The following is a 57,671-nucleotide window of genomic DNA, read 5'->3' on the forward strand; positions in this document are numbered from 1 at the left end:
AAACTGCAATCCGGTACTGTTGGCCACCTGACTTCCTCCTTATTCCCTGTCTGCGTCCGCACTCAGCGATGACCCCTTTCATCGCTCAGGGCAGGCTGAAAACGACAACACCCGGACTGGAGTCCGGGTGACGGCGTGATTACGCTTCGATCGGCGCGCGCCAGTCGTCAGAGCCGGAAGTCCCGGCCACGGTGTGCTCCCAGTCCACCTTGCGGTAGGCCAGTGACACTTCAATCAGCTGGGTGTAGTCCTGCTTGGACGGGTCCTGGCAATGCGGCATCTGGTTGTTGATGTCGACGATGGTGGCGTCGGTCAGGGTGGTGGTGAAGAAATGCTCCTGCTTGCCTTCCACGGACGTGCGGAACCACTTCAGGGTCACGGTCGGCAGCATTTCACCGGAAGCCAGCGCGTTATACAGCAGCGGCACGGCCTTGTTCAGGGCCACGGTGAATTTGAACGGTTTGTGCACACGCTGGCCTGAAGGCTGGCCGGACTGCGGGTCGGTCGGCACGGTAACGATGTGTTTGAATTCCTGTACCAGCATCTCGTCTTCGTGGCCCTGCACGTAGATGTTGCCGACGGAGTCGGAAGTGAAGGCACCGGCAGTGATATTGCCCTGAGTTTTACCTTCGATGCTGATATAGCATGGAGTTGGCATAGTCTTGCTCCTTGTTGTTGAACATGTGTTTGACTTCACCGTTCGTAGAGCAATGACTATGCCAACTTTTACTTCATTGTTTTAAAAGGGAAAATCCGAACCACCGTTTTCCCTAAGTCAAATTTGAGCAAAAAATTGCGCAGACTTCCCGAATCGTTTGCAAACATTGCGCAAACAGGGATTTATGCTGATAGTTGAGCAAAAAGTTGCGCAGATTGCGCGATTGTTCTGAATCCGTGCTCCTGTTGATAAATAAAGCGACATAAAGCGTGAATCAAATCACATTTTGACTTTAGGTTGCGCCGACGAGCAAATCTCAGGCGGCATCGCCGCGCTGCTACCCATCATACGGAACATCTGCCCGGCCGACCCATCACCTCACACAACCGTGCGGTATACGGTCGATTTCCACTACCTATTTGGTATAGCATCAATAAAAAGTTGTCACACCGCTTCACCGATAAGCAGATGTGCCGTCACTGATGCAGAGGATGTACCGTGGCCTTCTCCGATCCTAACGATATTCCACAACCCCTACCCCGTAAGGCGCCCATCTCCGGTATGGCGTTGCTGGTCGCCAGCGCTTTTTTTATGGAATTCCTCGACGGGACGGTCATCGCCACCGCCTTACCGGAGATGGCGAAAGCTTTTGGCGTTCCGGCTATCGATCTCAACATCGGGATCAGCGCCTATCTGCTGACGCTGGCGGTCCTGATCCCGGCCAGCGGCTGGATTGCCGAGCGCTTCGGCGCCAGAAACGTCTTTAGCCTGGCGCTGCTGATTTTTAGCGTATCGTCGCTGTTCTGCGGACTGACGCAGACGGTCACACAGTTCGTTTTGATGCGTATTGTGCAAGGCATCGGCGGCGCCATGATGGTGCCGGTAGGCCGGCTGGCGGTTCTGCGCAATACGCCTAAAGATCAATTGATCAAGGCCATCGCCACCCTGACCTGGCCCGCGCTGGTGGCGCCGATTCTGGGGCCGCCGCTGGGGGGCTTCATTACTACCTATGCCAGTTGGCACTGGATCTTCTTCCTCAACGTTCCATTGGGCGCAATCGCGATCGCACTGTCGTTCTGGCTGATGCCCAATCAAACACCGGATGAGAAACAACCTTTTGATCTTATGGGTTTTCTTTCTATGGGCGCCGCCATGCTGTGTCTGGTCGCCGGCCTGGAAATGTTCAGCCAGCAGAATCTGGATTCAACGCACGCGCTGATCCTGATGGGAGCGGGCCTGCTGGCGCTGTGGTGGGCGGTACGGCATCTGCGGCGGGCTGCCGCCCCGCTGATCCGGTTGACGTCACTGAATGTGCCGACCTTTCGCATCACCATGCGCGGCGGGTTTATCCTGCGCGCCACCATCAGCTCCGCGCCGTTCATGCTGCCGCTGATGTTTCAGGTGGGATTCGGACTGGACGCCTTTCACGCCGGGACGCTGGTGCTGGCCGTCTTTGCCGGCAATCTGGCGATGAAACCGGCCACTACGCCCCTGATGCGTCGTTTCGGCTTCAAAAAACTGCTGATGGTTAACGGCATACTGTGCGTATTGTCGTTGCTGCTTTGTGCCGCTCTGACCCCCACCACGCCGCAGATTCTCACGTTATTGCTGCTGTTCTGGGGCGGACTCAGCCGTTCGATGCAATTTACCGGCATCAGTTCGCTGGCATTCGCGGATGTTCCGGCGCAGGAAATGAGTTCGGCCAACACGCTGTTCAGCACCTCGCTTCAATTGGCGAACGGTCTGGGCGTTACGCTGGGCGCGCTCAGTATTCGCGCCGGCGGCTGGATTACAGATGCCATCGGCATACCGCCGGCGGCAGGCATCGACTTCCGGTTAGGGTTCGTGATCATCGCGCTGATCACCGCGCTGGCGCTGTGGGATATCGCCCGTCTGGCGCCCAACGCCGGCAGTAACGTATCCCGGAAAGCGAAATAGCCTTTTAAAAAACAATAATATAAAAAAAGAGCCTCCATCTGGAGGCTCTCTGTTTACGGGCAATATCCACGCGCTGATTTATTGCAGCCGACTTACTGCAGCACGGAGATATCCGCGACTTTCAGGAACAGGTTGCGCAGTTCGTTGAGCAGCGTCAGGCGATTGATACGCACCTGCTGGTCCTCGGCGTTCACCATCACCTTATCGAAGAAGTTGTCCACCGGCTCGCGCAGTTGCGCCAGCTCGCCCAGCGCTTCCTGATAACGGCCTTCGGCAAACCACGGCGCCAGCTTGCTGGTCAGCGCGGTGACATAGGTCGCCAGCTGGATTTCTTCGTTCTCTTTCAGCAACGCCGCCTGCACGCTGTCGTTCAGCGTTTCGGTGGATTTAGCCAGAATGTTGGACACGCGCTTGTTGGCGGCGGCCAACGCTTCGGCTTGCTCCAGCGTGCGGAAATGGCTCACCGCTTTCACCCGGGCGTCGAAATCCGCCGGGCGAGTCGGACGGCGCGCCAGCACCGCCTGAATGGTATCCACGCTGTGACCCTCTTCCTGATACCAGGCGCGGAAGCGGCCCAGCATGAACTCGATCACATCGTCCACCACGTTGGCGTTCCCTGCATTGATAGCACTCAGCTTGTCGCCGTACAGGCGCACCGCTTCTTCGGTCAGGGTTTGCAGATCCAGCGGCAGGCGTTTTTCCACGATGATACGCAACGCGCCCAACGCGGCGCGGCGCAGCGCGAACGGGTCCTTATCGCCTTTCGGATGCTGGCCAATGCCGAAGATCCCCGCCAGGGTATCCATCTTATCGGCGATCGCCAGCGCGCAGGCTACCGGCGAAGACGGCAGCTCGTCACCGGCAAAGCGCGGCTGATACTGTTCGTTCAGCGCCACCGCCACGTCTTCGGCTTCACCGTCGTGACGGGCGTAGTGCATCCCCATCACGCCCTGAGTGTCGGTGAATTCGAACACCATGTTGGTCATCAGGTCGCACTTGGACAGCAGGCCCGCGCGCTCGGCATGATTCACATCGGCGCCGATCTGCCCGGCAACCCAGCCCGCCAGCGCCGCGATGCGGTCGGTCTTGTTGCGCAGCGTGCCCAACTGCTGCTGGAACAGCACGGTTTCCAGACGCGGCAGATGATCTTCGAGGCGTTTTTTACGGTCGGTATTGAAGAAGAATTCGGCGTCGGCCAGACGCGGACGCACCACCTTCTCGTTACCGGCGATGATCTGCTGCGGGTCTTTGGACTCGATGTTGGCGACAAAGATGAAGTTCGGCAGCAGCTTGCCGCTGTTGTCGTAAACCGGGAAGTATTTCTGGTCGCCTTTCATGGTGTACACCAGCGCTTCCGCCGGCACCGCCAGGAATTTCTCTTCGAACTTCGCGGTCAGCACCACCGGCCATTCCACCAGCGAGGTGACTTCTTCCAGCAGGCTGTCGCTCAGATCGGCGTTACCGCCAATTTTACGGGCGGCCTCTTCGGCATCCGCTTTGATTTTGGCTTTACGCGCCTCGTAGTCGGCAAGCACCTTGCCGCGCTCCAGCAGAATCTGCGGATACTGGTCGGCGTTATCGATGGTGAATTCCGGCTCGCCCATAAAGCGGTGGCCGCGGATGGTGCGGGCGGAGTCGATGCCCAGCACGGTGCCGGGGACCAATTCGTCGCCCAGCAGCAGGGTTACGGTGTGCACCGGACGCACAAACTGGGTTTCTTTATCGCCCCAGTGCATCAATTTCGGGATCGGCAGCTTCGCCAGCGCGGTGCTGACCATGCCCGGCAGCAGCGTCTGCGCCGCTTCACCTTTCACCTGAGCGCGGAACAACAGCCACTCGCCCTTGTCGGTAGTCAGGCGTTCGGCCTGATCGACGGTGATGCCGCAGCCGCGCGCCCAGCCTTCGGCCGCTTTGGTCGGTTTGCCTTCGGCGTCAAACGCCTGCGCGATGGCCGGCCCGCGTTTTTCCACTTCACGATCCGGCTGAGAAGCGCTCAGACCGGCTACTTTCAGCGCCAGACGGCGCGGTGCTGCAAACCAGTTGACCGACTGATAACCCAGCCCGGCCGTATCCAGTTCAGCGGTAAAATTAGCGGCAAAAGATTCCGCCAGATTGCGCAAAGCCTTCGGCGGCAGCTCTTCCGTGCCGATTTCCACCAGAAACGTCTTGTCTGTCATCGCTGCCTCTCAGCTCTCTTTTCGATTGCACATCGGGAAGCCCAGCGCCTCGCGGGAGGCGTAGTAGGCTTCCGCCACCGCTTTGGTCAGGGTACGGATCCGCAGGATGTAGCGCTGACGTTCGGTCACGGAAATGGCTTTGCGCGCGTCCAGCAGGTTGAAGCTGTGGGCGGCTTTCAGAATGCGCTCGTAGGCAGGCAGCGGCAGCGGTTTTTCCAGCGCCAGCAACTGCTGGGCTTCTTTTTCGTACTGCTCGAAGCAGGTAAACAGGAAATCCACGTCGGCGTATTCGAAGTTATAGGTGGACTGCTCCACTTCGTTCTGATGGAACACGTCGCCGTAGGTGGTTTTACCCAGCGGGCCGTCGCTCCACACCAGATCGTAGACGCTGTCCACGCCCTGAATGTACATCGCCAGACGTTCCAGACCGTAGGTGATCTCGCCGGTCACCGGCTTGCACTCCAGACCGCCCACCTGCTGGAAATAGGTGAACTGGGTTACTTCCATCCCGTTGAGCCATACTTCCCAGCCCAGACCCCAGGCGCCCAGCGTCGGGTTTTCCCAGTTATCTTCCACAAAACGGATGTCGTGAATGGTCGGGTCCAGACCCAGCTCTTTCAGCGAGCCGAGGTACAGCTCCTGAATGTTGTCCGGCGACGGCTTAATGATCACCTGAAACTGGTAATAGTGTTGCAGACGGTTGGGGTTCTCACCGTAGCGGCCGTCGGTAGGACGGCGGGACGGCTGCACATAGGCGGCGGCGATCGGCTCCGGGCCGAGCGCGCGCAGGCAGGTCATAGGGTGAGAAGTGCCGGCGCCGACTTCCATGTCCAGCGGTTGGACGATGGTGCAGCCTTGACGCGCCCAGTAATCCTGTAACGTCAGGATCAGGCCCTGAAAGGTCTTGGTATCAAACTTTTGCATGTTGGATTCGCACGCGATACAAGTGGTTTTTACAATGAAGGCGCCAGTATACCCTCTGAGTGCAAGATATACAGCCAGAATGCGGCAACAACTTGGGCCGCATTGCTCTGTAGCCGGCTTTTCCTTCCGGTTCCCGCGGCAATCAGCCCGCGAACACGGTCTGCAGCATTTTCAGGCTCAGCAGCAGCAATAACCCGGCGAACGCCTTTTTCAGCGTGGCGACCGGCAACCGGTGCGCCAGACGCGCGCCCACCGGCGCGGTGAAGAAACTGACCACGGAGATCAGCACCACCGCCGGCAGCGAGACATAACCCACGCTGAACGCGGGCAAGCCGGTAGCCGACCAGCCGTTGATCACGTATCCCAGCGCGCCGGACAAGGCAATCGGCAAGCCCACCGCCGCCGATGTGCCGATAGCCTGCTGGATGCGCACGTTGCACCAGGTCAGAAACGGCACGGTGAGCGACCCGCCGCCGATGGCGACCAGCGCGGAAATACCGCCGATGGTCAGCCCGGCCAGCGACATGCCCGGCACGCCCGGCAACTGCCGATGAGGTTTGGGCTTGATGTTCAGCACCATCTGTAACGAGACATAAGCCATGAAGCAGGAAAAGAAAATCGCCAGCGCGCGGGTCGGCAACAGCGCCACCAGCCAGGTGGCGGCGAAAGTCCCCACCAGAATCGCCGGCGTGATGCGCCACACCACCGGCCACAGCACCGCCTGATGTTGATGATGAGTACGCAGACTGGAGATAGCGGTAATCACAATCGCCGCCATCGACGTGCCCAGCGCCAGATGTACCAAATGCGACGTTTCCACACCCTGCGCGGCAAACAGCGCCGTCAGCACCGGCACCATGATGCCGCCCCCGCCAATGCCCAGTAATCCAGCCATAAAACCCACCACGGCGCCCAGCGCCAGATAGGCCAGCACCCACTCAATCCCCATTATTGTCCCCTGTCGCTTATACTCTGTTATTTCCGGCGTCATGCCTCACACGGCCCCTATCTGCGCAGGGTTGCATCGCACCGCGCTTAGGCTGATGATCGCCATGCTACGCGGGTGATGCGCTGAAACCGGCCATCATCAATACCAACAATGCCGGTGAATCTCAACCGGGGAGCAAGGAGAAGAGGATGACGCGCTGTGGTTGGGTCACGCAGGACACGTTGTACCTGGATTATCATGACAACGAGTGGGGGAAACCCTGTACCGACGGCCGGGAACTGTTTGAACTGTTGTGTCTTGAGGGCCAGCAGGCCGGGCTATCGTGGATAACCGTGCTCAAAAAACGGGAGCACTACCGCCGCTGCTTCCACGGATTTGATCCCCATCGCGTCGCCGCCATGACCGACGACGACGTGAATCGGCTGGTGCTGGACGCCGGCATCATCCGCCACCGCGGCAAAATTGAAGCCATCATCCGCAATGCCCGCGCCTGGCTGGCGATGCAACAGCAAGGGGAAGACTTCGCTGCTTTTATCTGGTCCTTCGTCGACCACCAACCGGTTGTCAACCGACACGCCTCGCTGGCCGACGTGCCCGCGAAGACAACGGTGTCGGACGCGATGTCCAAGGCGCTGAAAAAACGCGGCTTTACCTTTATCGGCTCAACCATCTGCTACGCCTTTATGCAGGCCGCCGGACTGGTGAACGACCATACCACCGAATGCTTTTGTCATCCGGAGGCGTCGTGATCCGACCCTATCGGCCGCAGGATCTGGATCCGCTGGTACGGTTATGGCTGGAAAGCACTACCCGAGCGCACCCGTTTATCTCGCCGCGCTATTGGCTGGAAAGCGAGGAGCTGGTGCGCGGACACTATATCCCCCACTCGCAGACCTGGATTTATGAGGACGAACAGGGCATCGGCGGTTTTATCAGCGTGATGGATCAGCGTTTTATCGGCGCGCTGTTTGTCCATCACAACCTGTACGGCCAGGGGGCGGGCGCAGCGCTGATGCAGCATATCCAACACCGCTTTCCCATGCTCAGCCTGGAAGTGTATCAGCAGAACCACCGCGCCTGCGCCTTTTACCGCAAACAGGGGTTTATTACCGTGCAGGAAAATTACCAGCACGAAACCCGCTCGCGCCTGTTGATCATGCACTGGCAGGATCAGGAGCTGCTCGCCTCCGTCATGTCCTGAATCAGGTTGGTGCAGCCGAAGGACGTCCCGCTACGGTTGCATTACCGCCATGAAATGATACTTTATAACATACCAAATCATGCCGCTGGCGTGAGTGTGGCTGCCAATTATTTCATCTTTTTTGTAACACCGCTGATTTCAGCCAATACCAGGGTTTTTAGCGGGAGCGCGCCTTCAGGCACATTAGAAGGCGCGCCGCCCGACTAGCGTCTGACTTGCAGTCTCCCGCCATGTCGACCATCATGCCTGAAGCAGCCTGTTCAGAACCCGCATTCTCTGGGCCGATTGATGCCTTACGGGTCGGGCGGCGCTTTCCCCAACAGAACAAATCGCTTCGCATCCGGTCGTTGCGCGTGAATGGAGCGCGGATGATAAGCATATATAACTGTTTACCATCGCATTTTATTGAATCCTCCAATCGTTTTTGGGCGATGGCACGGCAAAGACCGGGCATCAATATGCGAAGCTAACAGAGAACCCTTTTTTAAAAGACCGCTTTTAAATACAACCGTCGTTTTAATCAGACAATCGCCTATCAGCCGGAGTGAACTGATGAAACCTGAAGTGATCCTCTACAGAAGTATCCCTGACGCCCTGCGCGCTCGCCTTGAGCAATACGCCACCGTGCATGAATTCAACGGGCTGCCGCCGGTCGATCACCCCGTACTGGAGCGGGTGGAGGGGCTAATCGGCTCCAGCGCCACGGTTAGCCGGGAATTTCTCTCCCATTTACCGCGCCTGCGCGCCGTCTCAACCATCTCTGTCGGCTACGACAATATCGATCTCGCCACCCTGAACGACAAAGGGGCGCTGTTGATGCACACGCCGACCGCCCTGACGGAAACAGTGGCGGATGCGGTGCTGACGCTGATGCTGGTGACCGCCCGCCGTGGGCTGGAAGTGGCAGAGCGGGTTAAGGCCGGGGAGTGGAAAGCCAGTGTCGATAAAGACTGGTTTGGCATTGACGTGCACCACAAAACCATCGGTATTCTGGGTATGGGCCGCATCGGTCTGGCGGTGGCGCAGCGCGCGCATCTGGGCTTCGGCATGCCGGTGCTGTACCACGCCCGCCGTCATCATCAGGAAGCGGAAACCCGCTTCAACGCCGGTTACCGCGATCTGGACGGCTTGCTGGCAGAGTCGGATTTTCTGTGCATTACCCTGCCGCTGACCCCGCAGACCCATCATCTGATCGGCCGTGAGCAGTTGAAGAAAATGAAGTCCAGCGCGATTGTGATCAACATCGGCCGCGGCCCGGTTATCGACGAAGCGGCGTTAATTGACGCGCTGACTGACGGCACCCTTTACGCCGCCGGTCTGGATGTGTTCGAGCAGGAACCGCTGCCGGTAGACTCGCCGCTGCTGAAGTTGCCCAACGTGGTCGCGCTGCCGCATATCGGCTCCGCTACCCATGAAACCCGCTACAACATGTCGGCCTGCGCGGTAGATAACCTGATCGCCGCACTGAGCGGCAACGTCAAAGAGAACTGCGTCAATCCGGACGTGCTGAAGTAATTCAGCACGTTACCTCCGTTTTATATTCAATATTCCGCCCTCCTGATCTCAGGAAGGCGGAATAACAGCATGAATCCTGACCTTAACCTACGGTAAACGCGATTACTCCACCGCAATCGGTTTTTCGGTCAGCGTTGTGGCGCGATCGCCCTGAATCGCTTTCACTTTCTGCTCGGTTTGTTGTACCGCCGTCGGGCTGCTCAGCAGGCTGTAGGTCAGCTCAAACGTGGTGCTCTGGCCGGGTTGCAGCTTCTTCACCCTTCCCTGCTGGCGTTCGATGGTGACCGGGTAGGCGTAATTGGTACCGGGCTCGATACCGGTGACGTAGCCCTGTTTCAGGGTGTCGGTGTTTTTCCACAGCGTCAGCAGCGGCAACTGATGGGTATCAAAGGCGATGGACACCCCTTTGTCGCCGGCGCGATTCACCAGCGCGGCCAGTGTTTTACCTTCTTTATCCGCGTACGGCGTCATGTTAAACACCATTTCGTCGAAGTCTTTAGTCGGCCCTTTATACGTCTGCCAGCTTTTCAGGCCCGCTTTGGCGTAGTCGTTAAACGGCGAAATCTCCTTCACCGGCGCCAGGAAACGCGCGCCTTCTTCCAGAATCGGCGTACCGAAATTGCTGTGGTAGATGATCTGATAATCGCGGGCGTAATCCGACTTGTTGGTCAGCACATCGTGTACGGTAAAGGACTCGCTACCCGGCACGTAACGCAGTTCGGTCCAGGTTTCGAGATTGGATTTCTTGAAGCTGTTTTCCTTCAGCAAACCGCGCACGGTAATGGTGTAAGGCGCCTTGTCGCTGACGTCCACGATCACTTTCGACGCCGGCGTATTACCGGCACGACCGTGCAGGGTGTAAATCATGCCGTCGCTGGTGACCGGATGGCCGGTCCACTCATAGCCGCAGCGCACCATCATCTCATTGAAACCTTCCAGCCAGCCCAGCCCGTTGCGGCTTTCAAGCGTGATGGTATTCGGGTTCACCACCTCATCCACCGGCGAATCCCAGCCCAGCCGGATATTTTTGCCGGTGACATGCAGCAAATCCATGCCGCGAGTCGGACTGAGGGTGATTTGCAGCCCGTTCGGGCTGGTGATGGTGAGAATTTTGCTGCCTTCCTGACGTCCGCCGTGCAGCACTTTCTGCTCGATGCTGAAGCGCTGATCCTTGATCTTCAGCGCGTCGCTGCCGATCTGCCAATTTCCTTTCTCGGTGCTGCTTTCAACGTCCGTCAGCACAAAGGTCTGAGCCGATGCCTGCCAGGAAACCAGCGCCAGAGCGATACTTATTGCCAGTACATTTTTCATCCCATTCGTCCTTCTAGCTGAATTGATTAAGCCTGCGGAGCTAAAAGACTACAAATCCGGCTGACGGGAGAATGTGATTGCTATCACCAGATAACCAACTGCTCTTTTTTCGCGATAAATTTGGATTATTCATCACAGTTTTAATAAGCATGGTTAATAATTTTGCAGAAAAAACGTGAGGGAAATCAGACAAAAGCTGACGCGCGTTCAGCTTTTGGCGCCATGTGGGTGGGTTGCGCTGAAGCAGACAGCAACCACATCAGTTAACTATTTCGCCATAACAAAAATAGACAGCATAAAGAGTGGAGAAGGATTTTCCGTCACGATTGCACCTGCCCGACACGCGCGCTAAGGTGTCGGTTTACCTGTGTTTTACCCTTTATTGACAAACTATGAACTTTTCCCGTTTCGGCAACAAATTTACCCGCCACGCCGGCATTACCCAACTGATGGACGACCTGAACGACGGGCTGCGTACCCCCGGCGCCATCATGCTGGGCGGCGGTAATCCGGCCCATATCCCGGCGATGGACGATTATTTTCAGCAGTTGTGCCGCGACCTGCTGGATCAAGGAAAACTGACCGATGCTCTGTGCAACTACGACGGTCCGCAAGGCAAGGATGTGCTACTGCATTCGCTCTCCGGCCTGCTGCGCGAACAGCTGGGCTGGGAGATTGGACCACAGAATATTGCACTGACCAACGGCAGCCAGAGCGCGTTTTTCTACCTGTTCAACCTGTTTGCCGGCCGCACCGACGACGATCAGCGCCGCCGGGTGCTGTTCCCGCTGGCGCCGGAATACATCGGTTACGCCGATTCCGGGCTGGATGAAGACATGTTCGTTTCCATTCGCCCGCAGATTGAGCTATTGCCCGAAGGGCAATTCAAATACCACGTCGACTTCGACCAGCTGCGCATTACCGACGACACCGGCATGATTTGCGTCTCGCGGCCCACCAACCCCACCGGCAACGTGCTGACCGACGAAGAGTTGCAGCATCTGGATGCGCTGGCCCGCGAACATCAGATCCCGCTGGTGATCGACAACGCCTACGGCGTGCCGTTCCCCGGCATTATTTTCAGCGACGCCACGCCGTTGTGGAACCCGAACACCATCCTGTGCATGAGCCTGTCGAAACTCGGTCTGCCCGGTTCGCGCTGCGGCATCGTGATCGGTTCGGAGCAGGTGATCGAAGCGCTCGGCAACATGAACGGCATCGTCAGCCTGGCGCCCGGCTCCATCGGCCCGGCGCTGGCTCACGAGATGATTCAGCGCGGCGACCTGCTGCGGCTCTCCAACGATGTGGTGCGGCCGTTTTACCGCCAGCGGGTGGAACAGACTATCGCCATCATTCGTCGCTATCTGTCGCCGGAAGTGTGCCTGATCCACAAACCGGAAGGGGCGATTTTCCTGTGGCTGTGGTTCAAAGACCTGCCGATCACCACCGAAGTGCTGTACCAGCGGCTGAAACAACGCGGCGTGCTGATGGTGCCGGGCCACTACTTCTTCCCCGGTCTGGAGCAGGAATGGCCGCACGCCCACCAGTGCCTGCGCATGAACTATGTGCCGGAGCCGGAAAAAATCGAGCAGGGCGTCGCCATTCTGGCCGAAGAGGTAGAGCGGGCGCGAAAAGAAGCCGGCATCTGATATCTGAACATTCCGTACACAAAAAAGCCGCCCGAAGGCGGCTTGTGCAGGCATGAAGACCGATTATCAGTTGTAGATTTCCGCTACGCCGCGCAGCTGGTTATCGTTGCCGGTTGCGGAGATGATGCGGAATGATTTGGCGCCGGCGGCATTGGCTTTTTCAGACAGGCTGGCCTGCAGGCTGTCCAGCGTACCGGCGGTGGCGCTCACGGTGCCAACAGACTGGCTGCCAGCGTGCTGTACTTCGGTCGCTGCGAAAAGTGCCGAAAGAAATGGTAGCCAGAGCGATAACTGCAACAACTATTTTTGATGGTTTTCATGGTCAATATCCTTCACTTTGAATTCGGTTAATGCTCTTAACTGGAGGCGTTCTCGCCTTCGATGAAAGTGATAATAGACCTGTTGCCGTTACGTTAAAACCGGGTTTATTTGCAAATATCATTCAAATTTTATGAAATAAAAATCCCGCGATTTCGGCGAGTTCTCACCCACCGCCACTTACCCCAAAACCAGATATTCATTACCAGTATTGTACTTTGCGGTTTCACCATGCCTGTGGAAGTATCCCTTTCGTATGACAGCCTTTTTCCAGCCCTGACACCACCTGCACAGCGGCTGATATAACTCTGATAACTAAAAGGAAAAAACCATGTCTGGTTTCTTGAACGCTCGACAGAAGCGGGGGATTGGTCTGCTTGTTTCATTAGCGCTGCTGGGGAATGGCGCTCAGGCGCTGGCCGCCGACGCTTCGCCCAAAACCGGCGGTACGTTGATCTATCTGGAGCAACAGCCACACACCAATTTGTATCCGCCCGCTGGCGGTTTTTACCCCAACGGCGGCATCCTCAACCAAATTACCGACAAGCTGACCTACCAGAACCCGGAAACGCTGGACATCGAGCCCTGGATCGCCGAATCCTGGACAATCAACGCCGACAGCACCGAATACACGTTCAAACTGCGCCCCGGCGTCACCTTCTCTGACGGCACGCCGCTGGATGCCAACGCCGTCGCCAAAAATTTCGACACCTACGGGCTGGGCAACAAAGAACTGAACCAACCGGTATCCGAGGTGATCAACAACTACCAACGCAGTGAAGTGATCGACCCGCTGACGGTGAAGTTCTACTTCAAAAAACCGTCGCCCGGCTTCCTGCAAGGCACCGCCGCCATCGGCTCCGGGCTGGTGTCGCTGAGCACGCTGGCGCGCAACTTCAACCAGTTGGGCGATGCTACCCGCATCATCGGCTCCGGTCCGTTTGTGGTCAGCAGCGAGAAACCGGGGCGCGAGCTGAAACTGGCGGCGCGCAAGGATTACAACTGGGCGCCGGTGAAATTCGCCCATCAGGGCCGCCCCTATCTGGACGGTATTACCTATCTGGTGACGCCGGAAGACAGCGTGCGCATCGGCGCGCTGGTGTCCGGTCAGGCGGATTTCATCCGCCAGATTCAGGCCTATGACGAAAAACGGGTGCAGAGCGAAGGCATCCGGATTTACGCCGCCCCTACCCGCGGGGTGAATAACAGCGTCAACTTCCGTCCCGATAACCCGCTGGTGGCGGATATCCGCGTACGTCAGGCGCTCCGTTACGCTACCAACCCGAAAGAAATCATCCAGACGCTCTACTCCGATAACTACCCGCAGGCCACCTCGGTGCTGGCGAAAACCGCCGCTGGTTACGTCAACCTGTCCGATAAGCTGACGTTCGACCCGACCGCCGCCGCCCGCCTGCTGGACGATGCGGGCTGGAAAGCAGGCGCGCAGGGCATCCGCCAGAAAGACGGCCAGCCGCTAGCGCTGACCGCTTACGAATCGCCGCCGCAGCCGCAAAACAAAGAGATGCTGCAGCTGGTGGCGCAGCAGTGGGCCAAAGTGGGCGTGAAGCTGAACGTGCTGGCGGGCGACGCGGGCACCAAAACCGTCGACAGCCTCGACCCGCTGAAAACCGGCGTATCGCCGGGCATGGTGGGACGCGCCGACCCGGATGTGCTGAAAAGCCAGTATTACCCGACGCTGCGCAACGTGCTGCTGCAAAAAGGCGGCGCCAGCGACAAGGTGAAAACCTTTGAAGACACACGCCTCAACACGCTGCTGGACGGCATCGCTTCCGCTACCGATCGCGGCAAACGGCTGGCGCTGGTGGGCGAGGTGCAGAACTACCTGATCGATCAGGCGTATGTGATTCCGATTTTTGAAGAACCGCAGGTGTTCGCCGGGCGCGCCGCCACCAAAGGAATCGGCTTCGAAGCCGTGGGCCGTCCCAGTTTCTACAACACCTGGCTGGACAAGTAACCGGCGAACCGGCGACGGAGGGCAAAACGTGCGGATAACCTATCTGGCGACACGCCTCGGACAGGCGCTGCTGGTGCTGTGGGCGGCATTTACCCTGTCGTTCATTCTGCTGCAGGCGCTGCCGGGCGACGCGGTACTGATCAAATTCATGAGTCCGGAACTGGGGCTCAGCGCCGGCCAGATCGCCGAATTGCGGCTGGCCTACGGCGCCGATGTGCCGCTGCTGACTCAGTACACCGCGTCGCTGTCGCGCCTGCTGCACGGCGATTTCGGGCTGTCGCTACAGGCCGGCTTGCCGGTCAGCGACTTGCTGGCGACTAACCTGCCGCCAACGTTGCTGCTGGCGGTGCTGGGGTTTGGCGTGGCGTTGCTGCTGGCGTTCGCGCTGGCGTTTCTCTCGGCGCTGACGTCGTTCGCCTGGCTGCGCCAGCTGTTTCAGTCGGTGCCGTCGCTGCTGATTTCCATTCCCACCTTCTGGCTCGGCATCGTGCTGATTCAGGTATTTTCCTTCCGGCTGGGGTGGATTTCGGTGATCAACCCCGGTGAGTGGGAAGGGCTGATTCTGCCGGTGCTGACGCTCTCGGTGCCGATTGCCGCCCCCATCGCCCAGGTGCTGATGCGTAGCATCGATCAGGTACTGGCGCAGCCGTTCGTGGCGGTAGCGCGCGCCAAAGGCCTGAGCCGCCGCGGCGTGCTGTGGCGCCACGTGGCGCGCAACGCGATGCTGCCGGCGCTGACGTTGGCGGGCCTGTTGCTGGGCGAGCTGATCGCCGGCGCGCTGATTACCGAAACCGTGTTCGGTCGCAGCGGGCTGGGCCAGTTGACGCAGGAAGCGGTCAACACTCAGGACGCCAGCGTATTGCAGGCCATCGTACTGGTTTCCGCGACGGCGTTCGTGGCGGTCAACCTGCTGGTCGACCTGCTCTACCCGTTGCTTGATCCGCGTCTGAAAACCGCCCCGGAGGTGTGATATGGCGAGTATTCAACTGGAAAAAATCGCGTTTCCGCTGCTGCGCAAGACGCCCCGCTTACGCCGTTATGCCGCGCAACCCAGCCTGGTGCTCGCCTGGCTGGTGCTGTTGACGGTAGCGCTATGGGCGCTGTTCCCCGGCCTGTTTACCCATGCTTCGCCGATTGAAGGCGTGCCGGGCGCGCAACGGCTGGCGCCGGGCGGCGACTACCTGCTCGGCACCGACCAACTCGGTCGCGACCTCTACACCCGCATCGTCTACGGTTCGGTGCATTCGCTGTCCGGCGCGGTGATCGCCGTGTCACTGGGTCTGGTGCTCGGCAGCCTGCTGGGGCTGCTGGCGGGCGCGGTCGGCGGTCGGCTGGATACGCTGGTGATGCGTACCGTCGATGTGCTGCTGGCGATCCCCGGCCTGTTGCTGGCGTTGAGCGTCATCATCCTGCTGGGGTTCGGCAATCTGAACGCCGCTATCGCGGTGGGCGTAACCTCGGTGGCGAATTTCACCCGACTGGTGCGCGCTGAAGTGCTGCGCGTACGCCGCAGCGATTACGTTGAAGCGGCGTTTGGCAGCGGCGGTACCTTTTGGGGCGTGCTGTGGCGCCATATTCTGCCCAACTCGCTCACCAGCGTGCTGGCGTTTTCCGCGTTGCAGTTCGGCAGCGCGATTCTGGCGCTCGCCACCCTGAGTTTCCTCGGCTACGGCGCGCCGCCGCCGACGCCGGAATGGGGGCTGTTGATCGCCGAGGGCCGCAACTATCTGGCCACCGCCTGGTGGCTGACTACCTTCCCCGGCCTGCTGGTGGTCGCCGTGGTGCTGGCGACCAACCGCATCAGCCAGTCGATCCGGAGGCCGACGCGATGAGCCTGACGCTGAGTTTGCAAAGCAGCACGACAACGCCGGTGCTGGAACTGGAAGACGTCGCCATCGCCTACCGCGGCGACGACGGCGAACGCACGGTGGTGGAAGGCGTATCCTTCGTCATCCAGCCCGGCGAAGTGGTGGCGCTGGTGGGCGAATCCGGCTCCGGTAAAACCACCACCGCGCAGGCGGTGATCGGTCTGCTGGCGGATAACGGCCGTCTGGCGCGCGGCGCTATTCGCCTTAACGGCGCCGATATCAGCCGCTGGTCGCAACAACGGCTGGACAGCATTCGCGGCAGCGTGGTCAGCCTGGTGCCGCAGGACCCCGGCAGCTCGCTCAACCCGGTGAAAACCATCGGCGAGCAGGTGGATGAAATTCTGCGGCTGCACCAGAACAGCGATCGCCATAGCCTGCGCCGACAAACGCTGGCATTGCTGACGCGCGTCGGGCTGACAGAGCCGGAACTGCGCGCCAGCCAGTTCCCGCACGAGCTATCCGGCGGCATGAAACAACGGGTGCTGATTGCTATCGCCATCGCGCTGAAACCGGCGCTGATCATCGCCGACGAGCCCACCAGCGCGCTGGACGTCACGGTGCAAAAACGCATTCTCGATTTACTGGACGAACTGCGCCGGGAAAACGGCACCGCCATTCTGTTCGTCACCCACGATCTGGGGGTGGCCGCCGAACGCGCCGACCGGTTGCTGGTGTTCCAGAAAGGCTACATCCAGGAACAGGGACCAACCCGGCAGGTGCTGAGCGCGCCGCAAAGCCAGTACGCCCGCACCCTACTGGCTAACATCCCGTCGCTGGCGCCGGCCCGTCGACCATCACGCGCCGCCGTTCACCCCGCCGCATCCGCTCAAGCGATTTCCAGTCAACCAATTGTGCAGGTGGAGCAACTGGTGCAGGAGTTCCCGCTGGCGGGCAACCGGAAAGCGCCGTTCCGGGCGGTGGACGGGGTGTCGTTCAGCGTAGCGCCCGGCACCACCCACGCCATTGTCGGCGAGTCCGGCTCCGGCAAAACCACCACCGCGCGCATGATTCTTGGCTTCCAGCGTCCGACCGCCGGCCGCATCCTGATCGACGGCACCGACATCACCCGGCTGCGCGGCGAAGCGCTGCGCCAGTTCCGCCAAACCATCCAACTGGTTTATCAGAATCCGTTTAGCTCGCTCGACCCGTCGCAACGGCTGTTCGACATCGTGGAAGAGCCGCTGCGCAATTTCAATCGTTACTCCCGGCCAGAGCGGGCCAACCGGGTGCATGAGATGTTCGAGCGGGTGGCGCTGCCCGCTTCGCTGCTGCAACGCCGCCCGCTTGAACTGTCCGGCGGCCAGCGTCAGCGGGTCGCCATCGCCCGCGCGCTGGTGCTGGAACCGAAAGTACTGGTGCTGGACGAAGCCGTCTCGGCGCTGGATGTCACGGTGCAGGCGCAAATCCTACGCTTGCTGGAAGAGTTACAGGCCTCGCTGGGGCTGACCTATCTGTTTATTTCCCACGATCTCGCCGTGGTGCGACAGATAGCCGATACCGTTTCCGTGCTGTACCACGGCAAACAGGTGGAATCCGGGCCGGTAGAGCAGATTTTTGCCCAGCCGGCCGAGCGCTATACCCGGGAACTGATCGACGCGATCCCCGGCCAGCGCCATGTCTCTTAAGGGACACAGCCTAAACCAAGGATTTAATCATGACTCAAAAACGTCTGGGGTTTTTCACCCGGCTGCTGGATGACGCGCCCGCCGGGCAGCGTTACCGGCTGGCCGCCGAGCAAATCATCAAAGCCGAGCAACTGGGCTTCGACAGCGCCTGGGTGGCGCAACATCACTTTCACGCCGACGAAGGCGGCCTGCCGTCGCCGCTGGTGTTTCTGGCGCAGGTCGCCGCACAAACTCGCCGCATCCGCCTCGGTACCGGGGTGATCACGCTGCCGATGGAGCAGCCGCTGCGGGTGGCGGAAGATACCGCGGTGCTTGACCTGCTCAGCAACGGCCGGTTGGAAGTGGGCATCGGTTCCGGCGGCACGCCGTCATCGTTCGCCGCCTTCGGCCACAACAGCGAGCAGCGCGGCGAGATTCTGGGTCGCTATCTGGCGCAGGTGCGCGCCGCCTGGGCAGGGGAACCGCTGAGCGCCGACGGCAACCAGCTTTACCCGGCCGCGCCGCACCTTAACCGCCGCGTGTGGCAGGCGACGTTCTCGGTGGAAGGTGCCATCCGCGCCGGTCAGGCGGGCGACGGGCTGATGCTGTCCCGTACCCAGCCGCGCCCGGACGGTTTTCCCGACGCCACGCTGGCCGACCTGCAAAATCCGATGATCGACGCCTATCTGGAGGCGCTGCCATCCGGCGTTACGCCGCGCATCATGGGTTCGCGCAGCGTATTTGTGGCCGACGACCGGGCGCTGGCGCTGCAACTGGCGCAAACCGGGCTGCAACGCTCCGCCGCCCGGCTGGCCCAGTTGGGCCGCCCGGCCCGCAACGGTTCGGTGGAAGAGCTGATCGCCTCGTTCGACAGCCATGTCGGCACGCCGGAAGACGTCATCGCCTCGCTGCAAGCCGACAGTTCGCTGGCGCGAACCACCGATCTGGCGTTTCAGGTACATTCCATCGACCCGCCGCACGCCCATATTCTGCGTTCGCTGGAGCTGATCGCTACCCGAGTCGCACCCGCGCTGGGCTGGTCGCCCGCTAAAGACAAACAAACCAGCCCGGCCGGGCAGGAGGTCGCATGACGCACTCAACATCCGACATTTTAGATACGCTGGCGGAGATCGCCCCGGATTCGCCGCTGGCGCAGGCCAGAGCGACGCGCGATGCCGCGACCCGGCATACGCAGGGCAGCTATGACGCGCTGTTCAGCCAGACGGCGGGCAATGCTCTGCCGCTGGCGCTGCGTTTTTTCATCGCCGAAAAAGTCAGCGGCTGGCATCAGAACACGCGGTTACAGCACTTTTACGCCCAACGGCTGGCGGATTTTCCAGCCCCGACGCCCGGTGCGGCACTGGACCGGGCGCTGGAACATGCCGAGCGGCTGGCGTTCCAGCCCATCGCCGCGCAACCGCAATCATTGCAGGCGCTGCAACAGGACGGCTGGACGGTGGATGATATCGTCACCCTGTCGCAACTGGTGGCGTTTGTCAGTTTTCAAAGCCGATTGCTGCACGGTTACCGGCTGCTGGCCGGTCATGCCGGAGAGTCGTCGCCCGCTGCGCCCGCGGCCGTCGCCGGGCGCTGGCACACCCAGCCGCTGACCCACAGCGGCAAAACCGCCCCGGATGCGTTTACGCAAGGCGAACTGGGCTGGGAGCCGTGGGTTCCGGCCAAACCGCTGGCGGAATTCACCGCCGACGAACAGGCGATTCTGGCGCGCTTCGGCCATACCGATTCCGACTACTTCCGCCTGCTGGGCCGCAACCTGCCGGTGCTGGAACAACGCACCCTCACCGACAAAGGCATCTTCTATACGTCCGGCGGCCTGCCGCGCAAAGACCGGGAGCTGGCGGCCGCGGTAGTCAGCAAGGTCAACGGCTGTATTTATTGCGCCTCGGTGCACGCCCGTAAAGCCAGCCAGCTGTCGAAACAGGACGATGCGGTACAGCGCCTGCTCGATGTGCCGCCGGGCGGCGATCTCGCCGCCGGACAGGACGCGCGCTGGCAGGCGATCATCACCTTTGCCGCCCGGCTGTCCACCACGCCGTCGCAGACCAACGCGCAGGATCTGGCGCGCCTGCGCGAACAGGGGTTGGACACGCTGGAGATTCTCGACCTGATTCAGTCCACCGCTTTCTTCGCCTGGGCCAACCGGCTGATGCTGACGCTGGGCGAACCGTTCTGGCCGCCGGGTAGATAGATATCCACATCGAAATGCAGGGTATTTTTCGGCCGCAGGAGAACGATCGTCAGGTGGTGGCACTGATCAGCTATGCCGAGGCGTAGACATTCAGGCGACAGCTCTCGCTTATCACGCTCACATCCAGTAAACACAAACCGTCAAGTAACCAATAGGTTACTTGACGAATAGGTTATCGAAGCCGGATAAGGGGATTACAGGGTCTGGCCTAGCGCCTGACGCAGATACGCGCCCGCGCCCAGCAGCCCCGGCTGCGGATGGGTGATCATAAACACCGGAACGTCGGCGAGGTAATCGCGGAAACGGCCTTTGTCTTCAAAGGCGCTGCGAAAACCGGAGTTGCGGAAGAATTCCAGAAAACGCGGCACGATGCCGCCGGCGATGTAGACGCCGCCGAAGGTGCCGAGCGTCAGCGCCAGATTGCCGCCGAAACGCCCCATCAGTACGCAGAACAGCGACAGCGCGCGCAGGCAATCAACATCGCTGTGCGCCAGCGCCCGTTCGGACACGACCTGCGGCGTCAGCGCTTCCGGCACCCGGTCGTCCGCCTTGACGATCGCCCGATAAATATTCACCAGCCCCGGCCCGGACAGCACGCGCTCGGCGGAAACGTGCCCCAGTTCCTGACGCAGCACCTGCAACAGGATGTCCTCTTCTTCGCTATTGGGCGCGAAATCCACGTGACCGCCCTCGCCCGGCAGGCTCAGCCATTTGCCGTCCACCGGCAGCAGGTGTGCCACGCCGAGCCCGGTGCCGGCGCCGTACACCGCCACCGGCTTACCGACGACCGCATCGGCGCCGCCCAGTTGAATCACATCCTCCGGCGCCAGCACCGGAATCGCCATGCTGACGGCGGTAAAATCGTTGATCACCGCCAGACGCTCAAGCCCGAGGCTCTGCCGCATGGCGTCAATGGAGAACGCCCAGTGATGATTGGTCATCTCCACCCAGTCATCGGTCACCGGGCAGGCAATGGCAATACAGGCTTCTTTGATAGTGAGACTCGCGTGTTCCGTCAGAAACAGACGAATAGCGTCTTCCAGACTGTCGTGCTGCTGAACCGCGTACTGTTTACTGTGTGACAGATGCCCATTCGCCAGTTCGCAAAGGGCAAGACGTGCGTTGGTTCCACCGACATCACCTACCAGCGCATACTGATGCATAAATTACGATCTCCCATTGAAATATCATCATGCGTACTTGAGCACACGGAGAAAACCGCGCGCCGATGATGGCAAGCACGCCCGAATTTCACTCATATTCACTGGCGGTCCATGCCATCAGGGAGACGCGACATATCACATCAGGCCGTCTCCCCCCGTTTCAGCCGCAGCATAAAGTCCCGAAATGCGGGAGCCAATTCCTGAAACAGAGCCTCTTTGCGATGAGCCATCATGACCTCGCTAAACAGCTTCAGCCCGGTGCAGAACGCAGCGACCTCCGAGTCCGGCAAAATCCCCTTTGACCGAACTTTCTCAATGATTTCCAGAATATCGTCATGATTGGTGACGTCAAACGTCAGTGCGCGATTTTGCGGCGTTTCGTCGCGATTATCGGTGAGATTTTCCAGCGTGATACGATAGTGATAAGGCATGATTTTGTCCTTGCGGTTGTGCGATGGTAATCGTGCGATTGCATGGGCGACCGGGCGTCGCCACATGGTTGATATTATCAACCATATAATCCGAATAGTTGATAAGGTCAACAAATTAATGCGTGACACTCTTGATACCCAGACCTTCGAGCTGCTGGGAGAACTGATCCACGGTGTTAAACAGCGTCTGCAGGAGAGCGACGCGCTGACGCAGACGGGCCTCGCCCCGTTTCAGGCGCGCACGCTGGGGCTGATAGCCCGTCACCCCGGTCAAAGCCAGCATTTTCTGGTGCAGTACATGGGGCGGGACAAGGCGCAAATTGCCCGTCTGCTGAAAGATCTGGAAACGCTGGGGCTGATTACCCGTCAGCCCTCGCCGACCGACCGGCGGGCGCAGGTGGTGTCGCTGACGAAAAAAGGCGAGGACACACATCGCCGGTTCGCCGACGCGCGCACCGACCTGTTGCAGCGCGCCTTTGCCGACGTGACGCCGGAAGAGCGCCGCCAGTTCGCGCTGGTATTGCAGAAAATGAAGGCCAACCTGGCTACACCGGAATCCTGACGACGCCGGAATAACGCCGGCATCCGGTCAGATCAGGACATGGCCCCGGTGTTGCAGATGTCTTTGCTGTAGATATCCTGGCGGACAAACGTCCAGGCGTAGTCCTGACGATTGACGGGCTCGTAGCCCACTTTCTGGTACAGCCACGGCGCGGTAGAGGTGAGCAGCAACTGACGGCGCAGGCGCTGCAATAGCGGGTGGTTGACCGTGCACTCCACCAGAAAACGGCCCAGCCCGGCGCCCTGATGCGTGGGCAGCACAAACACATCGCACAAATAACCAAAGGTGGCGAAATCGGTCACCATGCGGGCAAAACCAATCTGGTTCGCCTGATGATACAGCCCAAAACACAGGCTGTTGGCGACAGACAACGCGACCGTATCCCGATCGATGCCCGCCGCCCAACTGGAGGTGGTGAGATAGCCATGAATGATGTCCAGATCGAGCCGCTGCGGATCCGTCGAAACCTGATAGTCCTTTTTCTCCCATTGCGCTGACACGGTGTTACTCCTTTTGATCATGATGAGGGTTCATCATCCCACCAGACCGCTCACCTGAACAACGCCGACGAGAACGATAAAGTCCACTCTGGCATCACACATCAGCAATAGCTGCAACTGTCATACCGGCAGCGAAATCAACGCCGCCTGTGACCTCGCGAATAAAACGCTTACCCGCCTGATGTGTTTACCTTCCCTGATATTGGCGCAATGAAATATTGCAAATAGCCGGTCTGACTCGCTCCTGGCTCTCAACATGGTCAGATCCGTTATTCTGGAAACGTGAAAATTATCGACCAGCGAATGACTGATGGCAAAGCGGGTTAACCGCCTCTGCTGCTCATCGTCAATTTTTTTTCATTGTGTATACGACATGTGCCCGTTGACTAAGGCAGGTAAAACTTAGGCCTGACACAGAGTCTGAATTAACGTCCATACTGCGGTTGCCGCAGTGGAGAGCGAACGATTACGGCGGCGTACCAACTGCAATCGCCGGTTCTCGATTGGCCATAACTGACGTACGGCCAGACCAGAGCATTCAAGGGAAGATAGCGCCAGTTGCGGGATGACCGAAACCCCGATACCCGACTGTAAAATGCGAAATATTGTAGTGACATGCCCAAGTTCCTGAATGACATGCGGCGTGACGCCATGACGAATTAATGCATTGTCGATTAAGGGGCGGCTACCTGAGGCATAGTCAAGTAACACCATTTCTTGATTCTGTAGATCATGCCATGTCACCTGTTTCAGACGTGCAATCTGGTGGTTCTCAGGCAATACCAGACAAAATGGTTCCTCCATAAATGTCTCCGTGTACAGGTCGGACGGTACGGAGGGTTCGATAATCACGCCAAAATCAACTTCGCCGTTCAATACCATCTGCATTGCCTGCTGCTGTACCTGATCATGGATTATCAGATTGATCTGTGGATAATTCTCAACAATCTGCGCGATGCAATCAGGCATGATTCCTGCCGAAATCGTCGGGCTGGTCGCCACATGCACCAGCCCACGGCGCCGTTCTCCTCTGCTCTGGACATTACACAGCGTGGTTTCCAGCTCACCCAGCACACGGCGGAGTTCTTCCGACAACTCTGCCCCCTCTTGCGTCAACAACACCTCGCGGGTCGTGCGCTTAAATAATCTGATCCCGAGTTCATTTTCCAGTTCACCGATACTGTGACTCATGGCTGATTGCGTCAGGGAAATCATGTTGCCTGCGCGACTGAAGCCATGATGCTCCGCAACCGCTAAAAAAATACGTAACTGTCTTAACGATATATTTGAAATATTCATGATTTTAAGTCATCGATAGATTAAAAAAAAACATTTCCACATTTAGAGCCTTGTGGTTATTAATAAATACCAGAAACAGAGCGAAGCGCAATTTTATTATGGCAACAGTGAGTCAGTTATCAAAATTACCAAAGAAACGAGCTGAGTTTATTAAAAGAGGCGACAGTCAGTGAAAATAAAAAATGAATAGTTATTAATTGGTAACAACAATGTTTCATGTTGCCTTGTCGTCGACAACATTGAATCGCACAGGAATCCCATTTCTGATGGATTATGTAATTTTGATGGAACGTGTAATTTTGATGAATTGTATAAGCAGGATTTTAATCATTCTCGATTTTAAAACCGTAACCATCTGCATCCAGAAACATACCGTGATTTTTTAAAAACCAGCAGGAGCCATATGTAAAATTAAAAATACTTAAAAACCGAATCAATTAGCCAGGTGAAAAATAACCCACCCGACATAAATACGACCATCGAGTGAAACCATATCGTTTGAACAAGTAAACCACTGGAGGTAAGTAAGACAATCAACACACCTGCAAATAAAATCAATCATAAACAGATAAATTAAGTAAAACATGTTGTGAATAAGTGGCCATTGTTATGGCCACATTATCCCCTTCATGTTTCACCCCAACTCTTACTTTTAAATTCTCGAAGTCAGGAGATAGTATTATGAGTGAAAGAATAGATGTGCAGAATCGAACGGATAAGGAAATACTCGGTTTTAATCGATGGTGGCTTTTTGCATTGGCTTTTCTGGCGATGTCCGTTATTAGCCCTTATGAGTACGCCTGGTCAGTCATTGCGCCGCATTTTGCAAAGATATATAGCTGGGAACCGACAAAAATATCGCTAATGTTCAGCATGTTCGTTATTTTTCAGGCATTCGGCACCCTGCCCGGCGGGATTTTTCGTGACAAGTTTGGGCCAAAGGCCGTGTCTGTCGTTGCCGGCATCTTTTCAGGCATCGGGCTGCTGGTGTGCGCATTTGGGCAGGTACTGTCGTATAACATCGTGCTCACGGTCTGGTGTATTGGCTGTTTTTTCTGCGGATTTGTCTACAACGCGGCGATAACCACCTGCAACAAATGGTTCCCCGATCACAGGAACATCACCATAGGTCTTATCTCTGCCGCTTTCTCCTGGGGAGCATTGCCTTTTATTTTTCCCATTCGAAATATTCCGGAAGATGCCCCAGATAATATCTTTTTTAATGTCATTTTTATTATGGCAGCGATTATCTCCGGCGTTATTATTATTACAGGTCTGCTCATGAAAGACCCGCCGAAAGGCTGGTGTAATTTCACCCCATCATCGGCAACAAAACATACCGTAGTAAAACGCCCTTGTGAGAAGCAATACAGTATGGGAGAAGCAATGCATACCTGGCAGTTCTGGGTGTTAATTGCCTCTTTCGTTTTGGTATCTGCGTCTGGTTTAACGTTTATTTCAAATAGCATCAAGTTTGCGTCAGCGTTCCACTTTAGTCTGACGGCAGGCACGGTAGTCACCGTCGGAATGGCAATTACGAGCGGTCTTAGCCGGGTTGTCGGCGGCTGGATTGCGGATAAAATCGGCATCGATAAGACCATGACTATCTTTTATATCCTGTGCGGATTGTTTTCTCTTATCGCGCTGTTTCTTGCTGAAGCGGGCAGCGCAACAGGATTTATCAGCAGCTGCATTATCTCGATATTCTTCTGGGGCGCATTATATTCACTGTTTGCGTCAATCGTGGGTTATTACTACGGCGAAGTCGCTTCCGGCTCCAACTACGGCATGCTGTATGCCTCAGCCAAAGGAATAGGCGGGATTTATGGTGGTGTACTCTCCGCCTATTTAATCTCCACCTATGGACACCCCTTCACCATTATTATCTCTTCCGTCATGGCGTTACTTTCCGGGCTCATTCTTATTCCACTTTGGAAACATCCGCCCGTCTGGAAGGAAACGAATGGAATGCTAATAACCACACACTAACAATTTAAATTTATTACAGAAACTAATGACATTGGAAATTAAAGCGAGGTCTTATGTCTTCTATTACCGAAATTGATACTACCACTGAGGCAGTATCAGAAAAAACAACACTGATTGATGGATTTCACCTCTTTCTGGATGCACTCAAGCTCAACGATATCGACACCCTCTTCGGCTTACCCGGCATCCCGATTACCGACCTGCTGCGTATGGCCCAGGCGGAAGGATTGCGGGTGATTTCTTTTCGGCATGAGCAGCACGCCGGTAACGCGGCGGCGGCGGCCGGTTTCCTCACCGCCAAACCCGGTATCTGTATGACGGTTTCCGCCCCGGGCTTTCTGAACGGCCTGACTGCTCTCGCCAACGCGACGACCAACTGTTTCCCGATGATCCTGATCAGTGGTTCCAGCGAACGTGAAATCGTCGATTTGCAGCAAGGCGATTACGAAGAAATGGATCAGCTTGCCATCGCCAAACCGCTGTGTAAGGCCGCCTTTCGCGTGTTGCGAGCCGAAGACATCGGCGTTGGTATCGCCCGCGCCATCCGTGCAGCCGTCTCCGGACGCCCCGGCGGGGTCTATCTGGATCTGCCGGCCAGGCTGTTCTCACAAACCATGCCGCTGGATGCCGGGCGCAAATCGTTAATCAAGGTTGTAGACCCAGCGCCTCGCCAGCTCCCCGCGCCAGATGCAGTAACCCGTGCGCTTGAACTGCTCAAAAACGCCCAAAAACCGCTCATTCTGCTGGGCAAAGGGGCCGCCTACGCCCGTGCCGATGCCGAGATTCGCGCCTTAGTCGAAAAAACCGGCATCCCCTACCTGCCGATGTCGATGGCTAAAGGCTTGCTGCCGGATACGCATGAATTGTCAGCCGCCGCCACACGCTCCTACGTTTTGAAAGAAGCGGATGTGGTGCTGCTGATCGGCGCTCGTCTGAACTGGTTGCTCTCACACGGTAAAGGCAAGACCTGGGGGCAGGAAAACGGGCCGAAGAAATTTATCCAGATCGATATCGCGCCGACTGAAATCGACAGCAACGTCGCTATCGATGCGCCGCTTATCGGTGATGTCAGCTCTTGCGTCACCGCTTTGTTGAACGGCATCGGCAACGACTGGGCCAAACCCTCGAATGACTGGACCGGCGTTATCGCAGAACGCAGAGCCAAAAACATCAACAAGATGGCTGACATGTTGGCCGCCCGCCCATCGCCGATGAACTTTCATAGCGCATTGAGCGTAGTGAAAGCGATCGTAAAGGACAACCCGGAAGCCATCGTCGTCAGCGAAGGCGCCAACACGCTGGATTTTGGCCGCAGCATCGTGGACATGTACCTGCCGCGCAAACGTCTGGATGTCGGCACCTGGGGGGTGATGGGCATCGGCATGGGCTTTGCCGTCGCAGGCGCGGTGGTGACGGGCAAACCCGTCATCGCCATTGAGGGCGATTCCGCCTTCGGTTTCAGCGGCATGGAAGTTGAAACGATCTGCCGTTACCACCTGCCCGTCTGCATTGTCGTGTTCAACAACAACGGCATTTACAAAGGGACCGACACCAATGCCTCCGGCGGCGATGACATGGCGCCCACCGTGTTCGTCAAAGACGCACGCTACGAAATGATGATGCAGGCTTTTGGCGGCGTGGGCGTGCATGTCACCACCACGGATGAACTGCATCGCGCCATGAATGAAGCCGTTGCCTCCGGTAAGCCAACCCTTATCAATGCCGTCATCGACGAGACAGTCGGCACCGAAAGTGGCCGCATCACCAACCTGAACCCCGCCAAAGCGATCAAAAAATAATCGCCACGGTAATTAATGAGTAACAACGGAGATAATTTTATGAATAACAAAAAAGATCTGCCTTTGGCCGGCGTCAAAATCATCGATTTCACACACGTGCAGGCTGGCCCGGCATGTACACAAATGCTGGCGTGGTTCGGCGCAGACGTGATCAAAATCGAACGTCCGGGTTCAGGCGACATCACCCGTAACCAATTACGCGACATCCCGGACGCGGACGCCCTGTATTTCACCATGCTCAACAGCAATAAGCGCTCACTCACACTGGATACCAAAAAGCCCGAGGGCAAGGAAGTACTGACCCGACTGATCAAAGAATGTGACGTGATGGTGGAAAACTTCGGCCCCGGCGCGCTGGATCGCATGGGGTTTACCTGGGAGCACATTCAGGAACTGAACCCTCGCATGATCCTTGCCTCGGTCAAAGGCTTCAGCGAAGGCCACCACTACGAACACCTGCGAGCCTATGAAAACGTGGCGCAATGCGCAGGTGGTGCAGCCTCAACCACCGGCTGGTGGAAGGGAGAGAATGCCGTGCCGACCATTTCGGCCGCCGCGTTAGGTGACAGCAATACCGGTATGCATTTAGCCATCGGTATCCTGACTGCCTATATCGGTCGCCAGAAAACCGGCAAAGGGCAGAAAGTCGCCTGCGCCATGCAGGACGCCGTGCTCAACCTCTGCCGCGTCAAAATGCGCGATCAACTGCGTCTGGACAAAGTCGGCTATCTGGAAGAGTACCCGCAGTATCCGCATGAACCGTTCTCCGACGTGGTGCCGCGCGGCGGGAATGCCGGCGGCGGTGGTCAGCCCGGCTGGATCCTCAAGTGCAAAGGCTGGGAGACTGACCCCAATGCCTACATCTACTTCACGGTACAGGACCTGGTCTGGACGCCGATTTGCGATGCGATAGAGCGTCCAGAGTGGCGGGAAGACCCGGCCTATACCACCCCGAAGGCGCGCCAGCCGCACATCATGGATATCTTCGGCGCCATTGAAAGTTTCATTCTGAGGACCGGTAAAAACAAATTCGACGCGGTGGAATACTTCGGTAAGTTCGGCATCCCCTGTGCGCCGGTGATGTCGATGAAGGAACTGCTGCACGACGAATCGCTGCGTAAAAGCGGCTCCATCGTCGAAGTGCCGCACAAAGTACGCGGAAGCTACTGGACCGTCGGCTGCCCGATCAAGTTCTCGACTCTCAAACCAGAGATTACCGCCTCGCCGCTGCTCGGCGAGCACACCGACGACGTGCTGGCGGAACTGGGCTACTCGACAGAGCAGATCGCGCTCATTCACACAGCTAAAGCGGTGTAAGCACGATGGCGCTCACGCTACAGCAGTTCCTCTCAGCGGTGGGTGATGCCGTGATTATTTGCGATACCGGCGGCATCATCACCGCCTGGAACCCCGCAGCCGAACGTCTGTTCGGCTTCACCCAGGACGAGGCGCTCGGCGCCTCGCTCGACATCATCATTCCCGAGCGGCAACGCCAGCGGCACTGGTCTGGCTACCACCAGACCATGCACAGCGGCACCACCCGGTACGGCACCTCGTTACTTCACGTACCGGCCCTGACGCGTGACGGCGGCACGATTTCCATCGCCTTCACCCTGGCCTTGCTGCCTGGGGAGGCGGGGCAGCCAGCCTCCATCGCCGCCATCATCCGTGACGACACGACACGCTTCAACGAAGAACGCACGTTGCGCAAGCGTCTGGCTGAGGCAGAACAGCAAGCAAAGCGACCGACATAAACCGCCCTAAAAAGTCGACTGACGACACGCCCTGACCGTCGCCACTGACGCTCAGGGCAAACAGACCGAGGAAGGATGAAGAGCGGTGAATCGCGTCGAGGTGAATTAGAGTCGAGGAGAATTATCATGAGCAAGGCATTAGACGGGATCAGAATTATCGATTTTACCCATGTTCAGTCTGGCCCAAGCTGTACCCAGCTACTCGCCTGGATGGGCGCAGACGTTATCAAGATCGAACGCGTCGGCGAGGGTGACGCGACACGCAAGCAATTACGCGACATTCCCGGCGTGGACAGCTTGTATTTTACGATGCTGAACCACAACAAACGCGCCGTCACCCTCAATACCAAGACGCCCGAAGGCCTGCAGGTACTGGATAGCCTGATCAGGCGTTGTGACGTACTGGTTGAGAACTTTGCTCCCGGCGCGCTGGACCGCATGGGGCTGACCTGGGAGCACATCCACGCCACCAATCCACGCCTGATCCTCGCCTCGGTCAAGGGCTTCGGGCCAGGTCGTTACGAGGACTGCAAGTCCTACGAGAACGTGGCGCAATGTGCTGGCGGCGCGGCGTCAACCACCGGCTTCAACGATGGCCCGCCGATTGTTACCGGCGCGCAGATCGGCGATTCAGGCTCAGGCTTGCACCTGGCGCTGGGTATTGTCTCCGCGCTTTTCCAGCGTCATACCACAGGGCGCGGACAAAAAGTCTCGGTGTCGATGCAAGACGCCGTGCTCAATCTATGCCGGGTCAAACTGCGTGACCAGCAACGGCTGGAACGCACCGGCGTATTGGACGAATATCCGCCATTCCCGGATGGCCACATTGGCGACGCGGTGCCGCGCGCAGGCAATGCTTCGGGTGGAGGCCAGCCGGGTTCCATCCTCAAATGCAAAGGGTGGGAAACCGACCACAACGCCTACCTCTATTTCATCGCTCAGGCGGCGGTCTGGCCGGCGATATGCAACCTGATCGGCGAACATAGCTGGGTCGAGGACGAACGTTTCAACACCCCCGCCGCCCGCCTGCCAAGACTCAACGTAATCTTCCAGCGCATCGAACAGTGGACGATGACCAAGAGCAAATTCGAGGTGATGGAAATTCTCAACCATTACGACATCCCCTGCGGCCCGGTGCTTTCAATGAAAGAGATCGCCAGAGACGATGCCCTGCGCGCCAGCGGCACCATCGTCGAGGTTGATCATCCAACGCGCGGCAGGTACACCACCGTTGGCATGCCGATAAAAATGTCCGACAGCCCGGTGGATATCACCCGATCCCCTCTGCACGGCGAGCATACCGACGAGGTTCTGCGTGAACTGGGCTATGACAGCACAGCCGTGGCGTCCCTGCGCGACAAGAACGTCATTTGATGGCTTGATACCTCTTACCGACGCTGACGGGTGAATGCCGGTGACATGACATCCCGTCTATCACCATGTACCGGCACCTCCCCAGCGTCGGGGTGGCATGGCAACGGAATGTTCAGTCGGTACACAGCCCGCATGGCGTCACGGCGTCGACGGCGAACGTGCGCTGAGGCGCGACTCGTTACGCATCGCGCTGTTTCGCAACATCGCCTTTGGCGACCTGAGCACGCTGCCCATAACGATAAGCCCACCCTTGCACCACGAGCAGCATGGTCAGCGGCAAACCGTGGAACAGCACAATCACCGCCGCGGGCGTCCACCACACATAAAACGGCGCCACCACCAGCATGCCGATACCGAACCCGGTCATCTGCATCAACGTCAGCAGGCTGAAAATAGGCAGACGCAAAGATTCCGGTTCGCTCTGCGCGCGGGAAATCAGGCTGACCTCCGCCACGCCATCGCCAATGCCCGCCCACACCACAAATACCAGCAGCCACATCAGCCCGGTCTGCTGGAAGGTCAGAATAAACCCGGTGGACATCAGCGCCACGCCGATGAAAAAAGCCCGCTCCATCGCCCGGCGCAGCCCTTGTCTGAGCAGAAAACCGCTGACCCGCGCGCCGGCGAATTTGCCCACCGCCCACAGCGCCAGCATCAACCCCATAGTCTTACTGGCACTGTCGGGAGAAATCAGTGCGGACAACACCGGGAAGCCCACGTTATGCGCGGCGCTGCCAAGCGTGTCCGCCATACTGACGATTAACATGCCTGCCAGCATCGGCGCGCCGCGCAGCCCTTCTTTCAGTTGACGCCATTCGCTGAGCCGATCGCGCTGACTTGCCCGCGGCTGCGGCTTTTCCACCATGCGCAGCGGCAGAATCAACAGCGCGGCCGCCAGATAGGTCGCCACGTTCAGCACAAACACCACCGGATAGCCGAAACCGGCGACCAGCAGGCCCGACACCAGGCTGCCCAGCACCGCGCCGCTGGCCGCCACCGAAGTCAGCCAGGCGTTGGTGCCGAGCCGCATCGAACTCTCTACCCAGTAGGGCAACTGGCTGTTGAGCCCAATCGCAAACATGGCGTTCCCGACCCCCACGCCCAGCGCGATCACCGGCAATAACGGCAGCTGCCACGCCGGCGGCAACACCAGCAGCAGCGCAAGCAGCGCCGCTCGCAGCAGGTCGAAGCCGACCAGCGACGCGCGCCCCTGAAAGCGGCGGAAAAACGGCGTGCCGATCAGGCTCGCCAGCAGACCGCCCGCCACCCGGCAGGCCAGAAAAATACTGACGTTCACCACGCTGTTGCTCAGCAGATAAACGTAGGTGGACAGCGCCACCATATTCAGAAACGCGCCAAAATCGGAAATAAAACGCGCGGCAATGATCAACCCGGCATTGCGCCGGGATTGTCCCATGTCGATATCATGATGCTCAGCCATGATGGATTACCTTTTGTTTTCCCTGTGGTGTTCCCTGTTAACGTTCCTACGCCGGCCGAAACGTCACCAGCAATAAATCCCGGTAGGCTGATTCCGCGGTCGCGTCCGGTCGAACCGGCCCGGCGCGGTGGTACAGCTTTTTGTCATTCACAATCAGCGTCTCCAGAAACCGGCTCATCGCCGTTGCCAGCAACGGCGGGGATGCTTCCTGCGCCGAGGTGAAAATTTCAGACACCACCGGCTGCGTGCCCATACTCTGAATGAAATGCATGCAAATCCACGCCATGCCGTCCTGATGAATGCCGGAGGTGGTCGGGCTGCTGTGCCCTTTTTCCGCCCTGACCCGGAACTGATGAATATCGACGGCATACTGCCGATCGGCCGCCATCCAGGGGCGCATCATCGCGATATCCGTCGCCACGATGCGCTGTAACAGCGGGTGGTGGATAAACCCCTCTTCGGCATACTGCAGGTGGTTCGGCCCCGGTTTGTAGTCGATGTCGTATTTCACCGTGGAACGGTAATCCGCGTCGGTGTTCAGTTGCAACGGCCGGCCCGGCTGGTGGAAAAACCGCAAAATCCGCCGTTCGCGGCAGGTGTAGTTTTTGAAGTTTTCATCCTCGGCCAGATTATCCCAGTAGGCTTTGAAGGTCTTTTCTTCCTCCGGCTCCACGGCGATCCACTCCCGGCTGGCGGCAAAATGGCAATAATCCTGCCGCGCCAGTTGTTCAACAATCCTGTCTGTACCTGTCTGTATTCATAGCGGTTTTCCTGATTTAACGCATCGCGGCAGGCGCGGGCGATATGCCGTCGGCGACGGCGGGCGGCATCGGGTCGATCATGGGGCGGAGGTGGTGCTGCAATGCGTCGTACAGCGCCTGCGCGTCTTGTGCCGACGCGACGCGGGCCCACCCTTTGAACAGGTAATGCTCTTCGATATCGGCATCCACGTAATGCCCCACCGGATAATGACCAAACGCCAGTACCGCCGGGTGGCGTTCGACCCACGGCAGACCATCGAAACCATTGAAATAGCCGCTGGCGGGAGGATAAATCGCGAACATCGAATAGTGCTGCCGGTTACGGGCCGCGCGCTCGCAGGCCGCACGCACCGACGCCTCAACCCCTGCGTCCGCCAGCAGCAAAGACAGGTACAGATCGTAAGGGTCCAGCCCGGCGATATCCTGAAACGCCGCATTCACGTACAGCCCGCCCAGCCGCGGATTAACCTCGATAACCACCGGCCCCGATGCCGTCATACGGAACTCGACATGCGCCACGGCGTAAGTCAGCCCCACCGCCTGCAGGCAGGCGACGGCGTATTCCCGAATCTGTTGCTGCTGCTCGTCGGAGAAAGCGACCGGCGGCGTAATCAACAGGTTTTCCAGCACGGTGGTGTCTTGCGTGGTCAGCAACAGTTTTTCATTAATCAGTACCGGAAAAACCGCCTGCGCTGTCGCCACGCACTCCGCACTGCCTTCAACACCGTCGATGTAGGACTCCAGCAGCACCGAACGGCCGGGCACATAGTGGTGTGAATGTCCGTCAAGATCGGTGAAATGGTGAGATTCGCCATAGAAACTGGCGACGGACGCCCGATCGTACTGTTCGAGAAAGGTGCGGTAATACGCCCGCAGCTGCGGCCAGTCGAGGCATTTGCGGATAAAAGCGGAAGCCGCCCCGTAGGGCGGTTTGGCGATCAGCGGGTAACCGACCCGTTCGGCCTCGCGCTGTAATTCGGCTTCATCATGGCACAGCGCATACGCCACGGACCGGACGCCGGCCCGCGCCAGCGCCTGACGCATCAGGAACTTGTTATTACACCGGTCCACCGCCTGCGCCGCACTGTAGACCAGGCCGTGACGCTGACACAGTTCCGCCACCAGACATCCCATCTGCCCCAGCGGCGAGGCGTGGCCGGCGTGACACAACACCGCCCGCACCTGATAACGCTCGGCCAGTTGCCGCAGCAGCGCATCCAGCGACGCCACCGAGAGCGTCGGCAGCCAGAACACCTCATCGCTGTCCGCCTCCAGCCGCTGAGGTTGCCGGTGACCGCGCCACGCCGCCGTCAGGCACGCCAGCCCCCGGCGGCGCGCGGCGGCAAAGTGCGGCTCGCGGTAGGTATAGACGGGAACCGCGGTATCGTTGACATCAACAAACAAAATCGCTTCGGGTTTCATGCCGGTTCTCCCTGTGTCGCCGTTAGCTGTCCTGCCAGCGGCACACATCGCCCTGCCAGTTGGTGAAACGGTAAAAACGCGTTCCGTCGATGTCTTCAAACTGCGGCATCTCTTCCACGCCGCTGAGCAACGGTACGGTGAATTTCCCTTTGGCGTGAGGCAGCACGTACTCCGGCAGCGCAATATTGGATACCCGGCGTTTCAGCCGATTCATGATGGCGATGGCGTCGCGAATCGATGCCTTGTATTCCGAAGCGCCCGGCGAAAACGGCATAAAGTGGTATAAATAATAGGGCTTGACCCCCATGCGGTATAATTCGATAAACAGCGTTTTGAGCGTTTCCTCATTGTCATTCACGCCACGCAGCAACGGCATATTGGAAAACACAATCGGCACCACCTGCTGAATACGTTTTACCGCATCGCGGAATGCGCCGCTCAATTCCAGCGGATGACAAACGTGCACCCCGAAGGCATTGACGCGGTGCCGCCGGAGAATATCCAGCAGATTATCGGTAATACGGTAAGGGTTGAAAGTCAGCGAACGGGAATGAATACGAATCAACAGGGAATCACGGATATTACGGATCGCCCCCAGACACTCATCCAGTTTGGCGTCCGTCAGCATCATCGGATCGCCGCCGCTGAGAATAACTTCCTCCACCTCGGGGGTATTGCGAATATAATCCAGCGAGTCCTGAAAGGCTTTTCGCCCGGCATTCTCTTTTTCCGAATCGACCTTTAACGTTCGCAGCGCTTCAAAGCAGAACTGACAGTAGGAATTACAGGTATTGACCATCCGTAAAATAACCCGATTGTCATATTTGTGCTGACAAATCGGCGTTTTCATTTCATGCGACAATTCCCAGTTTTCTGATTCGCCGTCGTAGCCGGTTACGCCATCATCATGCCAAAACGGCACCACCTGGCGCCACAGCGGATTATCGACGATATCCGTGTACGCGGCTTGTCGTATCAGATCGGCATAATACGGCGTGATCTGCATTTTGCGGTCTTTGAGATTATGGACGATGTGCTGCGCCACCTCCTCGCTCCAGCCGCCGCAGGCCGCCCGTAATGACGGTTCGTCCCGAATCGCGTTTTTCTGCTGCCAGCGCCAGTCCGTCCAGCGCGAACGCTCTTCTGCCGGGAATAACGCCAGTTCGGTTACTGATATATCCATATTGCCTCCGTGATCACCGTGTTTTCAGCGATGCAAAGTCACGTCAGGCTGCTGATCGTTATTTCTCTTCATGAGATGAAGTCGGTATTTTTAATGTCACATTAAATCAGAATAAATAATAGAACGACTAACGTGAAAAGATAAAAATACGATTACATGAAAAAATAACGATAGCAGACCGACGATACTTCACATTGAAATATATTTTCCTGGCGTTCACATAGCCAACCGATCAGGCATCGAGAAATAATTCAGTTTGCAATAATTTATTCTTTTTGAAAAAGCGATTCTCTTTGAAAACATTATTTTTTGGGAAAAAATCAATATAACGACTGGCGACAACCACCATCGCCCCTGCCAATAACATTACCGTTATTATTGTTATAACAAAATGCGTTTTTTGCAAACAGATAATTAACATTTTAGTATCGCATTTCCCTATCGAGGCAATTTTCAACGTCGGCGCCGGCCGTGCCGTCAGGTTGAAATAGTCGTACCGCTTTTCTTCCATCCTGCGTATTCTCATAGCAACAACATCATGAAAACAATACAGAACCAGAGGAGAGACGTGTGGCGATAACCCTTCCTGAAGCACTGATTCCAGCCGACCCCCGTTTTGGCTGCGGCCCGTCGTTGATTCAGCTTGACGATCTGACGCAACTGAAAGACAAAGGGCCGCATCTGCTGGGCACCAGCCACCGCAAGGAGCCGGTGCGCGCGCTGTGCCGCGAGATTCAGCAGGGCCTGCGGGATTACCTGTCGGTGCCGGATGACTACAGCATTGTGCTGGGTAACGGCGGCGCCACCGCGCTGTTTGATATGGTCGGCCTCGGGCTGGTCAGAAAGCGCATCGTCCACCACACCTGCGGTGAGTTCTCCGACAAATGGTTCAAAGCCTCGCGCCGGATTCCGTGGATTCAGGCGGACAGCGCCGCGGTGGAATACGGCCAGGCAAACACCGCGTTTGTGACGGAAGGCGCGGACGTGGTGGCCTGTACGCTGAACGAAACCTCCACCGGGGTGATGAACACCCGTTTGCCCGAGGTCGGTGAGGATTGCCTGCTGGCGGTAGACGCCACCAGCGGCGCGGGGCAAATCGCCTGCGACCTGTCCCGCGTGGATGTGTTCTTCTTCTCGCCGCAGAAGGTGTTCGCCAGCGAAGGCGGTTTGTTTGTCGCGATTTTGTCGCCGAGGGCCAAAGCGCGGATCGCCGAGATCGCCGCCGATCCCAGCCGCTATATCCCGGCGTTCGCCGACTGGCGGCTGGCGTTGAGCAACAGCGAACAGCAACAGACGTACAATACTCCGGCGGTGGTGACGCTGTTCCTGTTCGCCGAGCAGGTCAAACGCATGAACGCGCTGGGCTTCGCCGAGGTGGAACGTCAGGCCGCCGCTAAAGCGGCGCTGCTGTATCAGTGGGCCGCCGACCGGGATTATCTGTCCGCCTATGTGGCCGACCCGGCGTTTCGCTCCACCACCGTCGCCGCCATCGACGTAGCGGATACGATTTCCGTGGATAAGCTGACCCGCTATCTGGACGAACAAGGGCTGGCGCACGGCATCGAAGGCTACCGGGCGCTGGGGCGCAATCAGTTACGCATCGCGCTGTTTCACAACATCGCCTTTGACGACCTGAAAACGCTGACCGCGTTGATCGATTTTCTGGTCGCCAGCGGCGAATTCGCCGCCTGAGGTCACACCGTCGCCTTAACCGGCAGCGCGGTTTTGTGAATCAGCCGCCGCAGTGAAAACGAGGACTGCACATCACGCAGTCCTTCGATTTTGATCAGCTTCTTCTGCAAGAATTTCTCGAAATCCGACAGGCTGGCGGCCACCACCCGCAGCATGAAATCGTGACTGCCGGACATCAGGTGGCACTCCATCACTTCGTCGAAGGTGGCGATCTGCTGTTCGAATTTGCGGAAGGTGGCTTCCGACTTCGGCTCCAGCGTCAGCGAAATGTAAGCGTTCACCGGAAACCCGGCCTTTTCCTGATCCAGCAGCGTCACATAGCGGTCGATCATGCCTGCGTCTTCCAGCTGCTTCAGCCGCCGGGTGCAGGGCGTGGCCGACAGGCACACCCGTTCGGCCAGCTCGGTGGTTTTCAGCCGTGCATCCTGCTGTAGCTCATTCAAAATCTGTGCGTCGATGCGGTCGATCTTCATGAGTGAAAATCTCTATTTATGCCATTACGATGAGTGGTTATCCCTAATTTAATGGATAAACGGCTTTTCTTTTAGTTAAAAGTCACTCCGTGATCAATGTTAACTTGAGCGCCATAAATGAATGTTCAGTCATGAAAGTCGCAAATATATGCATTTCTTATGGCTAAATCGGACAAGTTCGCGTTGATGAGGGCAACACCCGTGCTGAAAGAGTCTGTCGTGCTACCCAAGACAGTGGAAACCGGCCAGAAGCCAGGGCTGGCTCACACCCTGAAAGACGACGTGTACGGTCTGATGCTGGGGGTGATGTTTATCGCCTTCGGCCTGAACATGCTGAAACTGTCCGGTATGGTCACCGGCGGGATCGCCGGCATCGCTTTACTGCTCTCCTACTTTGTTCCGCTGTCGATCGGCGTACTGTTTATCCTTGCCAACATCCCGTTCATGGTTTTCTGCTACTTCAGCATGGGGCGCGCCTTTACGCTGAAAACGCTGATCGTCAACATCGCCCTGAGCGCCGCCACCCAGACGGTGCCCTACCTGTTGAGCATCAATTATATCCATCCGCTGTTTTCCGCCCTGGTGGGCGGCACCTTTCTCGGCATGGGCATCCTCTCGCTGGCCCGTCATAATGCCTCGGTCGGCGGCACCGGCGTCGTCACCCTGTGGCTCTACAAACGCTTCAACATCAACGCCGGCAAAAGCCAGATGCTGCTGGATGTGCTGGTGTTTGCCGTATCGATGATCACCATGCCCGTTCACCTGCTGCTGTGGTCGGCGCTCAGCGCGCTGGCGATGAACGCCATGCTGATGAACTGGCATAAGCCGGGGCGTTATCAGGGCGGGTGAAGCCTAGCTATTCCCGTCGTGGTGTTTCAGGACGATCGAACAGGTATATCGCCCGGCGGGGTGAATGGAGATGGTGGTTTCAAAGGTTTCGCCGTTGCGATCCACATAGCGCCGTATGATTTTCAACGCCGGCGAGCCCGCTTCCACCCCTAGCTGTTTGGCGATTTTGGCCGGCACGCCAACCGCGGTAATGGTCTGGTGTACTTCCTTGCTTTTCACGCCATAGTGATTTTCGATCAAATCGCTGATCAACGAAAACGGGTCGCTGCGCACCAGGCGCCGGACCTTGTCGTAGGCAACGCTGGCATAGCTGTCCGTCCAGCAAATCGGCGCATCCGGTTTCTTGCTGTCTTCCCGAATACTCGCGATATGCAGCCAACGCGACCCCGGCGGGCAACCGATGATTTGCGACAATTCATAATCGGCGACGATCTCATCAATCTTTTTCACCACCCGCAAATTATTCCGGGCCAGCGCCAGCAAATCTTCCAGGTTGGCCAGCGGGTGGTTCGTGTTCCCTTCTCTGGCGTCGGTGACGTGGGTCCCGGCGCCTTTGCGTCTTGAGATCAGACCCTGTTCGGTCAGCTCGCGCAGCGCTTCCCGCACGGTATGCCGGCTGGCCTGATACACCTCGCAGAGCGTCTTTTCGGTCGGGAAAAGCGCGCCGGCGGGGTACTTGCCGGAAACAATGTCCTGCGCCAGCTCTCGGGCAATGCGCTTATAGAGGGACTCTTTCATAAGGATACATTCTTCAAAAATTAATGATCACTATCACAAAGCAGTGAGTAAACACTTCCGCTAGCCATTTATGCTCGCTATAAATGTCCGTACATTTAAATAATGTCCGTACATTTAAATCACCATTGTCGGTCGTCGCGGACATACCGTAACAAGACCGTTGCTATCGGTCAGTCTATCACTAAATCAGACCCGGGAGGGTTCACTATGGCATCGAATGTTCTTGATTCTATTCTGTTCAGGGACTCGTTCGGCACGCCGGAAATGCGCGCCATCTTTGACGATCATGAATTGATCCGCAAATACGTTGAGGTAGAGATCGCGCTGGCGAAAGCCGAAGCGCGCTGCGGCGTCATCCCGCAGGAAGCGGCGGAAGAGATCGCCAAAACCTGTAACGCCGACACGCTTGATTTCGACCTCCTGCGGCATGAAACCGAAATCGTCGGTTACCCGATTTTACCGCTGGTCCATCAGATCTCGAAGCAGGCCGGGGCCTCCGGCGGCTACGTGCACTGGGGCGCGACCACCCAGGACATTATGGATACGGCGGTGGTATTGCAAATCCGCGACGCCTTCGACCTGATCGACGCAGATATCAAATCACTGCGCAAAACTCTCGCCGCTCTGGCGCTACGCTACCGCGATACGCCGATGGCGGGCAGAACCCATCTGCAACAGGCGTTGCCCATCACTTTCGGCTACAAGGCCGCTATCTGGCTGGATATGTTTGACCGCCACGCCGAGCGCCTTGAACAGGCTCGCCCGCGCATTCTGGTCGGCGAATTCGCCGGCGCCGCCGGTACGCTGGCTTCGCTGGGAGACAAAGGTCTGGCGGTGCAGAAAGCGATGATGGCAGAGCTGAAACTGGGCGTGCCGACCTCAACCTGGCATGTAGCGCGCGACGGCTTCGCCGAAGCGGTGAACTTGCTGGCGGTCATCACCGGCTCGCTGGGGAAAATCGCCTATGACGTCATGCTCCTGGCCTCCAACGAGTTTGGCGAACTGTACGAGCCCTTCGTCAAAGGCCGCGGCGCCAGCAGCACCATGCCGCAAAAACGCAATCCGATCTCCAGCGAACTGATGCTCGCCTGCGCCAAAGGCGTACGTCAGCACGCCGGCTTAATGCTGGACGCGATGGTGCAGGATCTGGAACGCGCCACCGGCCCGTGGCACGCGGAATGGATTGCGATCCCGGAAAGCTTTGTGCTGGCCGCCGGCGCGCTCAATCAGGCCAAATTCATGCTCAGCGGTCTGATTGTCGACGAACAGGCGATGGCGAAAAACCTCGACATGACCAAGGGGCTGATCGTGGCGGAAGCCGTGATGATGGGTCTGGCGCCTTACATGGGACGACAGGATGCGCACGACGTGGTTTACGACGCCTGCCGCATCGTCAATACGCAGGGAGGACGCCTGGCCGACGTACTGAACGCTATGCCTCAGGTATCCAGTCGCCTTGAACCGGCATTAATCGAGCGGTTAACAGACCCGGTTAACTATCTCGGCATTGCGCCGGAAATGGTCGACCAGGTACTGGAAAAATCGGCCAAACGGCAATAATCCCCCAGAAAATCAATAACCCGTAAGATTGAGGAGATGATCATGTCATCTGATTCATCTAAGGGAAAATCGATAATCGCCTTTATGGTTCCCCTGTTACTGGGAACCATAATCTGGTTTTCCCCTGTACCCGAAGGATTAACGCCTCAGGCATGGCATATGTTTGCCATTTTTCTCGCCACCATTGCGGCAATATTAACCCAGCCGTTGCCCTCCGGCGCCGTTATGTTGATCGCGTTATGCGTTGTTATTTTCACCAACACATTACCGGAAGCCAAAGCGCTGGCCGGCTTCTCCAGCGGAACGGTATGGCTAATATTTTGCGCGTATATTCTTTCGCTGGGATTTGTCACCTCCGGTCTCGGCAAAAGAATCGCCTATAAAATGCTGTCGTTATTTGGCGGCAGCAGTCTGGGCATCGCCTACTCATTAGGGGTTTCCGACCTGATTATGGCGCCCGCCATGCCATCGGTTACCGCCCGCTCAGGGGGGATTATTTTCCCCATCGTGCGCTCCATCAACGAAGTATTAGGTTCCACACCGGGCGAGTCAGGGAAAAAAATCGGCGATTTCCTGATCATGGTTTGCTTTCAGTTCACCCCGATAACCGGCGCCATTTTTCTGACCGGCATGGCGGCGAATCCGCTGGTGGGCAGCCTGGCGAAATCGTCACTGAATGTTGAAATCACCTGGGGAAGCTGGTTCGTTGCCGCGGTGGTGCCGGCTATGGTGTGTTTCTGCCTGATGCCGCTGCTGGTATACAAGCTGTTAAACCCCGAATTAAAGCGCACCCCGGAAGCAAAACAGATGGGAAAACAGGCGCTCGCCGAGCTGGGTACAATGACGTCCGCCGAGAAGAAAGTCGCGCTGGGATTCCTGCTGGCGCTGATTGGCTGGGGCACCAGTTTGGCTACCGGGCTATCGGCCACCGCCGTTGGGCTGGGCCTTGCCGCCTATCTGTTTGCGTCACGCGCGGTTGACTGGAAAGCCCTGCTCAAAGACCACGCCGCCTGGGACACCGTCATCTGGTTCAGCGTGATCATCAGCCTGGCCGGCGGCCTGTCCGATTTGGGTTTCATCAAATGGATGACGGTTAAAATGGGCGGCGCGATTCACGGCTTTGGCGCGATGGGCACGTTTATCCTGCTCGGCCTTATCTATATTTACGTTCATTACCTTTTCGCCACCGCGACCGGCCATGTCGCCGCGCTGTACGCGCCTTTTGCCGCCACCGCGATTGCCGCGGGCGCCCCGCCCGTCATGGTAGCGATATGCTTTGGTATTTTCAGCAACCTGATGTGGGGAAATACCGAATACGGCGGCGGCCCCGGTCCGATTTATTTTGCCCAGGGCTATTTTGAACGACCGCGGTTTTACAAAATCAATTTATGCGTGGTGACGGTCAATGTCCTGCTGACCTTTGCGGTCGGACTGGTGTGGTGGAATCTGCTGGGGTATTACTGACCTATTGAAGTACTACTGACCTAAATGAATCAGGGTGAGGATAACCTCACCCTGATTGTCACTGCGTAGTGCTAACCGCGTCGTTATCACCCTGTAGCGATCGTCGTGTTGTACTATCACGCCGTCACCACCGTAAGCACATCACGGTCTTGCGCGTTAGCGCATGGTGACAAACTCTTCCGCCGCCGTTGGATGAATCGCCACGGTGTTGTCGAAGTCTTTTTTGGTCGCGCCCATCTTCACCGCCACCGCAAAGCCCTGCAGAATTTCATCCATACCGAAGCCGATGCCGTGTATACCGACGATTTTCTCTTCCGGCCCCACGCACACCAGCTTCATGCGGCACGGCTGACGGTGCTGCGTCACCGCGGTGTACATGGCGGTAAAGGCGGATTGGTAGACTTTCACCTGGGAGTCGCCGTACTGCTCGCGCGCCTGCGGTTCGGTCAGCCCGATGGTGCCGATCGGCGGGTGGCTGAACACCACGGTCGGAATGTTACTGTAATCCAGATGCTCGTCCGGCTTGTTGTTGAACAACCGCTCGGACAGACGACGCCCCGCCGCCACGGCGACCGGCGTCAGTTCAACGGCGCCGGTGTTGTCGCCCACCGCGTAAATGCCCGGCACACTGGTGTTCTGGAACTTATCCACCACGATGTAGCCTTTGCTGTTGAGCGCCACGCCCGCTGCGTCCAGATTAATATTATCGTTCGCCGGTTCGCGGCCGATCGCCCAAATCAGGCAATCTACGGTTTGCTCATGCCCGCTTTCCAGTTGCAGCGTCAGGCTGCCGTCGGCGTTTTTCACCACCGCTTTGGGAATGGACTCGGTATGCAGCGCCGGGCCTTCGGTATTCATCACTTCCACCAGCGTGTCCACAATCAGCGGATCGAACTGGCGCAGCGGCGCATGCTTGCGCACAAACAGGTGAACATCGGAGCCGAGCGCGTTCAGCACGCCGGCGATTTCCACCGCGATATAACCGGCGCCGACCACCGCTACCCGCTTCGGCAACGCCGTCAGCGCAAAGAAACCATCGGAATCAATGCCGTATTCCGCACCGGGAATCGCCGGGCGCGTCGGACGACCGCCGGTAGCGATCAGGATATGGTCGGCGGTGATGCGCTCGCCGTTCACTTCCACCGTTTTCGCATCCACGAAACGGGCAAAGCCCTGAATCACCTCGACCTGATTTTTCCCCAGCACGTTATTGTAGGACTGATGGATACGGTCAATGTAGGCGCTGCGGTTTTTGAGCAACGTGTCCCAGTTAAACTGATTGACGGTGACATCAAAGCCATAGTCCGGCCCGTACTGGTGAATGGCCTCGGCAATCTGAGCGGCATGCCACATCACCTTCTTCGGCACGCATCCGACATTGACGCAGGTACCGCCCAGGTATTTGGCTTCAATCAGCGCGCATTTCTTTCCATACATGGCCGCACGGTTGATGGAGGCAATGCCGCCGCTGCCGCCACCAATGGCGAGATAGTCATAATGTCTGGTCATCAGGGCTCCACGCTTGCTTTCGATAAACGTTCAATAAAGATAAATATACCCGTCATACTTCAAGTTGCAGGTGTGTTGGCTTTCCTCGCTCACCCCAGTCACTTACTTGTGTAAGCTCCTGGGGATTCGCTGCGTCGCCGCCTTCCTGCAACTCGAACTATTTTGGGTATAGACCGTATCCCGCCGCCGCATCGATGCTGGCGCTGATGGCGGAATACAACTCACAGTGTAACGCCGGCGAAAAAAATGTAACGCCAGCGAAAAGTGTAACGCTGGAGAAAAGTGTAACGCCAGCGATCGGTATCCGGCAAAGACAGAAAGCGGGATTGTATGAAGAAATGCGCAGCGGTTCGCAACGGTTTTGAAAATCGGTGCGATAGGTAAAATGACGCGATGCTAAAAAAACAGGTTAACTTTCGGAGCCTTGCATGGAACTGATTTTTCTCGGCACCAACGCGGGCGTGCCGACCAAAGAGCGTAATGTCACCAGCATCGCGCTCGATCTGCACGGAATTCGCCCGGCGTTTTGGCTGTTTGACTGCGGCGAAGGCACCCAGCACCAGATTCTGCGCACCCCGGTCAAACCCGGTAAACTGGAGAAGATTTTCATCACCCATCTGCACGGCGATCATCTGTTCGGGCTGCCCGGCCTGCTCTGCTCGCGTTCCATGGCGGGCATCGAGACGCCGCTGACGCTTTATGGCCCGGCCGGGCTGAAAACCTTCGTCGAAACCGCGCTGACGCTGAGCGGTTCCTGGCTCACTTATCCGCTGGAGGTGGTGGAGGTCGTTCCCGGTACGGTGTTCGAGGACCATCAGTTGCGGGTGACGGCGCATGAACTGTCGCACACCCTGTATTGCGTGGGATACCGCATCGAGGAACGCCCCAAACCGGGCCCGCTGGACGTGGATAAACTGGCGGCGGAGGGCGTCAAACCCGGCGCCTATTTCCAGCAACTGAAACGCGGGGAAACGGTGACGCTGGACGACGGGCGGGTGCTGAACGGCTGGGATTACGTCGGCCCCGGTCTGCCGGGCAAGTCGCTGGCTATTTTCGGCGATACCCGCCCGACGCCGGAAGCGCTCAAACTGGCCGCCGGTGTCGATGTGATGGTGCACGAAGCCACTCTGGAAGGGGCGATGGCGGAGCGCGCCAACGAACGCGGGCACTCCACCACCCTGCAAACCGCCGCCGCCGCGCGAGACGCCGGCGCGAGACGGTTAATTATCACTCACTTCAGCGCCCGCTACGGCCAGGAGGATCTGGAACGGCTGCGTCAGGAATGTCAGACGCTGTTCCCAGCTACCGAGGTCGCAACCGATCTCGTCGCCTTTCGGGTATAGCGCCGGGCGGCGTTTAGAGCTTAATAGGATAGGCCGTTACTCCGGCACCACCCACTCGACGCGCGTGTGGCCGGTACCGCCGGGCACCAGCGCCTGATGCAGCCACGGCAGCACGCTTTTCATCTGGGATTCCAGTTTCCACGGCGGATTGATGACAATCATGCCGGAGGCGGTCATACCGTGACGATCGCTGTCCGGCAGCACCGCCAGCTCGATTTGCAGAATACGGCGGATACCGGTGTCTTCCAGGTCTTTGAGCAGGCGTTTGATATGCTGGCGCAGCACCACCGGATACCACAGCGCGAACACGCCGGTGGCAAAGCGGCGATAGCCTTCCTGAATGCCTTTCACCACCGCCTGATAATCGGTTTTCAGTTCATAAGGCGGGTCGATCAGAATCAGCCCGCGACGCGACAGCGGCGGCAACTGGGCTTTCAGCTGCTGGTAGCCGTCCTCACGCATCACCCGCGCCCGATCGTCACGCAGAAATTCCTGACGCAACAGCGGAAAGTCGGTAGGGTGCAGCTCGGTCAGATGAATTTTGTCCTGCTCGCGCAGCAGCTGACGGGCAATCAGCGGCGAACCGGGGTAATAGCGCAGCTTGTCGCCGGAATTATAGGAACGCACCACTTGCATGTACGGCTCCAGTTCCGCCGGAATATCGTCCCGCTGCCAGATGCGGCCAATGCCGTCGAGGTATTCGCCGGTGCGCTCGGCGTGTTCGCTCTGCAACTGATAACGGCCCGCGCCGGAGTGCGTATCCAGATACAGGAACGGTTTGTCCTTCTCTTTTAGCGCGGTAATGATCAGGCTCTGGACGGTGTGTTTCAGCACGTCGGCATGATTGCCGGCATGAAAACTGTGGCGATAACTCAGCATAAAGTGTGGATTTCCGGTCAATGAGGGCGCGTTTGCCGCTAATCGCCACAGTATAAACGGTTAGCGCCGCAAAATAACCCGACAATCACTGCGATCCGTCATCCGGTACTGCAATAACGGAGCTTTTTCGATATATAATCATTTATATATCGACTACCCGGAAACGACCTTCATGAAAAACCACTTTGGCGACGGTATTCTGGCAGGGTTGCAAGCCTCCACGCCGCAATCGATGAGCGACATCCGTCATTACTGCGACGACTACCGCCGCGGCTACGTCTGCGGCTACGCACACCAACGTGCCTCACAACGGGGCAGACAACAGGCCGCGTTCGAAGCCGGGCAACTGTGCCGCCGTTACGGGCTGATGCGCGATATCGTGGCGGAGTTCTTTACCGATGTCAGCAACCCATCGCTGGTGGCGTGGTTTTACGCCGGTTATAACCAGTCATCCTGACTTCTTCGTCCGTACTGCGATGAATGACGCTTTTTCCGGCCGGCGTTGCGCACTGGTGGTATTCGTGATTGTGCCCTCGGCCATTGATTTTCCCCTCATTACCCCCCATGTTAAGTCATCATCAACACATTTCAGGACTGTGCCATGACCAATCCATTGCTTTCCTCCTTTACCCTGCCGCCGTTCTCCCAGATTCAGATTGAACACATCCTCCCTGCCGTGCAGGCCGCGCTGGACGACTGCCGTCAGACTGTCGAGCGCGTGGTGGCGCAGCCGGGTCCGTTCACCTGGGATAACCTGTGTCAGCCGCTGGCGGAAAGTGATGATCGGCTGGGGCGGATTTTCTCGCCGATCAGCCACCTGAATTCGGTCAAAAACAGCCCGGAACTGCGCAGCGCCTACGAACAGTGCCTGCCGCTGCTGTCCGAATACAGCACCTGGGTGGGTCAGCACGCCGGGTTGTACCGCGCCTACCGCGACCTGCACGACGGCAAGCATTACGCCGACCTGAGCGTGGCGCAGAAAAAAGCGGTGGATAACGCCCTGCGCGACTTCGAACTGTCCGGGATTGCGCTGCCGCCGGAACAACAGAAACGCTACGGCGATATCGCCTCCCGTCTGTCCGAACTGGGCTCGCAGTTCAGCAACAACGTGCTGGACGCCACCATGGGCTGGACCAAACTGGTAACCGACGTCAACGAGCTGAGCGGTATGCCGGAAAGCGCGCTGGCGGCGGCCAAAGCGCTGGCGGAAGCCAAAGAGCAACAAGGCTGGCTGCTGACGCTGGATATCCCGAGTTACCTGCCGGTGATGACCTACTGCTCCAATCAGGCGCTGCGCGAAGAGATGTACCGCGCCTACGTGACCCGCGCGTCCGAGCAAGGCCCGAACGCCGGTAAGTGGGACAACAGCGAGGTGATGGCACAAACGCTGGCGCTGCGTCATGAACTGGCGCAGTTACTGGGCTTCGCGAGCTTCGCAGACAAATCGCTGGCCACCAAGATGGCGGAAAACCCGCAGCAGGTACTGGATTTCCTGACCGACCTGGCCAAACGCGCCCGCCCGCAAGGGGAGCAGGAACTGGCGCAACTGCGCGCGTTCGCCAAAGAACACTTCGGCGTCGATGAACTGAACCCGTGGGACATCACCTACTACGCCGAACAGCAGAAACAGCACCTGTATTCCATCAGCGATGAACTGCTGCGCCCTTACTTCCCGGAACCGCGCGTGCTGGAAGGGTTGTTCGAAGTGGTGAAACGCATTTACGGCATCACCGCCAAAGAGCGTCAGGGCGTCGACGTCTGGCATCCGGAAGTGCGCTTCTTCGACCTGTTTAACGATAGCGGCGAATTGCTGGGCAGCTTCTACCTTGACCTGTACGCCCGCGAGCACAAACGCGGCGGTGCCTGGATGGATGACTGCGTAGGCCGCCTGCGCAAAGCCGACGGCGAGCTGCAAAAACCGGTGGCGTACCTGACCTGTAATTTCAACCGCCCGGTCAACGGCAAACCAGCGCTGTTTACCCACGATGAAGTCACCACCCTGTTCCACGAATTCGGTCACGGGTTGCACCATATGCTGACCCGCATCGACACCGCCGGCGTATCCGGCATCAACGGCGTGCCGTGGGACGCCGTCGAGCTGCCGAGCCAATTTATGGAGAACTGGTGCTGGGAACCGGACGCGCTGTCGTTCATTTCCGGTCACTATGAAACCGGCGAGCCGTTGCCGCAGGCGATGCTGGACAAGATGCTGGCCGCCAAGAATTATCAGGCGGCGCTGTTCATCCTGCGTCAGCTGGAGTTCGGCCTGTTCGATTTCCGTCTGCACGCCGGTTATGGCCCGGCTAAAGGCGCACGCGTACTGGAGACGTTGGCGGAGGTGAAAGCGCAGGTTTCCGTGGTGAAAAGCCCGGAATGGAACCGTTTCCCGCACTCCTTCAGCCACATCTTCGCCGGCGGTTACGCCGCAGGTTACTACAGCTACCTGTGGGCCGACGTGCTGGCGGCAGACGCCTTCTCTCGTTTTGAAGAGGAAGGTATTTTTAACCGCGACACCGGTTTGTCGTTCCTGGAAAACATTCTGTCCCGCGGCGGTTCCGAAGAGCCGATGGAACTGTTCAAACGCTTCCGCGGTCGTGAACCTAAACTGGACGCCATGCTGAAGCACTACGGCATTCAGGAATGAGGATTGGTTTACTGACCGAAGCCGGCGCCGACCCCGAGACGCTGGCGATACTGGCCCGGCGCTGGGGGCTGGAGAACGACGCCGCATCATCGCTGGCGCTGGTGCTCACTCCCGAACGGCTGGAACTGCGTAAATGCGACGAGCCGAAGCTGGGCGCCATCTGCGTGGATTTCGCCTCCGGCGCGCTGGCGCACCGTCGCCGCTTCGGCGGCGGACGCGGCGAAGCGGTCGCCAAAGCGGTCGGCATTAAAAAAGACTACCTGCCCGACGTGGTGGACGCCACCGCCGGCCTCGGCCGCGACGCCTTTGTGCTGGCGGCGCTCGGTTGCCGGGTGCGGATGGTGGAACGTCATCCGGTAGTGGCGGCACTGCTGGACGACGGCCTGCAACGCGGTTATCAGGACCCGGAAATCGGCGGCTGGCTGCGCGAGCGCCTGACGCTGGTGCATGCCTCCAGCATCGACGCGCTGTCCGCTATTACCCCGCCGCCGGACGTGGTCTACCTCGACCCGATGTTTCCCCATCGGCAGAAAAGCGCGCTGGTGAAAAAGGAGATGCGGGTATTTCAGACGCTGGTCGGCGCCGACGATGACGCCGATGCCCTGCTGGCGCCGGCGCGCCGCCTGGCGAAAAAGCGGGTGGTGGTCAAACGCCCGGACTACGCGCCGCCGCTGGCCGGCGTACCCGCCCAATCCGCGCTGGAAACCAAAAGCCACCGGTTTGATTTTTATCTGCCGCTGGCGGAGTAACGTCAGGTTCTGGCTGCGCTTTTTAACCGCAGCAGCCAGCCCCCCTGTTTTCCGCAATCGACCGTCCTGCCGCACCCTCGCTAATTTAAAAACCCTCACCCATAAAAAATAGACGGCTAACCGTTCTGGCGATATGTTAACCTTATTACTGAATCCATCCTTGCGCGCCCGCGCATTTAATCTATTAAAATAACGATGAAAATAAACAAATTACCGTTACTGGCACAGGTCTCTGCCGCTCACTGGGTTAGTCATTTTCACATGATGGTGCTGCCGGCGCTGATGCCGCTGATCTCCGCGCAGCGCGGCATCAGTTACGTAGAAATCGGCGTTGCACTCGGCGTATTCAACGTTGTCTCCGCTATTGTGCAGACGCCGATCGGTTTTGCCGTCGACCGCATCGGGCCGCGCCGCACGCTGATCGCCGGGTTGACGCTAGGCAGCCTGTCCTTCCTGTCGCTCGGCCTGTTTACCAGCTACAGCTGGATGCTGATAGCCATGGCGCTGGCGGGGCTGGCCAACGCGGTCTATCACCCGGCCGATTACGCGCTGCTGTCGCGTGGCATCGCCGAAAACCGCATGGGGCGCGCCTTCTCGGTCCACACTTTTTCCGGTTTCCTCGGCACCGCCGTCGCCCCCGCGGTGCTGCTGGCGGTCGCGTCCGTCACCAGCATCGAATTCGCGTTTGTACTATCCGGAATATTCGGGTTGCTGACCGTGCCGATGCTGCTGGGCGAACGGGAAGCGCGTCCTTCCGCCGCCGCGCAGAATAAGCACAGCCAGGCGCCGAAGGTGGCGGTGTTCACCCTGCCGATTCTGTCGCTGCTGGTGCTGTTTATGCTGCTCAACCTCAGCACCAACTCGATTCAGAATTTCTCGGTTACCGCACTGGTGAATGGCTACGATATGCCGCTGACCGAAGCCAACCTGGCGCTGACCGCGTTTCTGTTTACCAGCGCATTCGGCGTGTTGGCTGGCGGTTCGCTGGCGGACAAAACCCGTCACCACGGCATGGTCGCAACCGGCTCACTGGTCATCACCGCCGTGCTGGTCGCCATCGTGGCGATGTATGCGCTACCTTCGCTGGCGACCATCCTGATTCTGGCCGTCGCCGGTTTTCTTTCCGGTATTATCGCGCCGTCGCGGGATATGCTGGTGCGTAACGCCTCGCCGGCCGGCGCCGAAGGTCGGGTATTCGGCGTAGTCACGACCGGTTTCAATATCGGCGGCGCCGGCGGCCCAGTGGTGTTCGGCTGGCTGCTGGATCAGGGCCACCCGTCCGCCATTTTCTGGTCGGCAGTGATCTTTATGGTGGTTACCGCAGTGATGGCGTTGGCGCAGGAACTGTACAGCACCCGGCAGCGGGCGCTGACCGCGTAACAAATATGGGGTTAAAAAAACAGAAACCCGCGTCAGACGCGGGTTTCTGTGGGTCAATCAGGCGGAAGATCGCCGATCAGATATCAATATTCGCCGCTTTCAGGGCGTTTTCTTCGATAAAGGCGCGGCGCGGTTCAACGGCGTCGCCCATCAGGGTGGTGAACAGCTCGTCGGCAGCGATGGCGTCTTTCACCGTCACACGCAGCATACGGCGGCTTTCCGGGTCCATCGTAGTTTCCCACAGCTGTTCCGGGTTCATCTCGCCCAGACCTTTATAGCGCTGAATTGCCAGACCGCGGCGTGACTCTTTCACCAGCCAGTCCAGTGCCTGCTCGAAGCTGGCGACCGGCTGTTTGCGCTCGCCGCGTTCCACGTAGGCGCCATCTTCAATCAACCCGCGCAATTTTTCGCCCAGCTGATTGATTTTGCGGTACTCATTGCCCTGCACAAACGCCAGATCCAGCGCATAATCCGAATCCACGCCGTGGGTACGCACCCTCAGCACCGGTTCATGACGCTCGTTCGACTGACGCAGCAGGAAGCTATAAGTGCTGCCGTGCTGCTCTTTCTCGTTGAGATAGTGAATCAGCGAGTCAATCCACTGCTGAGCCTGCGCCTGATCGTTCAGCATCGCTTCCGTCAGAGCCGGCTGATAGACCAGCGCATTAAGCAGTGCGCGCGGATAGCGGCGCTCCATACGGTCGATCAGCTTCTGCACGCCGTAGTGATCCGCCACCAGTTTCTCCAGCGGCTCGCCCGCCAGCGCCGGTGCGTGAGCGTTGGTGTGCAGCGTGGCGCCGTCCAGCGCCAGCATGATCTGGTACTGGTCCATCGCCTCGTCGTCTTTGATGTACTGCTCCTGCTTGCCTTTCTTCACCTTGTACAACGGCGGTTGTGCGATGAACACATGACCGCGCTCGACGATTTCCGGCATCTGGCGGTAGAAGAAGGTCAGCAGCAGGGTACGAATGTGAGAGCCGTCGACGTCCGCATCGGTCATGATGATGATGTTGTGGTAACGCAGTTTGTCCGGGTTGTACTCGTCGCGGCCGATACCGCAGCCAAGCGCGGTGATCAGCGTCGCCACTTCCTGCGAAGACAGCATCTTGTCGAAACGCGCTTTCTCCACGTTCAGGATCTTGCCTTTCAGCGGCAGAATGGCCTGATTCTTACGGTTACGGCCCTGTTTGGCGGAGCCGCCCGCGGAGTCCCCTTCCACCAGGTAGAGTTCGGACAGCGCCGGGTCACGCTCCTGACAGTCCGCCAGTTTGCCCGGCAGGCCGGCCAAGTCCAGCGCGCCTTTGCGGCGGGTCATCTCACGCGCCTTGCGCGCGGCTTCACGGGCGCGGGCAGCGTCGATGATCTTGCCGACCACGATTTTGGCGTCGTTGGGGTTTTCCATCAGGTAGTCCACCAGACGGTCGTTCATCAGCGATTCCACCGCCGATTTCACTTCCGACGACACCAGCTTGTCTTTGGTCTGGGACGAGAATTTCGGGTCCGGCACTTTCACGGACACCACGGCAATCAGCCCTTCGCGCGCGTCGTCGCCGGTGGCGCTGACTTTGGCTTTCTTGCTGTAGCCTTCCTTGTCCATGTAGTTGTTGAGCGTGCGGGTCATGGCGGCGCGGAAACCGGCCAGATGAGTACCGCCGTCACGCTGCGGAATATTGTTGGTAAAGCAGTAGATGTTTTCCTGGAAACCATCGTTCCACTGCATGGCGATTTCCACGCCGATGTCGTCTTTTTCGGCGCTGAAATAGAACACCTGCGGGTGGATCGGCGTCTTGTTGCGGTTCAGGTACTCAACGAAGGCTTTGATGCCGCCTTCGTAGTGGAAATGATCGGCCTTGTTCTCTTCGCGTTCGTCGCGCAGGCGGATGGACACGCCGGAGTTGAGGAACGACAGCTCGCGCAGACGCTTGGCCAGAATGTCATATTCAAACTCGACCACGTTGGTGAAGGTTTCCAGACTCGGCCAGAAACGCACCGTGGTGCCGGTGGTGTCGGCGTCGCCCGTCACGCCCAGCGGCGCCTGTGGTTCGCCGTGGCGGTATTCCTGACGATGTACCTTGCCTTCGCGGCGGATAACCAGTTCCAGCTTCTCGGACAGGGCGTTCACCACCGATACCCCCACCCCGTGCAGACCGCCGGACACCTTGTAGGAGTTATCGTCAAACTTACCGCCCGCGTGCAGCACGGTCATGATGACTTCGGCGGCGGACACGCCCTCTTCTTCGTGGATGCCGGTAGGGATACCACGGCCGTCGTCCTGCACCGACACCGAGTTGTCGGCATGAATGGTGACGACAATATCTTTACAGTAGCCAGCGAGCGCTTCGTCGATAGCGTTGTCCACCACCTCGAATACCATGTGGTGCAGACCGGTTCCGTCATCCGTATCACCGATATACATCCCCGGGCGTTTACGGACCGCATCCAGCCCTTTTAATACCTTGATACTTGAGGAGTCATAAGAATTCGACATCAACGTTTCTCGCTCATTTAGTCCTGTGATTGAACGGTTATTTTACCCTGTTCCACGCGGAACATCTTGCCATTTTCGCCCACCATGTCGCTAATCTGCTCAGCGGTAATGGCGCTGACGAACACCTGAGCCTGCGTCGCCTTCAGCCGCTCGGCCAGCAGGCGGCGGCGGGTGCTGTCCAGTTCGGAGGCGAAGTCGTCGATCAGGTACAGGCACTTCAGGCCGTTTTGCCGGGTAAGGAACTCCCCCTGCGCCAGCCTGAGCGCGCACATCAGCAACTTGAGCTGGCCGCGGGACAACATGTCCTCGACCGCCACGCCGCCGGCACGGATGCGAAAATCGGCCTTGTGCGGCCCCAGCGCGGTATAGCCCAACTGCCTGTCGCGCTCGAAATGGCGCTCCAGCAGTTCAGCGTAGTCGCTCTCTTTGTCCCAGCCGCGCTGGAAGGAAAAACTCAGGGAAAACTCCGGTAAAAACTGGGCGCAGGTGGAACCGATATCCGCCGCGATGGCGGCGCTGTAGTCGGCGCGCCACTGGCTGATGCCCTCGGCTAACGGCACCAGCTCCCGATCCCAGGCGCGTAGCTGCCCGTAATGACTGACCTGACGCAACGCCGCGTTACGCTGGCGCAACAGCCGCTTGAGGTTGCTCCAGGCGCTGAAAAAACCGGGTTCGTTGTGAAAACAGCCCCAGTCCAGAAAGGCGCGACGGTATTTAGGGCCGCCGTTAAGCAGGGTAAAGCCTTCCGGGGTGATCAGTTGGATAGGCAGCAATTGCGCCAGCTCCGCCACTTTGTGGCCGTCGCTGCCGTCGATACGCACCGTGCTGTCGCCGTCGCGGTTTTTGCTCAAGCCCACGGAACGCTCGCGCTCCTGCCCCTCAATACGGCCGTGCAGAATAAATTCGACCTGCTCGTGGCGAATCACCCTGGCGGCCTGAATACTGCGAAACGCCCGCCCGTGCCCCAGCGTGTAGATGGCTTCCAGCACGCTGGTCTTGCCGCTGCCGTTGGCGCCCACCAGAAAATTGAAGCCGGGAATCAGCGCCAGATCGGCCGATTCGATATTACGGAAATCGCGGATAAGAAGACGGGTCAGCGCCATGTTACAACCATTCTGCTTGATTTCTTGCCCATTCAGGACGTTTTCGCACGCTCACGCCGCCACTCCCGATAACAATATCTCGATAACAATATCTCGATAACAATATCTCGATAACAACACGCCGCACCTGATGGCGCGGCGTGTGAAAACGGGCAAAAGCGGACGCCCGCCGCGCGGGATTACAGACGCATCGGCATGACCACATAGGCCGCCGCCTGACTGGCCGCATCCTCGATCTGGACGCTGGACACCGAATCGGTCAGCAGCAGACGCACGTCTTCGCATTTCAGCGCGTTGAGCACATCCAGCACATAGCTGACGTTAAAGCCGATTTCCATCTCCGTGCCGCCGTATTCCACATCCAGAATCTCTTCCGCCTCTTCCTGTTCCGGATTATTGGCGGTGATTCGCAACTGGTTCTGGTTCAGGTACAGCCGCACGCCGCGGAATTTCTCGTTCGACAGGATCGCCGCACGGGAGAACGCCTGACGCAGCAAGTCGCAGCTCGCTTCCAGCGTCTTGTCCGGGTTTTTCGGCAGCACGCGGCGGTAATCCGGGAAGCGGCCATCCACCAGCTTGGAGGTAAAGATAAAATCGCCGACATGGGCGCGGATATTATTACTGCCGATCTGCAACTGCAGCGGCGTATCGCCGCCATCCAGCAGACGCACCAGTTCCATCACCCCTTTACGCGGCACGATCACCGAATGCGACGGCAGCGACTGCCCGACCGGCATAGCGCACACCGCCAGACGGTGACCATCGGTCGCCACGGTGCGCAGTTCTTCGCCGCCGGTTTCAAACAGCATGCCGTTCAGGTAGTAACGCACATCCTGATGCGCCATCGAGAACTGGGTGGCTTCGATCAGGCGTTTCAGCGTCGCCTGCGGCAAGGTGAATTCCACCTCGCTCTGCCAGTCGTCCAGATTGGGGAAGTCCGCCGCCGGCAGCGTGGACAGAGAGAAACGGCTACGCCCGGAGCGCACCAGCATCCGATCCCCTTCCAGAGTGACGGAAATCTCCGCGCCGTCCGGCAGACCACGGCAAATATCGAACAGCTTGCGGGCCGGAACGGTAGTCGCGCCCGGTTCATGGGGCTGCGTCAGCGCCAGATGCGCCACCATCTCCATTTCCAGATCGGTACCGGTTAGCGATAACCGGCCTTCGCTGACCTGCAACAACAGGTTGCCCAGAATCGGCAACGTCGGTCGCCCGCCCAGCGGGCTGCTGACCTGTTGCAACGGTTTTAACAGATGCTCACGCTCAACGATAAATTTCATGATGTTATGACGATAAGGTTCGGATTAAATTGGAAAAATCTTCTTTGATGTCGTGACTTTCTTCGCGCAACTGCTCGATCTTGCGACAGGCATGCAGCACGGTGGTATGGTCACGGCCACCGAACGCGTCGCCGATCTCCGGCAGGCTGTGGTTGGTCAGCTCTTTGGCCAGCGCCATCGCCATCTGGCGCGGACGGGCCACCGAACGTGAACGCCGTTTGGACAACAGGTCGGCCACTTTAATCTTATAGTACTCCGCCACCGTCTTTTGAATATTGTCGATGGTGACCAGCTTTTCCTGCAACGCCAGTAAATCGCGCAGCGCTTCGCGCACAAAATCGATGGTGATCGACCGGCCGGTAAAGTTGGCGTTGGCGATCACACGGTTCAGCGCGCCTTCCAGCTCACGCACGTTGGAGCGCAGGCGCTTGGCGATGAAAAACGCGACTTCGCCCGGCAGGCGAATATCGTTTTCATCCGCCTTCTTCATCAGGATCGCCACGCGGGTTTCCAGCTCCGGCGGTTCGATCGCGACGGTCAGCCCCCAGCCGAAGCGGGACTTGAGACGATCTTCCACCCCGTTTATCTCTTTAGGGTAACGATCCGACGTCAGGATGATCTGTTGATTGCCTTCCAACAATGCGTTGAAAGTGTGGAAAAACTCTTCCTGCGAACGCTCTTTATTGGCAAAAAACTGGATGTCATCGATCAGCAGCGCGTCCACGGAGCGGTAATAGCGTTTGAATTCTTCGATAGCGTTATTCTGCAGCGCCTTAACCATATCCTGCACAAAACGCTCGGAATGCATGTACACCACCTTGGCATTCGGCTTGCGGGCCATAATGCCATTGCCCACCGCGTGCAGCAGGTGGGTTTTACCCAGGCCGGTGCCGCCGTACAGAAACAGCGGGTTGTAAGCGCCGCCGGGGTTGTCCGCCACCTGACGCGCCGCCGCGCGGGCCAGCTGGTTGGATTTACCTTCCACGAAATTGTCAAAAGTGTGCTTGGGGTTCACGTTGGAGCGGTAGGTATGCTCGGCCGGCGCCGCCGGGGTTTCCCAGCTCGGGCGCACCGGCGAAGCGGCGCGCGCCTGAGGCGCAGGTACGGCGGCGCTGTGGTGGCCGGCTGGAACGACAACAGGCGTCATCGGCTTGCTGCCGACTTCAAAACGCAGTAACGGCGCATCCATGCCGCAGAAATCATTCAACAGTCCATTGATATTATTTATGTATTTATCGCGCACCCAATCCAGCACAAAGCGATTAGGGGCGTAAAGCGCCAGAGTGTTGTCACTCAGTTCCGCCTGTAACGGGCGTATCCACATACTGAATTCTGTGGCAGGTAACTCATCCTGCAAACGGGCAAGACACTGCTGCCAAAGCGAAAGTGACACGGCGGACTCCACTCGAACAAGGTCAATCAAGAAAAGGAACAGACGTTAGTTATGTAACTCATGATTTTTCAGGCACCCGGCTGCGCATGGATACGGCTGCGCCGGGGTGCGCCGCGCGGAAAGCGGCTTTACCGTGACGATCCCGATCCTGGG

General features: G+C 58.2%; 48 protein-coding genes and 1 pseudogene. 26 read left to right on the forward strand and 23 right to left on the reverse strand.

Features of this window, described 5'->3' with window-relative positions:
- Positions 1 to 139: 139 nt before the first annotated feature.
- Positions 140 to 658, reverse strand: coding sequence for an Hcp family type VI secretion system effector (locus DXX3274_RS21710; RefSeq protein WP_042861646.1), 519 nt, complete (start codon positions 656 to 658; stop codon positions 140 to 142).
- A gap of 561 nt (positions 659 to 1,219) precedes the next feature.
- Here DXX3274_RS21710 and DXX3274_RS21715 point away from each other — a divergent pair.
- The gene (locus tag DXX3274_RS21715) at positions 1,220 to 2,596 is read left to right on the forward strand and encodes an MFS transporter (protein WP_084478841.1); all 1,377 of its coding nucleotides are present in this window, start codon (positions 1,220 to 1,222) and stop codon (positions 2,594 to 2,596) included.
- A 92-nt stretch (positions 2,597 to 2,688) separates the two neighbouring features.
- Here the strand turns inward: DXX3274_RS21715 and glyS are convergent, their stop codons facing one another.
- The 3 genes from glyS to DXX3274_RS21730 form a co-directional block, all read right to left on the reverse strand.
- Positions 2,689 to 4,773 carry a glycine--tRNA ligase subunit beta gene (gene glyS / locus DXX3274_RS21720; protein ID WP_042861648.1) on the reverse strand — a complete coding sequence of 695 codons (2,085 nt, stop codon included), beginning with the start codon at positions 4,771 to 4,773 and terminating at the stop codon, positions 2,689 to 2,691.
- A 9-nt stretch (positions 4,774 to 4,782) separates the two neighbouring features.
- The gene (gene glyQ, locus DXX3274_RS21725; RefSeq protein ID WP_042861650.1) at positions 4,783 to 5,697 is read right to left on the reverse strand and encodes a glycine--tRNA ligase subunit alpha; all 915 of its coding nucleotides are present in this window, start codon (positions 5,695 to 5,697) and stop codon (positions 4,783 to 4,785) included.
- A 142-nt stretch (positions 5,698 to 5,839) separates the two neighbouring features.
- The gene (locus DXX3274_RS21730; protein WP_042861653.1) at positions 5,840 to 6,646 is read right to left on the reverse strand and encodes a sulfite exporter TauE/SafE family protein; all 807 of its coding nucleotides are present in this window, start codon (positions 6,644 to 6,646) and stop codon (positions 5,840 to 5,842) included.
- A 188-nt stretch (positions 6,647 to 6,834) separates the two neighbouring features.
- On the opposite strand from DXX3274_RS21730, the gene DXX3274_RS21735 reads away from it, so the two are divergent.
- From DXX3274_RS21735 to ghrB, 3 genes are all read left to right on the forward strand, one after another.
- Positions 6,835 to 7,395: a DNA-3-methyladenine glycosylase I gene (locus tag DXX3274_RS21735; RefSeq protein ID WP_042861655.1), complete on the forward strand. Its 561-nt coding sequence runs from the start codon at positions 6,835 to 6,837 to the stop codon at positions 7,393 to 7,395.
- Complete coding sequence (locus DXX3274_RS21740; RefSeq protein ID WP_042861657.1) at positions 7,392 to 7,847, forward strand: N-acetyltransferase; 456 nt, start codon at positions 7,392 to 7,394, stop codon at positions 7,845 to 7,847. Before DXX3274_RS21735 ends, DXX3274_RS21740 begins: the two co-directional genes overlap by 4 nt.
- Before the next feature lie 552 nt (positions 7,848 to 8,399).
- On the forward strand, positions 8,400 to 9,362 hold the full coding sequence (ghrB, locus tag DXX3274_RS21750; RefSeq protein WP_042861661.1) for a glyoxylate/hydroxypyruvate reductase GhrB: 963 nt from the start codon (positions 8,400 to 8,402) through the stop codon (positions 9,360 to 9,362).
- Positions 9,363 to 9,464: 102 nt separating this feature from the next.
- Here ghrB and DXX3274_RS21755 read toward each other — a convergent pair whose 3' ends face one another.
- Complete coding sequence (locus DXX3274_RS21755; protein WP_042861663.1) at positions 9,465 to 10,673, reverse strand: aldose 1-epimerase family protein; 1,209 nt, start codon at positions 10,671 to 10,673, stop codon at positions 9,465 to 9,467.
- Positions 10,674 to 11,065: 392 nt separating this feature from the next.
- Here DXX3274_RS21755 and DXX3274_RS21760 point away from each other — a divergent pair, with 392 nt between their 5' ends.
- Entirely contained in the window at positions 11,066 to 12,322 is a 1,257-nt protein-coding gene (locus DXX3274_RS21760) for a valine--pyruvate transaminase (RefSeq protein WP_042861665.1), read from the forward strand.
- 66 nt (positions 12,323 to 12,388) lie between these two features.
- Here the strand turns inward: DXX3274_RS21760 and DXX3274_RS21765 are convergent.
- A pseudogene (locus DXX3274_RS21765) lies at positions 12,389 to 12,626 on the reverse strand (DUF1471 domain-containing protein).
- A 345-nt stretch (positions 12,627 to 12,971) separates the two neighbouring features.
- On the opposite strand from DXX3274_RS21765, the gene DXX3274_RS21770 reads away from it, so the two are divergent.
- The 6 genes from DXX3274_RS21770 to DXX3274_RS21795 are packed head-to-tail and all read left to right on the forward strand — an operon-like array spanning position 12,972 to position 20,296.
- Positions 12,972 to 14,615 (forward strand): TIGR04028 family ABC transporter substrate-binding protein, encoded by a 1,644-nt coding sequence (locus DXX3274_RS21770; RefSeq protein WP_042861668.1) that lies wholly within the window; start codon positions 12,972 to 12,974, stop codon positions 14,613 to 14,615.
- A 28-nt stretch (positions 14,616 to 14,643) separates the two neighbouring features.
- Complete coding sequence (locus DXX3274_RS21775) at positions 14,644 to 15,585, forward strand: ABC transporter permease (protein ID WP_042861669.1); 942 nt, start codon at positions 14,644 to 14,646, stop codon at positions 15,583 to 15,585.
- 1 nt (position 15,586) lies between these two features.
- Positions 15,587 to 16,447 carry an ABC transporter permease gene (locus tag DXX3274_RS21780; RefSeq protein ID WP_042861671.1) on the forward strand — a complete coding sequence of 287 codons (861 nt, stop codon included), beginning with the start codon at positions 15,587 to 15,589 and terminating at the stop codon, positions 16,445 to 16,447.
- Positions 16,444 to 18,108: an ABC transporter ATP-binding protein gene (locus tag DXX3274_RS21785; protein ID WP_042861674.1), complete on the forward strand. Its 1,665-nt coding sequence runs from the start codon at positions 16,444 to 16,446 to the stop codon at positions 18,106 to 18,108. Before DXX3274_RS21780 ends, DXX3274_RS21785 begins: the two co-directional genes overlap by 4 nt.
- A 29-nt stretch (positions 18,109 to 18,137) precedes the next feature.
- Positions 18,138 to 19,178 (forward strand): putative FMN-dependent luciferase-like monooxygenase, encoded by a 1,041-nt coding sequence (locus DXX3274_RS21790; protein WP_042861676.1) that lies wholly within the window; start codon positions 18,138 to 18,140, stop codon positions 19,176 to 19,178.
- Positions 19,175 to 20,296, forward strand: a complete 1,122-nt coding sequence (locus DXX3274_RS21795; RefSeq protein ID WP_042861678.1) for an alkylhydroperoxidase domain protein — start codon at positions 19,175 to 19,177, stop codon at positions 20,294 to 20,296. Before DXX3274_RS21790 ends, DXX3274_RS21795 begins: the two co-directional genes overlap by 4 nt.
- A gap of 194 nt (positions 20,297 to 20,490) precedes the next feature.
- On the opposite strand, the gene glk is transcribed toward DXX3274_RS21795, so the two are convergent.
- Positions 20,491 to 21,459: a glucokinase gene (gene glk, locus DXX3274_RS21800; RefSeq protein ID WP_042861680.1), complete on the reverse strand. Its 969-nt coding sequence runs from the start codon at positions 21,457 to 21,459 to the stop codon at positions 20,491 to 20,493.
- Positions 21,460 to 21,599: 140 nt separating this feature from the next.
- On the reverse strand, positions 21,600 to 21,890 hold the full coding sequence (locus tag DXX3274_RS21805; protein ID WP_042861682.1) for a DUF3861 domain-containing protein: 291 nt from the start codon (positions 21,888 to 21,890) through the stop codon (positions 21,600 to 21,602).
- 118 nt (positions 21,891 to 22,008) lie between these two features.
- On the opposite strand from DXX3274_RS21805, the gene DXX3274_RS21810 reads away from it, so the two are divergent.
- On the forward strand, positions 22,009 to 22,452 hold the full coding sequence (locus DXX3274_RS21810; protein ID WP_042861684.1) for a MarR family winged helix-turn-helix transcriptional regulator: 444 nt from the start codon (positions 22,009 to 22,011) through the stop codon (positions 22,450 to 22,452).
- A gap of 32 nt (positions 22,453 to 22,484) precedes the next feature.
- On the opposite strand, the gene DXX3274_RS21815 is transcribed toward DXX3274_RS21810, so the two are convergent.
- Together DXX3274_RS21815 and DXX3274_RS21820 are read right to left on the reverse strand one after the other, a co-directional pair.
- The gene (locus DXX3274_RS21815) at positions 22,485 to 22,952 is read right to left on the reverse strand and encodes a GNAT family N-acetyltransferase (RefSeq protein ID WP_084478843.1); all 468 of its coding nucleotides are present in this window, start codon (positions 22,950 to 22,952) and stop codon (positions 22,485 to 22,487) included.
- Positions 22,953 to 23,354: 402 nt separating this feature from the next.
- A complete protein-coding gene (locus DXX3274_RS21820; RefSeq protein ID WP_042861688.1) occupies positions 23,355 to 24,251 on the reverse strand; it encodes a LysR family transcriptional regulator in 897 nt (298 codons plus the stop codon).
- 681 nt (positions 24,252 to 24,932) lie between these two features.
- On the opposite strand from DXX3274_RS21820, the gene DXX3274_RS21825 reads away from it, so the two are divergent.
- The 5 genes from DXX3274_RS21825 to frc (DXX3274_RS21845) all read left to right on the forward strand — a co-directional run bounded on the left by DXX3274_RS21825 (position 24,933) and on the right by frc (DXX3274_RS21845) (position 31,167).
- Positions 24,933 to 26,240, forward strand: coding sequence for an MFS transporter (locus DXX3274_RS21825; protein ID WP_042861689.1), 1,308 nt, complete (start codon positions 24,933 to 24,935; stop codon positions 26,238 to 26,240).
- 53 nt (positions 26,241 to 26,293) lie between these two features.
- Positions 26,294 to 28,039, forward strand: a complete 1,746-nt coding sequence (gene oxc, locus DXX3274_RS21830; RefSeq protein ID WP_042861691.1) for an oxalyl-CoA decarboxylase — start codon at positions 26,294 to 26,296, stop codon at positions 28,037 to 28,039.
- 39 nt (positions 28,040 to 28,078) lie between these two features.
- The gene (gene frc / locus DXX3274_RS21835) at positions 28,079 to 29,356 is read left to right on the forward strand and encodes a formyl-CoA transferase (protein WP_042861693.1); all 1,278 of its coding nucleotides are present in this window, start codon (positions 28,079 to 28,081) and stop codon (positions 29,354 to 29,356) included.
- Positions 29,357 to 29,361: 5 nt separating this feature from the next.
- Complete coding sequence (locus tag DXX3274_RS21840; protein ID WP_042861695.1) at positions 29,362 to 29,793, forward strand: PAS sensor domain-containing protein; 432 nt, start codon at positions 29,362 to 29,364, stop codon at positions 29,791 to 29,793.
- Positions 29,794 to 29,919: 126 nt separating this feature from the next.
- Positions 29,920 to 31,167, forward strand: coding sequence for a formyl-CoA transferase (gene frc / locus DXX3274_RS21845; protein ID WP_042861698.1), 1,248 nt, complete (start codon positions 29,920 to 29,922; stop codon positions 31,165 to 31,167).
- 178 nt (positions 31,168 to 31,345) lie between these two features.
- On the opposite strand, the gene DXX3274_RS21850 is transcribed toward frc (DXX3274_RS21845), so the two are convergent.
- The 5 genes from DXX3274_RS21850 to DXX3274_RS21870 form a co-directional block, all read right to left on the reverse strand.
- On the reverse strand, positions 31,346 to 32,608 hold the full coding sequence (locus DXX3274_RS21850; RefSeq protein ID WP_071604009.1) for an MFS transporter: 1,263 nt from the start codon (positions 32,606 to 32,608) through the stop codon (positions 31,346 to 31,348).
- A gap of 46 nt (positions 32,609 to 32,654) precedes the next feature.
- Positions 32,655 to 33,281 carry a 2OG-Fe dioxygenase family protein gene (locus DXX3274_RS21855; protein WP_238556072.1) on the reverse strand — a complete coding sequence of 209 codons (627 nt, stop codon included), beginning with the start codon at positions 33,279 to 33,281 and terminating at the stop codon, positions 32,655 to 32,657.
- A gap of 103 nt (positions 33,282 to 33,384) precedes the next feature.
- Positions 33,385 to 34,791: an acetyl-CoA carboxylase biotin carboxylase subunit family protein gene (locus DXX3274_RS21860; RefSeq protein ID WP_042861702.1), complete on the reverse strand. Its 1,407-nt coding sequence runs from the start codon at positions 34,789 to 34,791 to the stop codon at positions 33,385 to 33,387.
- Positions 34,792 to 34,813: 22 nt separating this feature from the next.
- Complete coding sequence (locus DXX3274_RS21865; protein ID WP_050569921.1) at positions 34,814 to 35,974, reverse strand: KamA family radical SAM protein; 1,161 nt, start codon at positions 35,972 to 35,974, stop codon at positions 34,814 to 34,816.
- Positions 35,975 to 36,206: 232 nt separating this feature from the next.
- Positions 36,207 to 36,485 carry a hypothetical protein gene (locus tag DXX3274_RS21870; RefSeq protein ID WP_152495292.1) on the reverse strand — a complete coding sequence of 93 codons (279 nt, stop codon included), beginning with the start codon at positions 36,483 to 36,485 and terminating at the stop codon, positions 36,207 to 36,209.
- 59 nt (positions 36,486 to 36,544) lie between these two features.
- On the opposite strand from DXX3274_RS21870, the gene DXX3274_RS21875 reads away from it, so the two are divergent.
- Positions 36,545 to 37,666: an aminotransferase class V-fold PLP-dependent enzyme gene (locus DXX3274_RS21875; protein ID WP_042861707.1), complete on the forward strand. Its 1,122-nt coding sequence runs from the start codon at positions 36,545 to 36,547 to the stop codon at positions 37,664 to 37,666.
- A gap of 2 nt (positions 37,667 to 37,668) precedes the next feature.
- Here the strand turns inward: DXX3274_RS21875 and DXX3274_RS21880 are convergent, their stop codons facing one another.
- The gene (locus tag DXX3274_RS21880) at positions 37,669 to 38,139 is read right to left on the reverse strand and encodes an Lrp/AsnC family transcriptional regulator (protein WP_012767803.1); all 471 of its coding nucleotides are present in this window, start codon (positions 38,137 to 38,139) and stop codon (positions 37,669 to 37,671) included.
- 219 nt (positions 38,140 to 38,358) lie between these two features.
- On the opposite strand from DXX3274_RS21880, the gene DXX3274_RS21885 reads away from it, so the two are divergent.
- A complete protein-coding gene (locus DXX3274_RS21885; RefSeq protein WP_238556073.1) occupies positions 38,359 to 38,988 on the forward strand; it encodes a YitT family protein in 630 nt (209 codons plus the stop codon).
- A 3-nt stretch (positions 38,989 to 38,991) separates the two neighbouring features.
- Here the strand turns inward: DXX3274_RS21885 and DXX3274_RS21890 are convergent, their stop codons facing one another.
- Entirely contained in the window at positions 38,992 to 39,726 is a 735-nt protein-coding gene (locus DXX3274_RS21890) for a GntR family transcriptional regulator (RefSeq protein ID WP_042861712.1), read from the reverse strand.
- 207 nt (positions 39,727 to 39,933) lie between these two features.
- Here DXX3274_RS21890 and DXX3274_RS21895 point away from each other — a divergent pair, with 207 nt between their 5' ends.
- Positions 39,934 to 41,286 carry an adenylosuccinate lyase family protein gene (locus DXX3274_RS21895; RefSeq protein WP_042861714.1) on the forward strand — a complete coding sequence of 451 codons (1,353 nt, stop codon included), beginning with the start codon at positions 39,934 to 39,936 and terminating at the stop codon, positions 41,284 to 41,286.
- 42 nt (positions 41,287 to 41,328) lie between these two features.
- A complete protein-coding gene (locus DXX3274_RS21900) occupies positions 41,329 to 42,750 on the forward strand; it encodes a DASS family sodium-coupled anion symporter (protein WP_042861716.1) in 1,422 nt (473 codons plus the stop codon).
- A 156-nt stretch (positions 42,751 to 42,906) separates the two neighbouring features.
- Here the strand turns inward: DXX3274_RS21900 and gorA are convergent, their stop codons facing one another.
- Positions 42,907 to 44,259, reverse strand: a complete 1,353-nt coding sequence (gene gorA / locus DXX3274_RS21905; RefSeq protein WP_042861718.1) for a glutathione-disulfide reductase — start codon at positions 44,257 to 44,259, stop codon at positions 42,907 to 42,909.
- A gap of 428 nt (positions 44,260 to 44,687) precedes the next feature.
- Here gorA and rnz point away from each other — a divergent pair, with 428 nt between their 5' ends.
- Positions 44,688 to 45,602 (forward strand): ribonuclease Z, encoded by a 915-nt coding sequence (gene rnz, locus DXX3274_RS21910; protein ID WP_042861719.1) that lies wholly within the window; start codon positions 44,688 to 44,690, stop codon positions 45,600 to 45,602.
- Between the two features lie 36 nt (positions 45,603 to 45,638).
- Here the strand turns inward: rnz and DXX3274_RS21915 are convergent, their stop codons facing one another.
- On the reverse strand, positions 45,639 to 46,481 hold the full coding sequence (locus tag DXX3274_RS21915; RefSeq protein WP_042861720.1) for a 23S rRNA (adenine(2030)-N(6))-methyltransferase RlmJ: 843 nt from the start codon (positions 46,479 to 46,481) through the stop codon (positions 45,639 to 45,641).
- Positions 46,482 to 46,653: 172 nt separating this feature from the next.
- On the opposite strand from DXX3274_RS21915, the gene DXX3274_RS21920 reads away from it, so the two are divergent.
- The 4 genes from DXX3274_RS21920 (at position 46,654) to DXX3274_RS21935 (ending at position 51,254) form a co-directional block, all read left to right on the forward strand.
- Entirely contained in the window at positions 46,654 to 46,938 is a 285-nt protein-coding gene (locus DXX3274_RS21920) for a DUF2623 family protein (protein ID WP_038920695.1), read from the forward strand.
- 144 nt (positions 46,939 to 47,082) lie between these two features.
- Positions 47,083 to 49,125, forward strand: a complete 2,043-nt coding sequence (gene prlC / locus DXX3274_RS21925; RefSeq protein WP_042861721.1) for an oligopeptidase A — start codon at positions 47,083 to 47,085, stop codon at positions 49,123 to 49,125.
- Positions 49,122 to 49,874, forward strand: a complete 753-nt coding sequence (gene rsmJ, locus DXX3274_RS21930; protein WP_042861722.1) for a 16S rRNA (guanine(1516)-N(2))-methyltransferase RsmJ — start codon at positions 49,122 to 49,124, stop codon at positions 49,872 to 49,874. The genes prlC and rsmJ overlap by 4 nt, the downstream gene beginning before the upstream one ends.
- Before the next feature lie 195 nt (positions 49,875 to 50,069).
- Entirely contained in the window at positions 50,070 to 51,254 is a 1,185-nt protein-coding gene (locus tag DXX3274_RS21935; RefSeq protein WP_042861723.1) for an MFS transporter, read from the forward strand.
- 76 nt (positions 51,255 to 51,330) lie between these two features.
- Here DXX3274_RS21935 and gyrB read toward each other — a convergent pair whose 3' ends face one another.
- From gyrB to dnaA, 4 genes are all read right to left on the reverse strand, one after another.
- Positions 51,331 to 53,742, reverse strand: coding sequence for a DNA topoisomerase (ATP-hydrolyzing) subunit B (gyrB, locus tag DXX3274_RS21940; protein WP_042861724.1), 2,412 nt, complete (start codon positions 53,740 to 53,742; stop codon positions 51,331 to 51,333).
- Between the two features lie 17 nt (positions 53,743 to 53,759).
- On the reverse strand, positions 53,760 to 54,845 hold the full coding sequence (gene recF, locus DXX3274_RS21945; RefSeq protein ID WP_042861726.1) for a DNA replication/repair protein RecF: 1,086 nt from the start codon (positions 54,843 to 54,845) through the stop codon (positions 53,760 to 53,762).
- Between the two features lie 179 nt (positions 54,846 to 55,024).
- The gene (gene dnaN / locus DXX3274_RS21950) at positions 55,025 to 56,125 is read right to left on the reverse strand and encodes a DNA polymerase III subunit beta (RefSeq protein WP_033568156.1); all 1,101 of its coding nucleotides are present in this window, start codon (positions 56,123 to 56,125) and stop codon (positions 55,025 to 55,027) included.
- A 4-nt stretch (positions 56,126 to 56,129) separates the two neighbouring features.
- Positions 56,130 to 57,518, reverse strand: coding sequence for a chromosomal replication initiator protein DnaA (gene dnaA / locus DXX3274_RS21955; RefSeq protein WP_193747050.1), 1,389 nt, complete (start codon positions 57,516 to 57,518; stop codon positions 56,130 to 56,132).
- Positions 57,519 to 57,671: the final 153 nt, after the last annotated feature.

Origin of the sequence: Dickeya sp. NCPPB 3274, assembly GCF_000406205.1 — a bacterium.
In the GTDB taxonomy this organism is placed as follows: domain Bacteria; phylum Pseudomonadota; class Gammaproteobacteria; order Enterobacterales; family Enterobacteriaceae; genus Dickeya; species Dickeya fangzhongdai.

What these genes read in the sequence shown, in the direction of transcription:
- DXX3274_RS21735 (WP_042861655.1), top strand. Translation starts at nt 6,835, where the DNA reads ATGACGCGCTGTGGTTGGGTCACGCAGGACACGTTGTACCTGGATTAT.
- frc (WP_042861693.1), top strand. Translation starts at nt 28,079, where the DNA reads ATGAATAACAAAAAAGATCTGCCTTTGGCCGGCGTCAAAATCATCGAT.
- DXX3274_RS21865 (WP_050569921.1), bottom strand. Translation starts at nt 35,974, where the DNA reads ATGGATATATCAGTAACCGAACTGGCGTTATTCCCGGCAGAAGAGCGT.
- DXX3274_RS21780 (WP_042861671.1), top strand. Translation starts at nt 15,587, where the DNA reads ATGGCGAGTATTCAACTGGAAAAAATCGCGTTTCCGCTGCTGCGCAAG.
- DXX3274_RS21935 (WP_042861723.1), top strand. Translation starts at nt 50,070, where the DNA reads ATGAAAATAAACAAATTACCGTTACTGGCACAGGTCTCTGCCGCTCAC.
- DXX3274_RS21920 (WP_038920695.1), top strand. Translation starts at nt 46,654, where the DNA reads ATGAAAAACCACTTTGGCGACGGTATTCTGGCAGGGTTGCAAGCCTCC.
- recF (WP_042861726.1), bottom strand. Translation starts at nt 54,845, where the DNA reads ATGGCGCTGACCCGTCTTCTTATCCGCGATTTCCGTAATATCGAATCG.
- DXX3274_RS21840 (WP_042861695.1), top strand. Translation starts at nt 29,362, where the DNA reads ATGGCGCTCACGCTACAGCAGTTCCTCTCAGCGGTGGGTGATGCCGTG.
- DXX3274_RS21730 (WP_042861653.1), bottom strand. Translation starts at nt 6,646, where the DNA reads ATGGGGATTGAGTGGGTGCTGGCCTATCTGGCGCTGGGCGCCGTGGTG.
- DXX3274_RS21790 (WP_042861676.1), top strand. Translation starts at nt 18,138, where the DNA reads ATGACTCAAAAACGTCTGGGGTTTTTCACCCGGCTGCTGGATGACGCG.
- DXX3274_RS21715 (WP_084478841.1), top strand. Translation starts at nt 1,220, where the DNA reads ATGGCGTTGCTGGTCGCCAGCGCTTTTTTTATGGAATTCCTCGACGGG.
- dnaN (WP_033568156.1), bottom strand. Translation starts at nt 56,125, where the DNA reads ATGAAATTTATCGTTGAGCGTGAGCATCTGTTAAAACCGTTGCAACAG.
- glk (WP_042861680.1), bottom strand. Translation starts at nt 21,459, where the DNA reads ATGCATCAGTATGCGCTGGTAGGTGATGTCGGTGGAACCAACGCACGT.
- gyrB (WP_042861724.1), bottom strand. Translation starts at nt 53,742, where the DNA reads ATGTCGAATTCTTATGACTCCTCAAGTATCAAGGTATTAAAAGGGCTG.
- oxc (WP_042861691.1), top strand. Translation starts at nt 26,294, where the DNA reads ATGTCTTCTATTACCGAAATTGATACTACCACTGAGGCAGTATCAGAA.
- DXX3274_RS21825 (WP_042861689.1), top strand. Translation starts at nt 24,933, where the DNA reads ATGAGTGAAAGAATAGATGTGCAGAATCGAACGGATAAGGAAATACTC.
- DXX3274_RS21870 (WP_152495292.1), bottom strand. Translation starts at nt 36,485, where the DNA reads ATGGAAGAAAAGCGGTACGACTATTTCAACCTGACGGCACGGCCGGCG.
- DXX3274_RS21860 (WP_042861702.1), bottom strand. Translation starts at nt 34,791, where the DNA reads ATGAAACCCGAAGCGATTTTGTTTGTTGATGTCAACGATACCGCGGTT.
- DXX3274_RS21895 (WP_042861714.1), top strand. Translation starts at nt 39,934, where the DNA reads ATGGCATCGAATGTTCTTGATTCTATTCTGTTCAGGGACTCGTTCGGC.
- DXX3274_RS21785 (WP_042861674.1), top strand. Translation starts at nt 16,444, where the DNA reads ATGAGCCTGACGCTGAGTTTGCAAAGCAGCACGACAACGCCGGTGCTG.
- DXX3274_RS21850 (WP_071604009.1), bottom strand. Translation starts at nt 32,608, where the DNA reads ATGGCTGAGCATCATGATATCGACATGGGACAATCCCGGCGCAATGCC.
- frc (WP_042861698.1), top strand. Translation starts at nt 29,920, where the DNA reads ATGAGCAAGGCATTAGACGGGATCAGAATTATCGATTTTACCCATGTT.
- gorA (WP_042861718.1), bottom strand. Translation starts at nt 44,259, where the DNA reads ATGACCAGACATTATGACTATCTCGCCATTGGTGGCGGCAGCGGCGGC.
- DXX3274_RS21805 (WP_042861682.1), bottom strand. Translation starts at nt 21,890, where the DNA reads ATGCCTTATCACTATCGTATCACGCTGGAAAATCTCACCGATAATCGC.
- prlC (WP_042861721.1), top strand. Translation starts at nt 47,083, where the DNA reads ATGACCAATCCATTGCTTTCCTCCTTTACCCTGCCGCCGTTCTCCCAG.
- rnz (WP_042861719.1), top strand. Translation starts at nt 44,688, where the DNA reads ATGGAACTGATTTTTCTCGGCACCAACGCGGGCGTGCCGACCAAAGAG.
- DXX3274_RS21770 (WP_042861668.1), top strand. Translation starts at nt 12,972, where the DNA reads ATGTCTGGTTTCTTGAACGCTCGACAGAAGCGGGGGATTGGTCTGCTT.
- ghrB (WP_042861661.1), top strand. Translation starts at nt 8,400, where the DNA reads ATGAAACCTGAAGTGATCCTCTACAGAAGTATCCCTGACGCCCTGCGC.
- DXX3274_RS21900 (WP_042861716.1), top strand. Translation starts at nt 41,329, where the DNA reads ATGTCATCTGATTCATCTAAGGGAAAATCGATAATCGCCTTTATGGTT.
- DXX3274_RS21880 (WP_012767803.1), bottom strand. Translation starts at nt 38,139, where the DNA reads ATGAAGATCGACCGCATCGACGCACAGATTTTGAATGAGCTACAGCAG.
- glyQ (WP_042861650.1), bottom strand. Translation starts at nt 5,697, where the DNA reads ATGCAAAAGTTTGATACCAAGACCTTTCAGGGCCTGATCCTGACGTTA.
- rsmJ (WP_042861722.1), top strand. Translation starts at nt 49,122, where the DNA reads ATGAGGATTGGTTTACTGACCGAAGCCGGCGCCGACCCCGAGACGCTG.
- DXX3274_RS21795 (WP_042861678.1), top strand. Translation starts at nt 19,175, where the DNA reads ATGACGCACTCAACATCCGACATTTTAGATACGCTGGCGGAGATCGCC.
- DXX3274_RS21710 (WP_042861646.1), bottom strand. Translation starts at nt 658, where the DNA reads ATGCCAACTCCATGCTATATCAGCATCGAAGGTAAAACTCAGGGCAAT.
- DXX3274_RS21820 (WP_042861688.1), bottom strand. Translation starts at nt 24,251, where the DNA reads ATGAATATTTCAAATATATCGTTAAGACAGTTACGTATTTTTTTAGCG.
- DXX3274_RS21890 (WP_042861712.1), bottom strand. Translation starts at nt 39,726, where the DNA reads ATGAAAGAGTCCCTCTATAAGCGCATTGCCCGAGAGCTGGCGCAGGAC.
- DXX3274_RS21760 (WP_042861665.1), top strand. Translation starts at nt 11,066, where the DNA reads ATGAACTTTTCCCGTTTCGGCAACAAATTTACCCGCCACGCCGGCATT.
- DXX3274_RS21915 (WP_042861720.1), bottom strand. Translation starts at nt 46,481, where the DNA reads ATGCTGAGTTATCGCCACAGTTTTCATGCCGGCAATCATGCCGACGTG.
- DXX3274_RS21810 (WP_042861684.1), top strand. Translation starts at nt 22,009, where the DNA reads ATGCGTGACACTCTTGATACCCAGACCTTCGAGCTGCTGGGAGAACTG.
- DXX3274_RS21755 (WP_042861663.1), bottom strand. Translation starts at nt 10,673, where the DNA reads ATGAAAAATGTACTGGCAATAAGTATCGCTCTGGCGCTGGTTTCCTGG.
- glyS (WP_042861648.1), bottom strand. Translation starts at nt 4,773, where the DNA reads ATGACAGACAAGACGTTTCTGGTGGAAATCGGCACGGAAGAGCTGCCG.